General features: G+C 64.4%; 53 protein-coding genes and 3 tRNA genes (2 of these 56 running past the window's edge). 27 read left to right on the top strand and 29 right to left on the bottom strand.

Annotated features, from left to right (window positions below):
- A protein-coding gene (gene brxD, locus ACSQ25_RS03780) for a BREX system ATP-binding protein BrxD (protein WP_436104374.1) crosses the window boundary here: on the top strand, positions 1–1,224 show its 3' portion. The gene continues 87 nt to the left of window position 1, outside the view; the window shows 1,224 of its 1,311 coding nt (coding positions 88–1,311); the start codon falls outside the window, past its left edge; its stop codon occupies positions 1,222–1,224.
- Entirely contained in the window at positions 1,221–3,287 is a 2,067-nt protein-coding gene (locus ACSQ25_RS03775; RefSeq protein ID WP_436104373.1) for a DEAD/DEAH box helicase, read from the top strand. The genes brxD and ACSQ25_RS03775 overlap by 4 nt, the downstream gene beginning before the upstream one ends.
- 165 nt (positions 3,288–3,452) lie before the next feature.
- Here the strand turns inward: ACSQ25_RS03775 and ACSQ25_RS03770 are convergent.
- From ACSQ25_RS03770 to ybiB, 7 genes are all read right to left on the bottom strand, one after another.
- Positions 3,453–3,531 (bottom strand) — tRNA-Ile (locus tag ACSQ25_RS03770).
- 125 nt (positions 3,532–3,656) lie between these two features.
- Complete coding sequence (rpoD, locus tag ACSQ25_RS03765; RefSeq protein WP_436104372.1) at positions 3,657–5,849, bottom strand: RNA polymerase sigma factor RpoD; 2,193 nt, start codon at positions 5,847–5,849, stop codon at positions 3,657–3,659.
- Positions 5,850–6,140: 291 nt separating this feature from the next.
- Entirely contained in the window at positions 6,141–7,937 is a 1,797-nt protein-coding gene (gene dnaG, locus ACSQ25_RS03760) for a DNA primase (protein ID WP_436104371.1), read from the bottom strand.
- Between the two features lie 133 nt (positions 7,938–8,070).
- Entirely contained in the window at positions 8,071–8,520 is a 450-nt protein-coding gene (locus tag ACSQ25_RS03755) for a GatB/YqeY domain-containing protein (protein WP_436104370.1), read from the bottom strand.
- Positions 8,521–8,761: 241 nt separating this feature from the next.
- Entirely contained in the window at positions 8,762–8,974 is a 213-nt protein-coding gene (gene rpsU, locus ACSQ25_RS03750) for a 30S ribosomal protein S21 (RefSeq protein ID WP_005665410.1), read from the bottom strand.
- Positions 8,975–9,084: 110 nt separating this feature from the next.
- On the bottom strand, positions 9,085–10,296 hold the full coding sequence (locus ACSQ25_RS03745) for an NAD(P)/FAD-dependent oxidoreductase (RefSeq protein WP_436104369.1): 1,212 nt from the start codon (positions 10,294–10,296) through the stop codon (positions 9,085–9,087).
- Positions 10,297–10,375: 79 nt separating this feature from the next.
- Complete coding sequence (ybiB, locus tag ACSQ25_RS03740) at positions 10,376–11,335, bottom strand: DNA-binding protein YbiB (RefSeq protein WP_436104368.1); 960 nt, start codon at positions 11,333–11,335, stop codon at positions 10,376–10,378.
- Between the two features lie 120 nt (positions 11,336–11,455).
- Between ybiB and ACSQ25_RS03735 the strand changes: the two genes are divergently transcribed.
- From ACSQ25_RS03735 to ACSQ25_RS03725, 3 genes are all read left to right on the top strand, one after another.
- A complete protein-coding gene (locus tag ACSQ25_RS03735; RefSeq protein ID WP_436104367.1) occupies positions 11,456–12,517 on the top strand; it encodes a 3-deoxy-7-phosphoheptulonate synthase in 1,062 nt (353 codons plus the stop codon).
- Between the two features lie 138 nt (positions 12,518–12,655).
- Positions 12,656–13,696, top strand: coding sequence for a tRNA (adenosine(37)-N6)-threonylcarbamoyltransferase complex transferase subunit TsaD (gene tsaD, locus ACSQ25_RS03730; protein ID WP_436104366.1), 1,041 nt, complete (start codon positions 12,656–12,658; stop codon positions 13,694–13,696).
- Between the two features lie 120 nt (positions 13,697–13,816).
- Complete coding sequence (locus ACSQ25_RS03725; RefSeq protein ID WP_436104365.1) at positions 13,817–14,659, top strand: endonuclease/exonuclease/phosphatase family protein; 843 nt, start codon at positions 13,817–13,819, stop codon at positions 14,657–14,659.
- Here ACSQ25_RS03725 and ACSQ25_RS03720 read toward each other — a convergent pair.
- The 3 genes from ACSQ25_RS03720 to ACSQ25_RS03710 all read right to left on the bottom strand — a co-directional run bounded on the left by ACSQ25_RS03720 (position 14,656) and on the right by ACSQ25_RS03710 (position 16,753).
- A complete protein-coding gene (locus ACSQ25_RS03720; RefSeq protein ID WP_436104364.1) occupies positions 14,656–15,324 on the bottom strand; it encodes a DsbA family oxidoreductase in 669 nt (222 codons plus the stop codon). The two genes, ACSQ25_RS03725 and ACSQ25_RS03720, sit on opposite strands and share 4 nt — an antisense overlap.
- Before the next feature lie 242 nt (positions 15,325–15,566).
- The gene (plsY, locus tag ACSQ25_RS03715; RefSeq protein ID WP_436104363.1) at positions 15,567–16,187 is read right to left on the bottom strand and encodes a glycerol-3-phosphate 1-O-acyltransferase PlsY; all 621 of its coding nucleotides are present in this window, start codon (positions 16,185–16,187) and stop codon (positions 15,567–15,569) included.
- Positions 16,188–16,261: 74 nt separating this feature from the next.
- On the bottom strand, positions 16,262–16,753 hold the full coding sequence (locus ACSQ25_RS03710) for an aminoacyl-tRNA deacylase (RefSeq protein ID WP_436108019.1): 492 nt from the start codon (positions 16,751–16,753) through the stop codon (positions 16,262–16,264).
- Positions 16,754–16,791: 38 nt separating this feature from the next.
- Between ACSQ25_RS03710 and ACSQ25_RS03705 the strand changes: the two genes are divergently transcribed.
- Together ACSQ25_RS03705 and ACSQ25_RS03700 are read left to right on the top strand one after the other, a co-directional pair.
- Positions 16,792–17,775: an endonuclease/exonuclease/phosphatase family protein gene (locus ACSQ25_RS03705; RefSeq protein ID WP_436104362.1), complete on the top strand. Its 984-nt coding sequence runs from the start codon at positions 16,792–16,794 to the stop codon at positions 17,773–17,775.
- A gap of 68 nt (positions 17,776–17,843) precedes the next feature.
- Positions 17,844–18,251, top strand: coding sequence for a hypothetical protein (locus tag ACSQ25_RS03700; RefSeq protein WP_436104361.1), 408 nt, complete (start codon positions 17,844–17,846; stop codon positions 18,249–18,251).
- An 8-nt stretch (positions 18,252–18,259) separates the two neighbouring features.
- On the opposite strand, the gene ACSQ25_RS03695 is transcribed toward ACSQ25_RS03700, so the two are convergent.
- From ACSQ25_RS03695 to ACSQ25_RS03675, 5 genes are all read right to left on the bottom strand, one after another.
- Entirely contained in the window at positions 18,260–20,413 is a 2,154-nt protein-coding gene (locus ACSQ25_RS03695) for a putative bifunctional diguanylate cyclase/phosphodiesterase (RefSeq protein ID WP_436104360.1), read from the bottom strand.
- Between the two features lie 281 nt (positions 20,414–20,694).
- Positions 20,695–20,871: a hypothetical protein gene (locus ACSQ25_RS03690; RefSeq protein ID WP_436104359.1), complete on the bottom strand. Its 177-nt coding sequence runs from the start codon at positions 20,869–20,871 to the stop codon at positions 20,695–20,697.
- Between the two features lie 92 nt (positions 20,872–20,963).
- Positions 20,964–21,869, bottom strand: a complete 906-nt coding sequence (gene xerD, locus ACSQ25_RS03685) for a site-specific tyrosine recombinase XerD (protein ID WP_436104358.1) — start codon at positions 21,867–21,869, stop codon at positions 20,964–20,966.
- Complete coding sequence (locus ACSQ25_RS03680) at positions 21,842–22,366, bottom strand: methylated-DNA--[protein]-cysteine S-methyltransferase (protein WP_436104357.1); 525 nt, start codon at positions 22,364–22,366, stop codon at positions 21,842–21,844. Before ACSQ25_RS03680 ends, xerD begins: the two co-directional genes overlap by 28 nt.
- A 344-nt stretch (positions 22,367–22,710) precedes the next feature.
- Positions 22,711–23,712: a TRAP transporter substrate-binding protein gene (locus ACSQ25_RS03675; protein WP_436104356.1), complete on the bottom strand. Its 1,002-nt coding sequence runs from the start codon at positions 23,710–23,712 to the stop codon at positions 22,711–22,713.
- A gap of 59 nt (positions 23,713–23,771) precedes the next feature.
- Here ACSQ25_RS03675 and ACSQ25_RS03670 point away from each other — a divergent pair, with 59 nt between their 5' ends.
- From ACSQ25_RS03670 to ACSQ25_RS03660, 3 genes are all read left to right on the top strand, one after another.
- The gene (locus tag ACSQ25_RS03670; protein ID WP_436104355.1) at positions 23,772–25,775 is read left to right on the top strand and encodes a two-component system sensor histidine kinase NtrB; all 2,004 of its coding nucleotides are present in this window, start codon (positions 23,772–23,774) and stop codon (positions 25,773–25,775) included.
- Positions 25,776–25,818: 43 nt separating this feature from the next.
- A complete protein-coding gene (locus ACSQ25_RS03665) occupies positions 25,819–26,409 on the top strand; it encodes a response regulator transcription factor (RefSeq protein WP_436104354.1) in 591 nt (196 codons plus the stop codon).
- A 173-nt stretch (positions 26,410–26,582) separates the two neighbouring features.
- Positions 26,583–26,909, top strand: a complete 327-nt coding sequence (locus tag ACSQ25_RS03660) for a DUF3052 family protein (protein ID WP_436104353.1) — start codon at positions 26,583–26,585, stop codon at positions 26,907–26,909.
- Here ACSQ25_RS03660 and queG read toward each other — a convergent pair.
- On the bottom strand, positions 26,880–27,998 hold the full coding sequence (gene queG, locus ACSQ25_RS03655; protein WP_436104352.1) for a tRNA epoxyqueuosine(34) reductase QueG: 1,119 nt from the start codon (positions 27,996–27,998) through the stop codon (positions 26,880–26,882). The genes ACSQ25_RS03660 and queG overlap by 30 nt on opposite strands.
- A 51-nt stretch (positions 27,999–28,049) precedes the next feature.
- On the opposite strand from queG, the gene tsaE reads away from it, so the two are divergent.
- The 3 genes from tsaE to ACSQ25_RS03640 are packed head-to-tail and all read left to right on the top strand — an operon-like array spanning position 28,050 to position 30,711.
- Positions 28,050–28,535: a tRNA (adenosine(37)-N6)-threonylcarbamoyltransferase complex ATPase subunit type 1 TsaE gene (gene tsaE / locus ACSQ25_RS03650; protein WP_436104351.1), complete on the top strand. Its 486-nt coding sequence runs from the start codon at positions 28,050–28,052 to the stop codon at positions 28,533–28,535.
- The gene (locus ACSQ25_RS03645; RefSeq protein ID WP_436104350.1) at positions 28,499–29,914 is read left to right on the top strand and encodes an N-acetylmuramoyl-L-alanine amidase; all 1,416 of its coding nucleotides are present in this window, start codon (positions 28,499–28,501) and stop codon (positions 29,912–29,914) included. The genes tsaE and ACSQ25_RS03645 overlap by 37 nt, the downstream gene beginning before the upstream one ends.
- A gap of 2 nt (positions 29,915–29,916) precedes the next feature.
- The gene (locus ACSQ25_RS03640) at positions 29,917–30,711 is read left to right on the top strand and encodes a D-hexose-6-phosphate mutarotase (RefSeq protein ID WP_436104349.1); all 795 of its coding nucleotides are present in this window, start codon (positions 29,917–29,919) and stop codon (positions 30,709–30,711) included.
- Between the two features lie 215 nt (positions 30,712–30,926).
- Here the strand turns inward: ACSQ25_RS03640 and ACSQ25_RS03635 are convergent, their stop codons facing one another.
- The 3 genes from ACSQ25_RS03635 to ACSQ25_RS03625 form a co-directional block, all read right to left on the bottom strand.
- Positions 30,927–32,006, bottom strand: coding sequence for a carbonic anhydrase (locus ACSQ25_RS03635; protein ID WP_436104348.1), 1,080 nt, complete (start codon positions 32,004–32,006; stop codon positions 30,927–30,929).
- 121 nt (positions 32,007–32,127) lie between these two features.
- The gene (locus ACSQ25_RS03630; protein ID WP_436104347.1) at positions 32,128–32,772 is read right to left on the bottom strand and encodes a VTT domain-containing protein; all 645 of its coding nucleotides are present in this window, start codon (positions 32,770–32,772) and stop codon (positions 32,128–32,130) included.
- 122 nt (positions 32,773–32,894) lie between these two features.
- A complete protein-coding gene (locus ACSQ25_RS03625; RefSeq protein WP_436108018.1) occupies positions 32,895–33,200 on the bottom strand; it encodes a hypothetical protein in 306 nt (101 codons plus the stop codon).
- On the opposite strand from ACSQ25_RS03625, the gene ACSQ25_RS03620 reads away from it, so the two are divergent.
- The 5 genes from ACSQ25_RS03620 to ACSQ25_RS03600 all read left to right on the top strand — a co-directional run bounded on the left by ACSQ25_RS03620 (position 33,096) and on the right by ACSQ25_RS03600 (position 36,985).
- Positions 33,096–33,821: a peptidylprolyl isomerase gene (locus tag ACSQ25_RS03620; protein WP_436108017.1), complete on the top strand. Its 726-nt coding sequence runs from the start codon at positions 33,096–33,098 to the stop codon at positions 33,819–33,821. The two genes, ACSQ25_RS03625 and ACSQ25_RS03620, sit on opposite strands and share 105 nt — an antisense overlap.
- A 7-nt stretch (positions 33,822–33,828) precedes the next feature.
- Positions 33,829–35,733, top strand: coding sequence for a DNA mismatch repair endonuclease MutL (mutL, locus tag ACSQ25_RS03615; RefSeq protein WP_436104346.1), 1,905 nt, complete (start codon positions 33,829–33,831; stop codon positions 35,731–35,733).
- On the top strand, positions 35,733–36,689 hold the full coding sequence (gene miaA, locus ACSQ25_RS03610) for a tRNA (adenosine(37)-N6)-dimethylallyltransferase MiaA (RefSeq protein WP_436108016.1): 957 nt from the start codon (positions 35,733–35,735) through the stop codon (positions 36,687–36,689). Before mutL ends, miaA begins: the two co-directional genes overlap by 1 nt.
- An 82-nt stretch (positions 36,690–36,771) precedes the next feature.
- A tRNA-Met gene (locus ACSQ25_RS03605) sits at positions 36,772–36,848 on the top strand.
- A gap of 60 nt (positions 36,849–36,908) precedes the next feature.
- Positions 36,909–36,985 (top strand) — tRNA-Met (locus ACSQ25_RS03600).
- A 16-nt stretch (positions 36,986–37,001) separates the two neighbouring features.
- On the opposite strand, the gene ACSQ25_RS03595 is transcribed toward ACSQ25_RS03600, so the two are convergent.
- The 6 genes from ACSQ25_RS03595 to ACSQ25_RS03570 all read right to left on the bottom strand — a co-directional run bounded on the left by ACSQ25_RS03595 (position 37,002) and on the right by ACSQ25_RS03570 (position 42,496).
- The gene (locus ACSQ25_RS03595) at positions 37,002–37,160 is read right to left on the bottom strand and encodes a hypothetical protein (protein WP_177207840.1); all 159 of its coding nucleotides are present in this window, start codon (positions 37,158–37,160) and stop codon (positions 37,002–37,004) included.
- A gap of 94 nt (positions 37,161–37,254) precedes the next feature.
- The gene (locus ACSQ25_RS03590) at positions 37,255–37,569 is read right to left on the bottom strand and encodes a putative signal transducing protein (protein WP_436104345.1); all 315 of its coding nucleotides are present in this window, start codon (positions 37,567–37,569) and stop codon (positions 37,255–37,257) included.
- A 25-nt stretch (positions 37,570–37,594) separates the two neighbouring features.
- Complete coding sequence (locus ACSQ25_RS03585) at positions 37,595–38,869, bottom strand: DUF445 domain-containing protein (protein ID WP_436104344.1); 1,275 nt, start codon at positions 38,867–38,869, stop codon at positions 37,595–37,597.
- A gap of 127 nt (positions 38,870–38,996) precedes the next feature.
- Positions 38,997–40,148: a CaiB/BaiF CoA transferase family protein gene (locus ACSQ25_RS03580; RefSeq protein ID WP_436104343.1), complete on the bottom strand. Its 1,152-nt coding sequence runs from the start codon at positions 40,146–40,148 to the stop codon at positions 38,997–38,999.
- 13 nt (positions 40,149–40,161) lie between these two features.
- On the bottom strand, positions 40,162–41,304 hold the full coding sequence (locus ACSQ25_RS03575; protein WP_436104342.1) for an acyl-CoA dehydrogenase family protein: 1,143 nt from the start codon (positions 41,302–41,304) through the stop codon (positions 40,162–40,164).
- Between the two features lie 10 nt (positions 41,305–41,314).
- Positions 41,315–42,496, bottom strand: coding sequence for a lipid-transfer protein (locus ACSQ25_RS03570; RefSeq protein ID WP_436104341.1), 1,182 nt, complete (start codon positions 42,494–42,496; stop codon positions 41,315–41,317).
- Between the two features lie 96 nt (positions 42,497–42,592).
- On the opposite strand from ACSQ25_RS03570, the gene ACSQ25_RS03565 reads away from it, so the two are divergent.
- The 3 genes from ACSQ25_RS03565 to ACSQ25_RS03555 all read left to right on the top strand — a co-directional run bounded on the left by ACSQ25_RS03565 (position 42,593) and on the right by ACSQ25_RS03555 (position 45,654).
- Positions 42,593–43,240: a TetR/AcrR family transcriptional regulator gene (locus ACSQ25_RS03565; RefSeq protein ID WP_436104340.1), complete on the top strand. Its 648-nt coding sequence runs from the start codon at positions 42,593–42,595 to the stop codon at positions 43,238–43,240.
- 101 nt (positions 43,241–43,341) lie between these two features.
- Positions 43,342–45,036 carry a YbaL family putative K(+) efflux transporter gene (ybaL, locus tag ACSQ25_RS03560; RefSeq protein ID WP_436104339.1) on the top strand — a complete coding sequence of 565 codons (1,695 nt, stop codon included), beginning with the start codon at positions 43,342–43,344 and terminating at the stop codon, positions 45,034–45,036.
- Complete coding sequence (locus tag ACSQ25_RS03555) at positions 45,037–45,654, top strand: choice-of-anchor L domain-containing protein (RefSeq protein WP_436104338.1); 618 nt, start codon at positions 45,037–45,039, stop codon at positions 45,652–45,654.
- 56 nt (positions 45,655–45,710) lie between these two features.
- Here the strand turns inward: ACSQ25_RS03555 and ACSQ25_RS03550 are convergent, their stop codons facing one another.
- Complete coding sequence (locus ACSQ25_RS03550) at positions 45,711–47,678, bottom strand: AAA family ATPase (protein ID WP_436104337.1); 1,968 nt, start codon at positions 47,676–47,678, stop codon at positions 45,711–45,713.
- 600 nt (positions 47,679–48,278) lie between these two features.
- On the opposite strand from ACSQ25_RS03550, the gene ACSQ25_RS03545 reads away from it, so the two are divergent.
- Complete coding sequence (locus ACSQ25_RS03545; protein ID WP_436104336.1) at positions 48,279–48,548, top strand: hypothetical protein; 270 nt, start codon at positions 48,279–48,281, stop codon at positions 48,546–48,548.
- A gap of 78 nt (positions 48,549–48,626) precedes the next feature.
- On the opposite strand, the gene ACSQ25_RS03540 is transcribed toward ACSQ25_RS03545, so the two are convergent.
- Together ACSQ25_RS03540 and gstA are read right to left on the bottom strand one after the other, a co-directional pair.
- Entirely contained in the window at positions 48,627–49,172 is a 546-nt protein-coding gene (locus ACSQ25_RS03540) for a DUF1697 domain-containing protein (protein ID WP_436104335.1), read from the bottom strand.
- Between the two features lie 53 nt (positions 49,173–49,225).
- A complete protein-coding gene (gene gstA, locus ACSQ25_RS03535) occupies positions 49,226–49,831 on the bottom strand; it encodes a glutathione transferase GstA (protein WP_436104334.1) in 606 nt (201 codons plus the stop codon).
- A gap of 131 nt (positions 49,832–49,962) precedes the next feature.
- Between gstA and ACSQ25_RS03530 the strand changes: the two genes are divergently transcribed.
- Positions 49,963–50,292, top strand: a complete 330-nt coding sequence (locus tag ACSQ25_RS03530; RefSeq protein ID WP_436104333.1) for a hypothetical protein — start codon at positions 49,963–49,965, stop codon at positions 50,290–50,292.
- Positions 50,289–51,125: an HDOD domain-containing protein gene (locus ACSQ25_RS03525; protein ID WP_436104332.1), complete on the top strand. Its 837-nt coding sequence runs from the start codon at positions 50,289–50,291 to the stop codon at positions 51,123–51,125. Before ACSQ25_RS03530 ends, ACSQ25_RS03525 begins: the two co-directional genes overlap by 4 nt.
- A 156-nt stretch (positions 51,126–51,281) precedes the next feature.
- Here ACSQ25_RS03525 and ACSQ25_RS03520 read toward each other — a convergent pair whose 3' ends face one another.
- Entirely contained in the window at positions 51,282–51,683 is a 402-nt protein-coding gene (locus ACSQ25_RS03520) for a hypothetical protein (RefSeq protein WP_436104331.1), read from the bottom strand.
- A 623-nt stretch (positions 51,684–52,306) separates the two neighbouring features.
- Between ACSQ25_RS03520 and miaB the strand changes: the two genes are divergently transcribed.
- The 3 genes in view from miaB to ybeY are tightly spaced (each overlapping or abutting the next) and all read left to right on the top strand, a layout consistent with a single transcriptional unit that may run on beyond the window.
- Complete coding sequence (gene miaB / locus ACSQ25_RS03515) at positions 52,307–53,668, top strand: tRNA (N6-isopentenyl adenosine(37)-C2)-methylthiotransferase MiaB (protein ID WP_436104330.1); 1,362 nt, start codon at positions 52,307–52,309, stop codon at positions 53,666–53,668.
- The gene (locus tag ACSQ25_RS03510; RefSeq protein WP_436104329.1) at positions 53,665–54,750 is read left to right on the top strand and encodes a PhoH family protein; all 1,086 of its coding nucleotides are present in this window, start codon (positions 53,665–53,667) and stop codon (positions 54,748–54,750) included. Before miaB ends, ACSQ25_RS03510 begins: the two co-directional genes overlap by 4 nt.
- A protein-coding gene (gene ybeY / locus ACSQ25_RS03505) for an rRNA maturation RNase YbeY (protein WP_436104328.1) crosses the window boundary here: on the top strand, positions 54,731–55,063 show its 5' portion. Its footprint extends 135 nt past the window's final position; 333 of the gene's 468 nt are visible here — the first part of the coding sequence; the start codon lies at positions 54,731–54,733; the stop codon falls past the right edge of the window. Before ACSQ25_RS03510 ends, ybeY begins: the two co-directional genes overlap by 20 nt.

The following is a 55,063-nucleotide window of genomic DNA, read 5'->3' as shown; positions in this document are numbered from 1 at the left end:
GGCATCGAGTCTTTTGCACCGACGCTCAACGAAGAGCTTGACGCCGTCGCCTCCGGGCGTGGTGGATTCAAGGCAGTACGTGGCGAGTACGGCACAGGCAAGACCTTCTTCGGACGCTGGCTGCAGGAGCGCGCCCGTTCACGAGGCTTTGCCGCGACCGAAGTCCAAATCAACGAAACCGAAACGCCGCTCCATCGACTCGAAACCGTCTACCGGCGCCTGGTCGAACACCTTGGCACGGCTGACACAGGGGCCGGTGCATTCAGGAGTGTCATCGACGGTTGGTTCTACGCCCTGGAGCAGGATGTCTTGGCGGACCCGGCGGTGAATCCTGACGATGCCGACGACCTGCTGCAGCGAACGAATGCGCTGATGGAAGCTCGCCTCGGGGCCATCAGCAAGACGGCTCCCGCCTTCTCGGCAGTGCTGAGGACCTACCGCCAGGCCTTGGCCCGGAATGACGGCATGCTGGCCGATGGCCTGATCAGCTGGTTGGCAGGACAACCCAATGTGGCGGCCAGCGTGAAGCGCGCCGCCGGCATCAAGGGCGATCTCGACCACTTCGGCGCGGCCAATTTTCTCGTCGGTCTGCTCACCATCTTGCGGGACAGCGGCTTTACCGGCTTGGTCATGGTGCTGGATGAGGTGGAGACACTTCAGCGCATGCGTACGGACACGCGTGAAAAAGGTCTCAACGCACTACGGCAATGGATCGACGAAATCGATGCAGGCCGATACCCCGGCCTTTACCTAGTCATCACCGGCACCCCGGCGTTTTTCGACGGCCCGCAAGGAGTTCAGCGCTTGGCACCACTCGCACAGCGCCTGCATGTGGACTTCGGCACCGAACGCAAGTTCGACAACCCACGCGCTGTACAAATTCGGCTGGCACCATTCGATCACACGTCTCTGTTGTCGGTGGGGCGCCGGGTGCGTGATCTGTATGCCGAAGGAAGGAAGAACGAGTCGCGGATTCGGTCAGTCGTCGACGACAGCTACCTGGACACGCTTGCCCGGGCTGTAGCAGGAGGACTAGGTGGCAAGGTGGGTGTGGCACCGCGCCTGTTCCTCAAGAAGCTGGTTGCCGACGTTCTTGATCGCGTCGACTTGCATCCGGATTTCGACCCGCGCCAGCACTACTCGCTGACCCTTGCCGAGTCCGAGATGTCGGCCATCGAGCGCGCCGCGGCAAATGCGCACTCTGTCGACGACATCGAGTTGTGAACGAATTCGAGCAACTGCACCCGTCCCTCCAGTACCACGTGGTGAACACGCTGGGCTGGAGCACGCTGCGTCCTACTCAGTTGGCTGCAATCCCTCCGATCCACGCCGGCGCGCACTGCCTGCTACTGGCGCCGACCGCGGGGGGCAAGACGGAAGCGGCAGCCATCCCGATCTTGTCGCGAATGCTGAAAGAGTCTTGGCCTGGGACCAGCGTTCTCTATATCTGCCCTATCAAAGCACTGCTGAACAACCTTGAACATCGGCTGACGCACTACGCTGGGCTCGTCGGCCGCACCGTCGAGGTCTGGCATGGCGATGTGTCGCAGTCACGCAAGAAAAAGGCGCTGAAAGAGGCGCCCGACATCCTCTTGACCACGCCCGAGTCACTCGAAGCGATGCTGATTTCGGTTCGGGTAGACCGCCCGACCTGGTTCGGAAATCTGCGCGCCGTGATCGTCGACGAACTGCACGCCTTTGCCTCGGACGACCGTGGCTGGCACATGCGTTCGGTGCTGCACAGGCTCGATCGGTATCTCGACCGGCCCCTTCAACGAATTGGCCTGTCTGCGACAGTGAGCAACCCGGCGGAGTTGCTGGATTGGTTCGCGCCGGTCGGTGAGCGTTGCGTGGTCGGCAGCGCCTCGGTGAGTACCGATGCCGACGTCACCATCGATCACGTGGGTTCTCTCGAGAACGCAGCAACAATCATCTCTCGCCTGCATCGGGGTGAGAAGCGGTTGGTGTTCTGTGACTCGCGCAGCAGCGCCGAGCAGCTGAGCAGCATGCTGCGAGGGAAAGGGGTGCGCACCTACGTAAGTCACGCATCGCTGAGTGCATCGGAGCGCAGGCAGGCCGAGGCCGCGTTTGGCGAAGAAAAAGACTGCGTGATCGTGGCGACGTCGACTCTGGAGCTGGGCATCGACGTCGGTGATCTGGACCGGGTAATTCAGATCGATTCGCCGTCGACCGTGTCTTCGTTCCTGCAACGGATGGGACGTACCGGAAGGCGTTCCGATAGCCGGCGCAACTGCCTGTTCCTGACGACCAATCAGGATGCCTTCATGTTGGCTCTTGGCGTTACCAATTTGTGGTCCAAGGCATGGGTCGAAGCGGCGCGGCCGCCTGATGAACCATGGCCGATCGCAGCCCAGCAAATTCTGGTGGCGACGCTGGAACGTGGGGAGTGGCCCGTGCACGAACTGGTTTCGCTGCTCGCCTGCTGTTTTCCCGAGTTGCCGCGCAACGGGTTCCAATCGCTTGTTGATCACCTTATCGAGCATGCCTACCTAGATGGTGCTGAAGGACTTGTCCGCATTGGACCACGTACTGAGCGGGAATATGGTCGGGGACATTATCGGGATCTGCTGGCGTCCTTCAGCGGAGCCCAGCTTCTGACAGGCCGCTTTGGCAGTGCGGAAATTGGGTATCTTGACCCGACGGCACTGACCGGAGAGGACCCCCAGCGACGCGTTCTTCTCGCCGGACGGAGTTGGCTCGTCAAGAAAATCGAGTGGTCCAAGGGTATCGTCTGGCTTGAGCCTACAAAGGAAGGCGGTAAGGCCAGGTGGATGGGCAGCGCTCGCAGCTTGAGCCGGGAAGTTTGCCAAGGCATTCAGGATGCGTTGGCCGATGGGTGCCCAAACGGCGTTCAGTTGTCTCTGCGAGCCAAGGCAGAGTTAGCATCGCTAACTGGAACGTTGTTCGTTTCAGCAGATGCCAGCTTTACCTCCCTGCTCGATGGAGAGAAAGCGAGAACGTGGACATTTGCGGGCACAAAAGAGAACCGGACTTATGCACGAACAGCAACAAATGGCGGCATGCGGGTGAAGTTCGACGCGCTCAGCATTCAAGCACCAGTAGCAGCACTGCACATTGGCCTCAACCAAGGTTTGGCTATTCAGCTTACGCCTGAGGAGCAAGCTACATTTGCAAAAAGCATCAAATTTGCGACCACTGTTCCATCGCAGCTGCTTCGTCGGACAATACTAGCTCGCTACTTCGCTTTTCCTGATCCATTGCAGGAAACGTCGAGTGGCCATAGGCTTCTACAGCTAGATCCTTAGCAAATAAGTCGGATTACTAGAAATTAATACTATAGGTAAATATTTTTTATGCTAGTTCACCTATTCCTTGACTACAAGAGGGTACACAAGGGGTATACAAACTACTAGGGGAGTTAGAAAAAGAAAGCGGACTTGCGCGGTTAGTGCGCAAGCCCTTGATTTAATTGGTAGGCCTCCCGTGAGTCGAACACGGCACCAACGGATTATGAGTCCGCTGCTCTAACCAAGCATGAGCTAGAGGCCCAGAAATCGGGACAGTGGCTAGAAGTGATCTCGCCACCCGCTTCAGCGGCGCGGTACCGTGAAGCAGAGTGGCGAGAGGATATTGCTTTTAGTGCAGGTACGTCAAGGCTAGACTACAACAAACAATCAGCTGCTGCCCTCGAGGAAGCTCTTCAGCTTATCCGAGCGCGACGGGTGACGCAGCTTGCGCAACGCCTTCGCCTCGATCTGACGAATGCGCTCACGGGTGACGTCGAACTGCTTGCCCACCTCTTCCAGCGTATGATCGGTCGACATCTCGATACCGAAGCGCATGCGCAGCACCTTGGCTTCGCGCGGGGTCAGCGAATCCAGCACGTCCTTCACCACACCGCGCATCGAGGCATGCAGCGCGGCATCCGACGGCGCCAGCGTGTTGTTGTCCTCGATGAAGTCGCCCAGGTGCGAATCGTCGTCGTCGCCGATTGGCGTCTCCATCGAAATCGGTTCCTTCGCGATCTTCATGATCTTGCGAATCTTGTCTTCCGGCATCTCCATCTTGATGGCGAGGGTGGCCGGATCCGGCTCGGCGCCGGTCTCCTGCAGGATCTGGCGCGAGATCCGGTTCATCTTGTTGATCGTCTCGATCATGTGCACCGGAATACGGATAGTGCGCGCCTGATCCGCGATCGAACGGGTGATGGCCTGGCGGATCCACCACGTCGCATAGGTCGAGAACTTGTAACCGCGGCGGTATTCGAACTTGTCCACCGCCTTCATCAGGCCGATATTCCCTTCCTGAATCAGGTCGAGGAATTGCAGGCCGCGGTTGGTGTACTTCTTGGCGATCGAGATCACCAGACGCAGGTTGGCCTCGGTCATCTCGCGCTTGGCCTTGCGCGCCTTCATTTCGCCGGCCGCCATCTGGCGGTTGATGTTGCGCAGGTCCGGCAGCGGCAGCACCACGCGCGCTTGCAGGTCGATCAGGCGCTGCTGCAGTTCCTTGATGGTCGGGATGTTGCGGCCCAGGATGGCGCTGTAGGCGTGGCCGGCGTTGACTTCGCCGTCGACCCATTCCAGGTTCGTCTCGTTGCCCGGGAAGACCTTGATGAAGTGGGCGCGCGGCATGCCGCAGCGGTTCACGGCGACGTCGAGGATCTGCTTCTCGATATGGCGCACTTCGTCGACCTGGCCGCGCAGGGTATCGCACAGCTTCTCGACCACCTTGGCCGTGAAGCGGATGCCAAGCAGCTCGTCGGAGATCGCATCCTGCGCCTTGACGTAGGCTTTCGAGTTGTAGCCATCCTTCTCGAAGGCCTTGCGCATCTTGTCGAACTGGTCGGCGATGTTGCGGAACTTGCCGAGGGCGGCCTGCTTCAGCGCCTCCAGCTGCTCGGCCGAGTAGCCGGCCGCGCCGGATGCGGCGGCACCTTCTTCTTCTTCTTCCTCGGCTTCTTCCGCTTCGTCCTCGTCTTCGTCTTCATCGTCGGTCGAGGTCGGGGCGACCGCGGTCGGCGAGGTGTTCTCGTCCTCTTCCGGGTCGACCATGCCGTCGACGATCTCGTCGATCTTGATCTCGTCCTTCTCGATCTTGCTGGCCGCGTCGATGATCTCGGCGATCGTCACCGGGCAGGCGGAGATGGCCTGGATCATGTCCTTCAGGCCGTCTTCGATGCGCTTGGCGATCTCGATCTCGCCTTCGCGCGTCAGCAGCTCGACCGAACCCATTTCGCGCATGTACATGCGGACCGGGTCGGTGGTGCGGCCGAAGTCGGAGTCGACGGTCGACAGGGCCGCTTCGGCAGCCGCTTCGGCTTCGTCGTCGCTGGTGACGTTCGGGACGTTGTCGGACAGCAGCAGGGTTTCGGCGTCAGGGGCATGCTCGTAGACGGCGATGCCCATGTCGTTGAAGGTGCCGATGATGCCTTCGATCGCTTCCGGATCGACGATGTTGTCCGGCAGGTGGTCGTTGATCTCGGAGTAGGTGAGGAAGCCGCGCTCCTTGCCCGACTTGATCAGGGCCTTGAGCTTGTTGCGGCGGATCTCGAGCTCTTCTTCGCTCGCCTCGGTATCCGAGGAGAACGCGTCTTTCAGCAGCGCTTTTTCCTTCGCCTTGCGGTCCTTGGCCTTGGCCTTGTCCGCGGCTTTCAGTTCGGCGCGCTCGACCGCGTTCAGTGCGGCGATCTCATCGTTCTCGGGCGTGAATTCCTTGGGCTTGCGGCCACGGCGTCCGGGGACCTTGACGGATGGCAGGACGTAACCGGACGTATCGATGGCGGCCAGTGCGGCCGCATCGGTCGTCGCGTTAACCGGTGCCGGGCTCGCCGTACGAACCTCGGCCTGGTCTTGGCCTTTGTCCACCTTGGCGGCGGACGCTCTCGTGGTTTTTGCAGCCACTTTGGTTTCGGGTTTCTTGGTTGGCACAGGCGCTTTCGAAGTCACAACGACTAACTTTACGATGGTTAAAGATAAAGTTTTGTTACCTTACATCACCCTGCAGGCAACGATCTGTTGCCTTGCTAACTGAAACTCCACGCCGCGATTGAAACGAAAAATGGTTTCAACAGTTGCAATAGTTAGCGTTTTATTATAGCACGCACCCCTGTTTTTCCAAGTTGCACAAATGACCACACTTGTGGCCGTTTGCAGGCATTAACGGGGCGTCGTTGCAGCAGCATCTTCACGGTCCAGGAGGTCCTGCTGGGCAACGATTTCGCGATAGCGAGTACTCACCTGATCTGGGGACAGGCCGGAAGAAAACAACTGGTTAAGTTCTTGTTTTAAAGCGTCCTTCTTGATTTGGCGCACAGCACTGAGCAGCCACACGCGATCTGCCTCAAGGTCCGATTCCGGCTCCGCGGCGATTTCCGAAATCAAACTATCGTATTCTGCAGTCACTTCTTTTAACTGTTGTGACAAGGCGGCGAAAGTCCCGTATTCGCCCAAGCTCTGGGCCAGTTGGACCAGGTGGCGCAGGCCGTCGGCAGCTTCCTGGCCGAAATAGTCGAACGAGGCCTGGGCCGCGTCATCGAGCAGATGCGCCAGCTGCGGATGCGACACCAGGATGCGCAGGATCTGCAGTTCCAGCCCGACCGGTTTCGGGCGGCCCTGGCGCGGCGGCGCGCGGCGCAGCACCGACACCGGCTTGGACAGCTCGAACAGCGATTCGATCTCGGCCGGCGTCGATTCGGTCAGGTTGGCCAGGCCGCGCACGATTTGAAGGCGCAGGCTGGAAGGCGCCATTGCCTGCAGCAGCGGTTTGGCCTCGAACTGGACATGGGCCCTGCCCTCCGGCGTATCGAGATCGTGCTCGGCAGTCACTTCGCGCAGCAGGAATTGCGACAGCGGCATGGCATCGATGATTTCCTGCTCGAAGGCCTCGGCGCCGCGCTCGCGCACGAAGCTGTCCGGGTCGTGCTCTTGCGGCAGGAACAGGAACTTGATGGTCTTGTTGTCGCTCACCTGCGGCAGGCAGGCTTCCAGCGCGCGGCGGGCGGCGCGGCGGCCGGCCTTGTCGCCGTCGAAGCTGAAGATCACGTTGTCGGTCTGGCGCAGCAGCTTTTGCACGTGGGTGCTGGTGCAGGCGGTGCCGAGCGTGGCCACGGCTTGCGGGAAGCCGAGCTGGGCCAGGGCGACGACGTCCATATAGCCTTCGGTTACCAGCACGTAGCCGGCGTCGCGGATCGCCTGGCGCGCCTCGAACAGGCCGTACAGTTCCAGGCCTTTCTGGAACAGCGGTGTTTCAGGCGAGTTCAGGTATTTTGGCTCACCACCGTCGAGCACGCGGCCGCCGAAGCCGATCACCTGGCCCTTGGTATTGCGGATCGGGAACATCACCCGTTCGCGGAAGCGGTCGTAGCGTTTCTTGTTGTTGCCGTCCTCATCGACCTTGTCGATCACCAGGCCGGATTCGACCAGCGCCAGCGCGTCGTAGTCGGGGAAGACGGAGCGCAGGTTGTCCCAGCCGGACGGGGCGTAGCCCATGCCGAAGCGGGCGGCGACTTCTCCGGTCAGGCCGCGGTTCTTCAGGTAGGCGATGGCGTTGGGCGCCTCGCGCAACTGGGCGCGGTAGTAGGCGCACGCCTGGTTCAGGGCGTCGGTCATGGCCAGCGACTGGGCCTGCTGGGCGGCGCGCTGCTGGGGCGGGATCTTGTCGTCCTGGTCCGGGACCACCATGCCCACGCCCTGGGCCAGGTCCTTGACGGCGTCGACGAAGCCCATGCCCGAGTATTCGATCAGGAAGCCGATCGAGGTGCCGTGGGCGCCGCAGCCGAAGCAGTGGTAGAACTGCTTGGTCGGGCTGACCGTGAAGCTGGGGGACTTTTCGTTATGGAATGGGCACAGGCCCATGTAGTTGGCCCCGCCCTTCTTCAGCTGGACGTAGCGGCCGACGATGTCGACGATGTCGACACGGTTGAGCAAATCGGTAATGAAGGATTGCGGAATCACTAGGAGTACTCAGTGTTTGTCTCAACTCAGACTATACCGCAGCGGTGAAGCCAAGTTGATTTATGACAAGGCATCCGTTTAGATGGGGTCGGCTGGCAAAGCCGACCACCTGCTTAACGGCGCTCAACGGCAATCATGCGCCGCTCAGCGCCTTCTTCACCAGCCCCGACACCACGGTCATGTCCGCGCGCCCGGCCAGCTTCGGCTTCAGCACGCCCATCACCTTGCCCATGTCCTGCGGTCCGGCAGCACCGGTCGAAGCGACAGCAGCAGCCACTTCGGCGGCGATTTCCTCATCCGACAGCCCGGCCGGCATATAGGCCGACAGGATGACCAGTTCGGCCTTCTCGATGTCGGCCAGGTCGGCGCGGCCGCCGGCTTCGAACTGGGTGATCGAATCCTTGCGCTGCTTGATCATCTTCTCGACGATGGCCAGGGTCTGGGTGTCGTCCAGTTCGATCTGTTCGTCGACTTCCTTGCGCTTGATCTCGGCGAGGATCAGGCGGATGGTGGCCAGGCGGGCGCTTTCCTTGGCGCGCATCGCAGCTTTCATGTCCTCGGTGATTTGTGCTTTTAGGCTCATGGCTTCTCCGTCTGGTTTGGGAGCGCCTAACAAAACCTCCATGGCAGCGTTGCATCGTCTCGCCGTACAGGCGTACTGTCTTCGCCGATGCGCCTTGCCCTGAAGGTTTTGTTAGACGCTCAAGGGTAAATGAATTGGTATAAACGACAAAACCCGCCGCGGCAATACCGGAGCGGGCTTGTGGACGCTCAGCGACTCGCCGGGACTATCGTCACCGGAACAAGCCGTCAATGCAGTCTAATTAGTACAGCTTCTTCGGCAGCTGCTGGCTGCGGATACGCTTGTAGTGACGCTTCACTGCGGCTGCCAGCTTACGCTTGCGCTCTGCAGTTGGCTTTTCGTAGAACTCGCGAGCGCGCAGTTCGGTCAGCAGACCGGTTTTTTCGATAGTGCGCTTGAAGCGACGCATAGCGACTTCGAACGGCTCGTTTTCTTTAAGGCGGATAGTGGTCATGTAAAAATGAAACCGTTGGATTTAGGAAGAACGAAAGTTTAGCACTATTTGCGGCTCAGTGGAAGATTTTATCAAGCTGTTCTCCAATTGCCACACCGACAGCGACACCCTCAAACACTGCTGCCGGCCACGTAGCCGGACGCCCACGCCCACTGGAAGTTATAGCCGCCCAGCCAGCCGGTGACGTCGACGGTCTCGCCGATGAAGTACAGGCCCGGCGCCTTGTTGGCCATCATGGTCTGCTGCGACAGCTCGCGCGTGTCCACGCCGCCCAGGGTTACTTCGGCCTTCCTGTAGCCTTCCGACCCGGTCGGGACGATGGCCCAGCGGTTGATGGCGTCGCCCAGCTTGCGCAGCCTGGCGTCGGCCATGTCGGCCAGGCGCGCATCCGGCGCGAAGCCGTTGGCGGTCAGGAGGCCCTCGGCCAGGCGCGCCGGCAGCCATTGCGCCAGCACGTTACCCAGCTGCTTCTTGACCGTCGTTTTGGATGAGATCAGTTCCTCGGCCACGTCCATTTCGGGCAGCAGGTCGATCATGATCGGGGTGCCCGGCTGCCAGTAGCTCGAGATCTGCAGGATGGCCGGGCCGGACAGGCCGCGGTGGGTGAACAGCAGGTCTTCGCGGAAATGGCCGTGCTGGGCTTTATTCTTCCCCTTGGCGCTGCCGGTGCTGACTTCCACCTCGAGTGCGATGCCGGCCAGCGGGGCGAAGGCTTCCCAGCTGGGGCCGTCGAAGGTGAGCGGCACCAAGCCCGGACGCGGCTCGACCACCTGCAGGTCGAACTGCCTGGCGACGCGGTAGCCGAGGTCGGTCGCGCCGATCTTCGGGATCGACAGGCCACCGGTGGCGATCACCAGGCTGTCGCAGGTGAGGTCGCCGCCTTCCGCGGTGATGTGGAAACCGGCATCGCGTTTTTCGATGCTGCCGACCTTGCAAGGCATGCGCCAGCTGACCTCGCCCGCCGCGCATTCGGCGCGCAGCATCTGGATGATCTGTTCGGACGAGTCGTCGCAGAACAGCTGGCCCTTGTGCTTCTCGTGGTAAGCGATGCGATGCTTTTTGACCAGGGCCAGGAAGTCCTGCGCCGTGTAGCGCGACAACGCGCTGCGGCAGAAATGCGGGTTCTGCGACAGGAAGTTGGCCGGGCCGGCATTGATATTGGTGAAATTGCAGCGCCCACCGCCGGAAATGCGGATCTTCTCGGCCAGGCACGCTGCATGGTCGATCAGCACCACGCGCTTGCCGCGCTGGGCCGCGACCGCCGCGCACATCATGCCGGCGGCGCCCGCGCCGATTACTGCTACGTCGTAGTGTTTTGCCATGCTCTGTTACCCTGCCCTGCGAATCGCAAAACCGTCCATTGTATACGGTTCAGCGCTGCCCCGACAGCGCCCAGGCGGCTCAGGAACGCAGGGCGCGCGCCACGCGCATGCAGTGCGCGGCCTGGGCCGCGATCGGCGCTGGAATGGGAACCTCGCCGCGCAGGGCGGCCGCGATCCAGGCCGCCGTGGTGGCCGCATCGCGTGCTTCCGGCACCTCGGCCAGCTGGTCGGCGGGTGCGTCGCGTTCGACCAGCAGCGTGCGCTGGCCGCCGTGGAACCAGTCGATCTGCTGGGCGCGGTGCGGATTGGCGACGGTCTCGCCTTCGGTGCCGCGCATCAGGAAGGCGTCGCCGCGCTGATGGGGGGCGGCCGTGCCGAAGTACTCGCCCAGCGTCGCCAGGTATTCCGGATGCGTGTACGAGACCAGGCGCAGGGCCGGGCCTTCGAAGGGCTGCAGGATCTTTACCAGGGTATGCGTGGAGTTGCGCACGCCGAGGATGCGGCGCAGCGACAGCATGCGGGCCAGGCTCGGGGCCAGCCCCTCGATCGGAATGAAGGCGGGACGGCCGCTGGCCGCCGCCTCCAGGATGTCGGTGCTCGAGCCGGCTTCGGCCAGGCCGAGTTCGGCCAGGATCTCGGCAGTGGTGATCCGGCCCGGATCGCTGCGCACGCCGTGCACCAGGGTCGGCACCCCCTCGCGCGCCAGCAGCAGTGCCAGCAGCGGTGTCAGGTTGGCCAGCTTGCGCGCGCCGTTGTAGCTCGGGATCAGCACCGGGGCGAACTCGCCCGGCGGACTCGGCAGCGGTGCGAAGGCGCTCTCCGCCGCGTCCATGAAACCGGCCAGCTCTTCCACCGATTCGCCCTTGATGCGCATCGCCAGCAGGATGGCGCCCAGCTCGAGGTCGGACACGCGCCCTTCCAGCATCGCCGTGTAGAGCGCACGGGCATCCTCGCGCGACATGCTGCGCGCCCCTTTGACGCCGCGGCCGATTTCCTTGATGAAGGGGGCGGCGGCGAATGCTTCGCTTGTCTTGTCCATTGCGCAAGGATACAACGCTTGAGCGCAGCATGTGCGCGCCGGATTGAGTTTTTGGCCGGCCTTGTGCAAGTGCAGCATTTTCGGTCTACACTGGATAGTCCCTCTTGACACTCACGCACCATGATCAACACGCCTGCAATCGAAAATACCAACGTCAGTTCGTTCGCGCAGATGCCGACGCCGAACGAACTCCACGCCTCCCTGCCCCTGAGCGACCGCGCCTTCGCCACCGTGATGGGCGGCCGCGAAACCCTGCGCAACATCCTCGACCGCAAGGACAAGCGCCTGTTCGTGGTCGTCGGCCCCTGCTCCATCCACGATCCGGAAGCCGGCCTGGACTATGCGCGCCGCCTCAAGGCGCTGCAGGCGGAAGTCGCCGATACGATGGTGCTGGTGATGCGGGTGTATTTCGAGAAGCCGCGCACGACCACCGGCTGGAAGGGCTACATCAACGACCCCTTCATGGACGACTCCTTCCGCGTCGAGGTCGGCATGGAACGCGCGCGCCGCTTCCTGCTCGACGTCTGCGAACTGGGCCTGCCCACCGCCACTGAAGCGCTCGACCCGATCTCGCCGCAGTACCTGGGCGACCTGATCGCCTGGACCGCGATCGGCGCACGCACCACCGAATCGCAGACCCACCGCGAGATGTCGTCCGGCCTGTCGACCCCGGTCGGCTTCAAGAACGGTACCGATGGCGACGTCTCGATTGCCATCAACGCGGTGCTGTCCTCGGCCAACCCGCACGCCTTCCTCGGCATCAACGGCCAGGGCACGGTGTCGATCGTGCGCACCAGCGGCAATGCCTACGGCCACGTGGTGCTGCGCGGCGGCGGCGGCCGTCCGAACTACGATTCGGTGTCGGTGGCGATCGCCGAGCAGGCGCTGCAGAAGGCCGGGCTGCCGGCCAACCTGGTGGTGGATTGCTCGCATGCCAACAGCTACAAGAAGCCGGACCTGCAGCCGCTCGTGATGTCGGACGTGATCCAGCAGATCAAGCACGGCAACCGCTCGCTGGTCGGCGTGATGATCGAGTCGAACATCGTCAGCGGCGCCCAGGCGATTCCGGAAGACCTGTCGCAGCTGAAGTACGGCTGCTCGGTGACCGACGGCTGCATCGGCTGGGAAGAGACCGAAGCGATGCTGCGCAGTGCGCATAAAGAGTTGCTGCAACGCTCGTAGGGTGGTCGGCTCCGCCGACCGCGCGTTCAAATCACCTATGAACTGACATCGTCTATTCTTATATTGGCTGAACGCGCGGACGGCGAAGCCGTCCACCCTACGCTACAATGGCGGATTCCGCTTTACCTTTCTCCCCCCATGATTGTCCTCGGCGTCGAATCCTCCTGCGATGAAACCGGCCTGGCTCTGTACGACACCGAGCGCGGCCTGCTGTCCCATGCCCTGCATTCGCAGGTTGCCATGCACGAAGAGTATGGCGGCGTGGTGCCGGAACTGGCTTCGCGCGATCACATCCGCCGCGCCCTGCCGCTGCTGGAAGAAGTGATCAAACGCGCCGCCATCCCGATGGATGCGATCGACGCCATCGCCTACACCCAGGGCCCGGGCCTGGCCGGCGCCCTGCTGGTCGGCTCCTCGGTGGCCTGCTCGCTGGCGCTGGCGCTGGACAAGCCGGTATTGGGGGTGCACCACCTGGAAGGCCATCTGCTGTCGCCGCTGCTGGCCAGCGAGCGCCCCGACTTTCCCTTCATCGCCCTGCTGGTCTCGGGCGGCCACACCCAGCTGATGCGGGTGGACGGCGTCGGCCGCTACACGCTGCTGGGCGAGACCCTGGACGACGCCGCCGGCGAAGCCTTCGACAAGTCGGCCAAGCTGCTGGGCCTGGGCTATCCGGGCGGACCGGCGATCTCGCGCCTGGCCGAGTTCGGCGACCCTGCCGCCTATACGCTGCCGCGCCCGATGCTGCATTCGAAGGATTTCAACTTCAGCTTCTCGGGCCTGAAGACCGCCGTGCTTACCGTGGTCAAGAACCATGAAGAGAAGGTGGTCGCGAACATCTGCGAGCAGGACAAGGCCAACATCGCGCGCGGCTTCGTCGACGCCATCGTCGAGGTGCTGACCGCGAAGTGCGTCAACGCCCTGCGCCACACCGGCCTCAAGCGCCTGGTGATCGCCGGCGGCGTCGGCGCCAACCGCCAGTTGCGCGAGTCGCTGAATGCGGCCGCGGCCAAGCGCAAGTTCCAGGTCTATTATCCGGAGCTGGAATTCTGCACCGACAACGGCGCCATGATCGCTTTCGCCGGCGCCATGCGTCTCGAGCGCAACCCGGCGCTGGCCCAGCGCGACTATGCGTTCAACGTGCGTCCGCGCTGGCCGCTGGACGAGCTGGAAGCCGCCTAGCCCGGGGCCAAAGCCCGTGTTATCAGGTGAACTTGCTAAGCTGATATCGATCCTACCGTGTGACCGCCGCTAGCCAAACAATGGCAATATCCGACGGTTAAGATTTACGGAGGTCAGACGATGCGCGTTGTAAGTTGGAACATTCGTTGGGGTTGTGGCAAGGACGGGCGGATTCGCATCCATGCGATCATCGACGTCCTGCGCCGCCTGAATCCAGACGTAGTGTGCCTGCAAGAAGTAGCGGCCAATCACCCGGAGCTGGACGGCGGCGCCACCGCCAACCAGTTCAAGCAGCTGGGTGGTGCCTTCGGCGGCTACCACATGATGGAGCACGCCCCGAGTGAACTCTACAAGAACAACTCGCCTCGCCTGTTCGGCAACCTGATCCTCTCGCGCTACCGCATCTCGCAAGTGCACCGCCACCTGCTGCCCTGGCCCGCCGACCCGAAGAATCCGGCCGGCATGCCGCGCGGGCTGATGGAAACCGTCATCGATGCGCCCAGCGGCAAACTGCGCCTGATGACCACCCACCTCGAATACTATTCGCCGCTGCAGCGCATGGCGCAGGTGGCGCGCATCCGCGAACTGCATGCCGAGGCCAGTGCCCGCGCGCGCATCTTCCAGCCCGACCCGAACCTCGACGCGCCTTACCAGCTGGGCTTCCGTCCGGCCTCCAGCATCCTCTGCGGCGACTTCAATTTCGCGCCGGACTCGGGCGACTACCAGGCCCTGCTGGCGCCGATCGACGGCGCCCCCGCTTTCCTGGATGCCTGGCGCGTCGCCTACGGTGGCGTGGCGCGCGCCCCGACCACCGGCCTGCACGGCTATCCGTGGCCGGACAAGCCGGAATGCTACGACTTCTTCTTCGTCACCGACGACCTGGCATCGCGCGTGGCGACGGTGGACGTGCAGTCCGAGACTGCGGCCTCGGATCACCAGCCGATCGTATTGGAATTGAACTAAGCCTGCGGCTGTGGCGTTTCGCTGCGCGCCGCAATGTCGCGCAGCGCCTGCTCGAACACTTCCGGCGGCTGGCCGCCCGAGATCAGGTGGCGCTGGTTGATGATGATGGCCGGGACCGAATGGACGCCGGCACGCTGGAAGAACTGCTCGCGCTCGCGCACTTCCTCGGCATACTCGTCGCTTGCGAGGATGCGTACCGCGGTGTCGCGGTCCAGGCCGACGCGCTCGACGGCATTCAGCAGCACGTCGTGGTTGCTGGGGTCTTCGCAATGGCTGAAGTAGGCTTCGAACAGGGCCATCTTGAGGTCGCGCTGGCGACCCTCTTCCTCGGCCCAGGACAGCAGGCGGTGGGCATCGAAGGTGTTGTAGATGCGTCCGCGTCGTTCCATGTCGAACGTAAAGCCGACGTCGAGGCCGCGCTGGCGGATCATCTCGCGGCTGTTGGCCTGCTGCTCGGCGGTGGCGCCGTACTTCTCGGTGATGTGCTCGACGATGTCCTGGCCGTCCGGGCCCATGTTCGGGTTCAGTTCGAAGGGCTGGAAATGCAGGTCGGCGCTGAGCTCGCCCTTGACGCGGGCCAGCGCCAGTTCCAGCGAGCTGAGGCCGATCGCGCACCACGGGCACGAGACGTCCGATACGAAATCGATCCTGAGTTGCTTGGTCATGGGGTGCCACCTTTCGGGTTCGTTGCGGCACCGTGGGTGCCTGGTGGCGATATGGTAACGCGATGTGCGTTTAAGGGTGGTGCAAGGGGGTTATTGCGGTGTGCTACGGACTTGGGTCCCGGCCTGCGCCGGGACGACGGTTTTTCGGCCAGCGGTGCTGTTGACGCAGACTTGAGGCCCGTATCCTCAGCACGTCATCCCGGCGAAGGCCGGGATCCAATTTGGCCAGCAACCCCGCGAACTTACTTCTTGGCCGTGCCTTTCGCCTTGCTGCCGATCTTCGACTCTTTTCCGGCAATCAGCTTACCGATATTGCTGCCATGACGGTACAGCAGCAGCGCGCTCATCGCCGCCACCGCAAACAGGATCTCGTCCGCGCCGAACAGCAGGCCGTAATAGAAAGGCGCGAAGATCGAGGCGATCAGCGCCGCCAGCGAGGAATAGCGGAAGGCATAGGCCACGATCAGCCAGGTCGCCAGCGTCGCCAGCCCCAGCCACACGTTAATCCCGAGCAGCACGCCGAGCGCGGTCGCCACGCCCTTGCCGCCGACGAACTTGAAGAACACCGGCCACAGGTGGCCCAGGAACACGGCGATCGCGACCAGCGCAATGCCGCCGGTATCGAGTCCGTACTGCGGGCCATAGTGAACAGCCAGCCAGACCGCCAGCCAGCCCTTGGCGGCGTCGCCGACCAGGGTCGCGATCGCGGCCTTCTTGCTGCCGCTGCGCAGCACATTGGTGGCGCCCGGGTTCTTGGAACCATAGGTGCGCGGGTCGGACAGGCCGAAGGCGCGGCTCATCACGACCGCGAAGGAAATCGAGCCGATCAGGTAGGCGGCAATGGTGGCGATCAGGGTATTCATCTGGTCTCTCTGGCGTTGTTCTTGTCAGTGCAAATAAGCAGGCGCACGGACTATACACCATGCCCTACAGCAAGTCACTCGGCCAGCGCGCACTGCACCGCGCGCGCTCCCAGCACTCCGGTCAGCACGGAAGGCGCGATGCCCACCAGGTAGCCGCGGCGGCCGCCGTTGATGTAGATCTTGTCCAGGGCCAGGACCGACTCCTCGACGTAGACCGGCATCGCCTTGCGCACGCCGAAGGGCGAGGTGCCGCCGACCAGGTAGCCGGAATGGCGCTGCGCCACGTCCGGTTTGCAGGGCTCGACCGACTTGCAGGGAATCGCCCGCGCCAGGTTCTTGGTCGACACCTTGCAGTCGCCATGCATCAGGACGATCAGCGGGCGCGCCGCCTCGTCCTGCATTACCAATGTCTTGATGACATTGTGCTCAGGCACGCCGAGTTCGCGCGAAGAAACGGCGGTGCCGCCATGTTCCTCATACTCATACGGATGTTCGCTAAAAACCACGCCATGCTTGCGCAGGAACTGGGTCGCGGGTGTTTCAGATACGTGCTCTTTCTTGGCCATGCGTGGTACGCTAAATACGAACATAAGGGGTTTCCATTATGCAGGAAGAAATTCGCTTTGCCACCTTCAATACTTTCAACCTGGCCCCGCCCGGCATGCAGTGCTACGAGAACCTGACGCCCTGCACGCAGGAAGAATATGAGGCCAAGCTGGACTGGACCGCGCACCAGATCGACCTGCTCAACGCCGACGTCATCGGCTTCCAGGAAATCTTCTCGCAGGCCACGCTGAAGGAGGTGCTGGCGCGTACCCGCCGCTACCGCGATGCGGTCCACCTGGGCTTCGATCCCGACCCGGAAGCGCCGCGCCTGACGCCGAGCGTGGCGCTGGTCTCGCGCCTGCCGGTGCTGAGCCACGGGCGCCCCATGGCGATGTTCCCCGACAGCGTGGCGATGCCGCCGGGCAGCCGCGACCCGGACCGCTTCACGCGCGCCCCGCTGCACGTCGAGGTCGAACTGGCGCCGGGCATCGTGATCGACGTGGTGGTGGTGCACCTGAAGTCGCGCCGTCCCGATTACCGCAGCAGCGATACCGGCGAAGACCCGAACCTGTATGCCCTGGCCTGCCTGCGCTCGCTGATCCGGCGCGGTACCGAGGCCACCGCGTTGCGCGTGCTGCTGACCGACATGGCGCGCGACAAGCAGCGTCCGCGCATCGTGCTGGGCGACTTCAACGACGTCGCCGATTCGGTGACCACCGAGATCGTGCTGGGCGAAGGCGCACCGCTGGGCGAGCGCATGTTCGACGCCGCGCGCCTGCACATGCACCAGGACAACCTGCGCCACGTCGGCTTCTCGATCGTGCACGAAAGCCGCCACTCGACCATCGATCACATCCTGGTATCGCAGGAATTCAATCCACAGCTGCCGGATGCGATCGGCGAGGTGGTGGACGTGGTCTACCTCAACGACCACCTGAACCTCGGGCTGCCGGAGGCCTCGGACCATGGACAGGTGCTGGCGCGGATCCGGCTGTATCCGCAGGCGGGGAAGATCGACAGCGAACTCGATTGCCTGCGGTAGTGACATTCTGCGCATAATTCTCGTTATTGAAGCGCTAGACTTCCTCCTGGTCTGAAACGGAGGAGCCGATGTTATCGACAGCCACAGCCAATCGCATTGCCGATGAACTGCTCGAGCAGGCACGCTCGAGCAGGTTCGGCTTCACCGACCCGGCGGGCATCCCGGTGGCGCCGCTGTACCGGTGCCGCGACCTGGAGCGCCTGCCGCAAGGGCTGCAGCTGGAGATCGTGGACAGGGCGACCCGGGAGACCGGCGCGACTCCCCTGTTCATTGCCGCCGTCACCGCCTGGGTCCTGGCCCTTGCCTCGGTCTATATCGTGCAGCCGGCGGTCTTCAGCGCACGCATGCTGCCTTCCGGACTGTTTATCCTGGCGCCGCTCGCTCCCCTGCTGTTCCGGGCGCTGCTGGTGCGGCGCGCAGTCAGGCTGATTGCGGGGCGCATCGCGGCAGAGTGGCCCGTCCCTGTCAGGATGTAAGTGTCGGCTCAGTGCGGCGCCGGCTTGAAATCGGGCCGGGCGCTCGCCCCGGCCGCATAGTAACCCTGGTACTCGTCGCAGCCGTGCTGGCGCAGGAAGCGCAATTGCTCCTCGGTTTCCACGCCTTCGGCCACCACGCGCAGGCGCAGGCTGCGCGCCACCGCGATGATCGCCGGGATCAGCGCCGCATCCATCGGATCGTGCTCGATGTCGCTCACGAAGCTGCGGTCGATCTTCAGCTTCGACAGCGGGAAGCGCCGCAGTGACGACAGGCTCGACAGCCCGGTGCCGAAGCGGTCGATGGTCAGCTGCACGCCGCGTTCGCGCAGGGCCGCCACCGTGGCGTCGAGTCCATCGTCGCCGCGCATGATGGCCCCCTCGGTGATTTCCAGGTCGAGCCAGGCCGGCGCCAGCCCCGACTGTGCCAGCGCGGCGTCGACCGTGTCGAGCAGGCGGCCATGCAGGAACTGAATGTCGGACAGGTTCACCGCCACCGTCACCGCATGCCCCGCATCGCGCCAGCTGCGCGCCCGGGTGCAGGCTTCGCGCAGCACCCAATCCCCGATCGGCACGATCAGGCCGCATTCCTCGGCCACCGGCAGGAACGCGTGCGGCAGCAACAGGCCGCGCTCGGGATGGCGCCAGCGGATCAGGGCTTCCATGCCGATCACCTTGCCGGACCCGATGTCGAGTTCCGGCTGGTACTCGAGCACGAACTCGCCGCGCTCGAGCGCCTGGCGCAGGCGCTTTTCGATGTCGCCGCGCTCGACCATGCGCGCATTCATCTCGGGACTGAAGAAGCGGAAGCTGCTGCGGCCGTTCTGCTTGGCGTGGTACATGGCCACGTCGGCATGGTGCATCAGGGTGTCGACGTCGACGCCGTCGGTGGGACAGATCGCGACCCCAATCGAGGCCGACAGCGACAGCGTCTGCCCGGCCACGTCGATGGGACGCGAGACCGCCTGCATCACGGCGTTGGCGACGTGGGCCGCCTGGTCGCCCCCGCCGATGTCAGCCAGCAGCACGACGAATTCGTCGCCGCCCAGGCGGCTGATGGTGTCGACCCGGCGCACGCAGCCGCGCAGGCGCGCGGCGACCTCGCGCAGCACCGCATCGCCCGTCTGGTGGCCGTTGTTGTCGTTGATGGCCTTGAAGCGGTCGAGATCGAGGAACAGGACTGCGAAGCTGTCGCGCTGGCGGCGCCAGGTGGCCAGCGCATGGTGCATGCGGTCGAGGAACAGGGCGCGGTTCGGTAGGCCGGTGAGCACGTCGTGCTCGGCCTGGTGCCGCACCTGCGCTTCCACCCGCTTGCGTTCGCTGATGTCGGACAGCATCGCCATGTAGCTGCCGGCTTCGCCATGCGGGTCGCGGATGGTGCTCAGCGCGACCCAGGCCGTGTAGTGCTCGCCGTTCTTGCGCAGGGCGGGCAGCTCGCCTTGCCAGCGGTCGTGACCGTCGAGCTGGGACCAGATGGATTCATAGAAGCCCGCCCCCGCTTCGCCCCAGGGCAGGCTGGCCAGGGTCGAGCCGACGATGTCGGCGGCGCTGAAGCCGGTGATGTCGGTGAAGGCCCGGTTGACCGTCTGGACCCGGTATTCGGCATCCATGACGATGATGGCCTCGTGCGCGTTCTCGAACACGCGCGCCGCCTGCACCAGATTGGCCTCGACCTGCTTGCGCGCGGTGATGTCGACCTCCATGCAGAACACCTGCTGGGTGGCGCCGTCGCGCTTGACGGGAAAGTGGTTCGAATGCAGCCACAGGCGCCGGCCGGCCGCGGTCTCGACCTGCCAGTCGCGCGGTGCCGGAGCGACGCCGCCATGCCAGATCTCGGCGATGACGCCGTCGAACTCGGCCTGGCGCTCGAGATGGGAGACCAGTTCGCGCAAAGGCCGGCCCAGCGCATGGCTGGCCGGAATGCCGAACAGCTGGGCGCAGGCATGGTTCCAGAAGCGCACGATGCCGGCCGCATCGGTCGAATGGACGGCGACCGCCGGCGCCATTTCGATCGCGGCGACGAAGCGGTACAGCCAGTCCAGCGCCTGGCGGCCGGGACCGTCGGGCGATATACCTTCGGGCGCGGCAGCCGGCGGCGAGGCGGGCAAGTCCGGCCCGCGCGGCCCACTGGGCCAGCCGGTCGGGTCGCGCGCTTGTTCGCTCACGGAAAGATCCTTTCCAGATGGAAATAGTCATGAATTTCATGACAATCCCATCATTCTTCCCGCCTTTCCGATGCGGCGTTTGTGCTCACGCAAAGGCCAGGCCCGTCTGCATTCCGTCGCGTTTTTCGGCATTCCAGACCCGCCGGCCAACCGCCTGTCGCATGCGGGTGGATCGGGGCGCCGCGCCTGTTTATATTGCCAACATGCGCAAGGAGCTCCACCCTATGCCAGGACGGAGCCTGAGCGCGAAAATTCCCGTCCCGGCTACGCAGGACCTGCCTTCAGGCAGCGTCCTGCGGAGCCGCTTCCTGTTGCGGGTCTCCGCCTTCCTGCCCGGATGGCGCATCGGCTTGCCCGTCGCGCTTGGTATCCTGCTTGCGCCTTGCCTTTTCTTCCGCCTTGCGTTTCTTCTCGAGTTCACGCTGCCGCTTTTCGTACTGGAAGTTTGTCTTTGCCATGTTTTCCTCATTGCCAGTGGATGTGGGTCGATGCTGCGTGCTTCGCTTGGTGCGAGGCCCATTATGGCCGACTGCGGGCGCCGTGGCTTGAATTAACCACGCGGGTGATGCTGGGCGTGCAAATGCTTGAGGCGCTCGCGCGCAACATGCGTATAGATCTGTGTGGTCGAAATGTCGGCATGCCCCAGCAGCAGTTGTACGACGCGCAAGTCGGCGCCGTGGTTCAGCAGATGGGTGGCGAAGGCGTGGCGCAGCGTGTGCGGCGACAGCGGCCCCTGGATGCCGGCCTTTTGCGCATGCTTCTTGATCAGGATCCAGAACATCTGCCGCGTCATCGCGCCGCCGCGGCCGGTGACGAAGAGCGCGTCGTCGACCTGCCCGTTCAGGATGATGCCGCGCGGATCCTTCAGGTAGCGTTCCAGCCAGAGGCGCGCCTCCGCGCCGAAAGGCACGAGGCGGGTCTTGCTGCCCTTGCCGGTGATGCGCAGCACGCCGTCGTTCAGGCTGACCTCGACCAGCTTCAGGGCCACCAGTTCCGACACCCGCAGCCCGCTCGCATACATCAGCTCCAGCATGGTGCGTTCACGCAGGCCCAGCGGCGTGCTCACGTCCGGCGCCCCCAAGAGGGCCTCGACCTGGTTTTCGCTCAGCGTATGGACGAAACGGGTCGGCTGCTTCGCCGAGGCCATCTTGAGGCAGGGATCGTGCGGGATCTGGTTGCGGCGCAGTGCCAGCCCGTAGAAACGCTTGAGCACCGAGAGGCGCCGGTTGGCCGAGCTGGGCCGGGTATCGGCATGGCGTTCGGCGAAATAGGCGGCGATGTCCTCGGGCTCCACGCCCAGCAGGCTGGGGCGTTGCGGGCGCTTGGCCTGCAGCCAGCCGGCGAACAGCTTCAGGTCGCGGCGGTAGGCGTCGAGCGAATTTTTGGCCAGCCCCTGTTCCAGCCAGAGGGTGTCGCAGAACTCGTCGATCAGTCCCAGATCGATTGCTGCTGCCATGGGGATGCGGTGGCGCCTTCGTGGCGCAGCAGCCAGCGCTTGACCGAGAGGTGGAAACCGTTTTCGTCGTCCTGGTTCGAGAAACCGCCCAGCCCGCCGGACGCGGTCACGCGGTGGCAGGGGATGATGAGCGGGAACCAGTTGGCGCCGCAGGCCTGGCCGACCGCGCGCGGGGCCGAACCGATCAGCTTGGCCACCTGGCCATAGGTCTTGACGTTGCCGCGTGGGATAGCGGAAATCTCGGACCAGACGCGGCGCTGGAAGTCGGTGCCGGCCTCGAACAGCGGCAACTCGAAGCGGAAATCGGGATCCTGCAGGTAATGCGCGACCTGGAGAGCGGCCTGTTCCGCGACGGCGTTGTCGGCGGCTTTTTCTTCGAACGTGGGCTGCAGGTACACCAGTTCGCGCACGCGGCCGTCCGTGGTGCGGATGCCGATGGCGCCAAATGCCGCCGGGACAATGGCGTTGAACAAGGTGCTTGCCTGGTCAGTCTTCATTCTTCCATCTTAACCGCTGGGATGCCGCCCTGCCAGCCCCGGCGCCCCTCGCGGACGAAAAAAAAGCGCACCCTCGGGTGCGCTCCAATTCGGGTCACGTCTCCGGCCGTTTAGCTGTGCTAACGGCTTCTGTAAAACGTGCGTCTCCTCAATGTGTCTCCGGTATGGATTACCGTGATTTTATCTATGCTCCCCAAAACCGTGTGTGTTCTGTTCGCGTACGCACCATGTGAGTGCGATAAGGCCCCATCATAACGCAAGGTTTTCTACGCAAGCGTATCTTTTTGACCACATTACAAAAATTATTTTAGTTATGAAGAAAACGCATGACCGTTCGCCAGCCCTCAGCGTGCGACCTCGCGGCGGATCGCCTGCACCACATCCTTGCCGATGCGCTCTTCCATCTGTCCATACACCGGCTGCATGGCGCGCCGCCACTCGGCCTGCTGCTGCGGGCTGAGCGTATGGATGGTGGTGGTGCCGGCCTGCCGGATCGATTCCAGCGCCGCCTCATTGGTGCGCTGGGCAATGGTTTTCTCGTAGGCCGTGGCCTCGAGCATGGCCCGTTCCAGCTGCTTGCGGATGGCGCCCGGCAGGCCGTCCCAGAACTTCTTGTTGACGATGACGGCGTAACCCAGGTAGCCGTGGTTCGACACCGTCAGATGCTTCTGGGATTCGTGCATGCGCTGGGTGAACATGTTCGAGGGTGGGTTTTCGGTGCCTTCCACCACGCCGTCGCGCAGTGCCGGGGCGGTCTCCGAGAAAGCCAGCGCCACCGGCTGGGCGCCGAGTGCCCGCATCTGGGCGTCCAGCACCTTCGAGGCCTGGATGCGCATGCGCAGGCCGCGGAAGTCGGCCGGTTTCAGCAGCGGCTTGTTGGCCGACATCACCTTGAAGCCGTTGTCCCAATAGGCCAGGCCGGTGATGCCCTTCGATTCGAGCTTGCGCAGCAGGCCGCGGCCGATGCGGCCCTCGGTCACCGCGTACAGCGCCTTCTTGGACGGGAAGATATACGGCAGGTCGAAGGCTTCGAATTCCTTCACGCCCAGCGGCGAGAACTTGGCCAGCGAAGGCGCCAGCATCTGCACCGCGCCCAGCTGCAGGGCTTCGAGTTCCTCGCGGTCCTTGTAGAGCTGGCTGTTCGGGTAGACTTGCACCTTCACCCGGCCGCCGGTCATCTGCTCGGCCAAGGTCTTGAAGCGTTCGGCGGCGCGTCCTTTCGGCGTGTCCGGCGCGACCACGTGGCTGAACTTGATGACGATCGGCGCCTGCGCCCACGCGGCGCTGCCTGCGCAGGCAAGCAGCACGGCGGCCAGGGCTCGGATCGGGAAGGGGGTTTGGTTCATCCTGTGACGACGAGAATATTCCACAATAGCCATACAGTGTAACGAATTACGGAGTCTTGATGAAATTTCCGTTCGCCCAGCAGCTGGCGCCATCCAGCGCCAACGAGCGTGCGCGCTCCTGGCGCTGGCTGGTGCCGGTGCTGCTGGTACTGCTGTTCCTGGCAGTGCTGATCTGGCTGCCATGGCAGGCGCGCGAGATGGAAGCCACCGAACGCCAGGAGCAGCTGATCGCCGATACCCTCTGGGTCGAGCAGACCCTGCGTTTCGAACTGGCGCGCAGCGAAGAGGCGCTGGCCGGGCTGGGCGCCGACCTGGTGGCGCGTCCGCCCTCCCCCGAGGCCCTGCAGGCGCGCTTCAGGCAGATGTTCAACAACGGCCACGAGCTGGTGCGCATCATCTGGTATGGCCCGGACGGCAAGGCGATCGCCAGTCACGGCCTGGACCTGCCGGCCGTCCTGCCCGCCCCCACCCGACTGGCCGCCGACGTGGCCGGCGCTACCAAGCGCGGCCGTTACAGCGAAGCCTACGGCGCGACAGAGGCCACGCCGGGCCTGCTCGACTACTACCTGCCTTTATACGCGGGCGGCAAACCTGCCGGCAGCCTGGTCGCCACCTACAGCCTGCAGGTGCTGCTCGACGAAACCGTGCCCTGGTGGTTCGCCCAGGACAACGCCCTCACCCTGCTCGACCGCGACGACCGTGCCGTCGCGCGGCGTGCGGCCGGCGGTCCGGGACGGGGCGTCTACACGCACCGGCGCGAACTCGACCTGCCGGGCGCCCTGGTGGTGTTGTCCACCGACAGCGTCAAGCGTGCGCCCAAGCTGCTGCCGAACCTGCTGGTGGGCTCGGTCATCGTGCTGGCCCTCGGCCTGGTGCTGAGCCTGGGTTCGCTGTGGCGCCACATCTCGCGCACCCTGGCGGCCGAACGGGCGCTGCGCCAGCAGATGGCCTTCCGCACCGCCATGGAGAACTCCCTGATCACCGGCCTGCGCGCGCGCGACCTCGAAGGCCGCGTCACCTATGTCAACCGCGCCTTCTGCGAGATCGTCGGCCTGCCGCCGGAAGAACTGGTCGGCAAGAAGCCGCCGATGCCCTATTGGGCGCCGGAAGTCATGGCCGAGTACGAAGAACGCTTCGCCGGCGTCCTGTCGGGGAACATCACGCCGCAATTCGAAACCGTGTTCCAGCGCCCCGACGGCGTGCGCGTGCCGGTGCTGGTGTACGAGGCGCCGCTGGTGGATGCCGACGGCCGCCAGACCGGATGGATGAGTTCAGTCCAGGACATCACCGACCGCAAGCGCGCCGAGGAACTCAACCGCCAGCAGCAGGAAAAACTGGAAACCAGCGCGCGCCTGGCGACCATGGGCGAGATGTCTTCGATGCTGGCGCACGAGCTGAACCAGCCGCTGGCGGCGATCTCCAGCTACACGGCCGGCGCGCTGAACGTGCTGGAGCGCACCGGAAAATCCGGCGAGCCGGTCAACTCCGGCATGCTCAGGCATGCGCTGGAACAGGCGCGCCAGCAAGCCCAGCGGGCCGGCCAGATCATCCGCAGCGTGCACGAGTTCGTGAAGAAGCGCGAGCCGCGCCGCGAGCCGGTCACAATCCACAGCGTGGTCGAGGGCGTGCGGGCGCTGGTCGAACTGCAGGCGCGCCAGGCCGCGGTGACCCTGCGCGTCGAGCTGCCGCCGCGGCTGCCCCCGGTACTGGCCGACCGCGTGATGCTGGAACAGGTGCTGCTCAACCTCACGCGCAACGCGATCGAAGCCATGGTCGATACCTCGCTGGAGCAGCGCGTGCTGCGCATTGCCGCCGCGCTTGACGCCGGCATGGTGTCGGTATCGGTGATCGACCGCGGCCACGGCATCCCGGAGGAGGTGGCGGCCGGACTGTTCTCGCCCTTCTTCTCGACCAAGGCCGAAGGCATGGGCATGGGCCTGTCGATCTGCCGCACCGCGATCGAGTTCCACGGCGGGACGCTGAGCCATGCGCCGAACCCGGATGGGGGCACCATCTTCAGCTTCGCGCTGCCGGCCCAAGCGGCGAGCGGGGCGCTGGGCTAAAATCCTAAATAGATAACAACACGCGCGACCGGAGACCCACCCTATGCTGCACATCGTCGACGATGAAGACGTCATTCGCGACGCGCTCGCCTGGCTGGCGCAATCGCGCGGCCTGGAGGCGCGCGGCTATGCGAGCGGCGAGGAATTCCTCGACGCCGTCAAGCTCCCCGGTGCGACCGGCAATGACGGGGACTGCGTGCTGCTAGACGTGCGCATGCCCGGCATGAACGGCATCGCGGTGTTCGACCAGCTGGTCAAGAACGGCCTGAGCGCGCGCCTGCCCGTGATTTTCCTGACTGGCCACGGCGACGTGCCGATGGCGGTCGATTCGCTCAAGCGCGGCGCCTTCGACTTCTTCGAAAAACCCTTCAACGACAACGTGCTGATGGACCGGGTCGAGGAAGCGCTGGCCGCCTCGCGCAAGGCAGCCGAGGCAGCCGCGGTGCAGGCGCGCCTGGCGACCCTGTCGGCGCGCGAACGCGAAGTGCTGGACCTGATCCTGGCCGGCATGATGAACAAGGTAGTGGCCGACAAGCTCGGCATCAGCATGCGGACGGTCGAGGTGCACCGCGCGCATATCTTCGACAAGATGCAAGTCAAGACGGCGGTCGAGCTGGCCGGACTGCTGAAATAAGCCGCCTGGTGCTTATCTTTGCACGCGGCAAGCGTTCCTGCGATTCGATGGAAGCCTTGTAAAATGATTCGGAACGCGCCGTAACAGTCCGCGTTGCAGAGATATTGCATTTAGGAATTCTCATGAGCGAAAAAACAGTTGCTGACAAGATGTTCCTGAGGACGGCGAAATCGATGCTGATCCTTAATGGCCAGGCCAACCCCGGCGTCGCGGCGCAGATGCCCGCCGACATCGTCAAGGAAGGCGACGGCCCTTTCGACGTGATCCTGATGTTCGCGCTCAACCGCAAGGAGCTCGAGCAATACCTGCCGGTGGCCAAGGAAAAGCTGGGCGAAAAAGGCTCGCTGTGGATCGCCTACCTCAAGCAGACCGCGTCCAAGGCCACCGACATCAACCGCGATTCGATCAATGCCTATGCCAAGGAAAACGGCATCACCGCGGTGGCGATGATCTCGATCGACGGCGACTGGTCAGGCTTGCGCCTCAAGCGTATCGAATAGCACGCCGTGCTGGGCAAGCGCCCAGCCCACATGCTCGCGCACCAGGCTTGATGGATGCCCCGCCCGGGCACGCAAGGCGGCGACGATCGCCGCATCGCCTTTCATGCCCGCGCCGGCGGCGTTTCCCAGTCCCACCGCCAGGTTGCGCAGCCAGCGCTCGTGGCCGATACGCCGGATCGGACTGCCTTCCATCCGGCGATTGAACTCCTCTTCTTCCCACCCGAACAGTTCGACCATGCTGGCAGTGCCGAGGCTATTCCGTTCATCGAAGTCGGGCAGGGTCGCGCGCTGCGCGAACTTGTTCCACGGGCAGGCCAGCTGGCAATCGTCGCAGCCGTAGACACGGTTGCCGATCAGCGGGCGCAGTTCTTCCGGAATGCTGCCCTTGAGCTCGATGGTCAGGTAGGAGATGCAGCGCCGCGCGTCCAGGCGCCCCGGGCCGAGGATGGCCTGGGTCGGGCAGACCTCGATGCAGGCCTGGCATTGTCCGCAATGGGCGCCGGTCGGCGGGTCGCTAGGTAAGGGCAGGTCGACCAGGATTTCGCCGATGAAGAAGGTCGAGCCGGCCGCGCGCGACAGCAGCAGCGTGTGCTTGCCGCGCCAGCCCAGGCCGGCCTTTTCGGCCAGCGGCAGTTCCATCACCGGCGCCGAGTCGGTAAAGACCCGGTAACCCAGCGCGCCGACGGCCGCCTTGACCTTCTCGGCCAGGGCCTGCAGGCGGTTGCGCAGCACCTTGTGGTAATCGCGGCCGCGCGCATACACCGAGACCACGGCGGCGCCGGGTTCCAGCTGGCGCGCATGCTCTTCGGCGCGCCAGTCTTCGCCGCGTGACATCGGCAGGTAGTCCATGCGCGCGACGATGGCGCGCACCGTGCCCGGCACCAGTTCATCCGGACGCGCACGCTTCATGCCATGGCTTGCCATATAATCCATCTCGCCATGGCAGCCGGCATCCAGCCAGGCCTGCAAGCCCGCTTCCGCGTGCGCCAGGTCGACGTCCGCGATGCGTACGTCGGCAAAACCGAGTTCCGCGCCCCAGGATTTGATGGTGCGGGCGAGCTCGTGCAGGTCGGGTGGAGATGTCAACATGGCAGGATGGAACGACGGCGCGGAGCGCTAATCAACCCGGTATTTTATTCGATGCAGTCCTTCAAAGCCTACTTGCCCGACGAATCCGCCACCGCCGCATTGGGCCAGGCGCTGGCCAGGGCCGTCCAGCCCGGGCTGGTGATCTACCTGCACGGCGACCTCGGCGCCGGCAAGACGGCCCTCACCCGCGCCCTGATCCAGGCGGCCGGGCACAAGGGCACGGTCAAGAGCCCGACTTACACGCTGTCCGAACCCTACCGGGTCGAACTGGATGGCCAGGCAGTCAACATCATCCATTACGACCTGTACCGGATGTCCAGCCCCGAGGAATTCCTCGACGCGGGCTTCCGCGAGGACTTCGACGGCAGGAACATCTGCATCGTCGAATGGCCCGAAAAGGGCGAGCCGGTGTTGCCGGCACCCGACGTCCGTGTGTTGCTCAACGTCAGCGGACACGGGCGTGAGGTAGAATTGCAGGCGTTGTCTCCTTTAGGCCTGCTATGCCTCGACCATCTCGCCTACGCCCCGCCCTCTTGACCCCTGACGCCCCGCGCCGCCGCACCCTGCTGAAGGCCGGCGGTACGCTGCTGCTGTCCGTGATCGCCCCGCTGCCCGCCAGCGCCGCGCAGATCCTGGCCGTCCGTGTCTGGCCCGCGCCCGACTACACCCGCGTGACCCTGGAAAACGACAGCGAACTCAAGACCTCGCACTTCCTCGTGCCCGACCCGCCGCGGCTGGTCGTCGACATCGACGGCCTGGGCCTGAGCGCTACCCTGAAAAGCCTGGTCGCCAAGATCGAGCCGAACGACCCCTACATCAAGCAGGTGCGGGTCGGCCAGAACCGCCCGAACGTGGTGCGCCTGGTGTTCGACCTGAAGGAAGAGATCAAGCCGCAGGTATTCACGCTGGAGCCGGTGGCCGGCTACCAGCACCGCCTGATCTTCGACCTCTACCCCAACAAGCCGGTGGACCCGCTCGCCGCGCTGATCGACAAGGGCGAGTGGACCACCGATGCCTCCGCGGCCGCGGACAGCGCCAATCCGGCCTCGCCGCTGCCGGCGCCGCCGCCGGCCCAGACCGAAGCCGCGCCCGATGCGATCGCCAAGCTCGAAGCCGAGATGTCGGCGCTGAACGGCACCCCGCCGCCGCAGGCGGTGCAGCCGACGCCGTCGACGAGCATCGCCAAGGCACCGCCCCAGAAGGTGGTGCGCATGGTGACCATCGCGCTCGACCCGGGCCACGGCGGCGAAGACCCCGGTGCGATCGGGGCATCGGGCGCGCGCGAAAAGGACATCGTGCTGGCCGTGGCAAAGCGCCTCAAGGCCAAGCTGGAGGCGCTGCCCAACACCCGCGTCATGCTGACCCGCGACGGCGACTATTTCGTCCCGCTCGGCCAGCGCGTGCAGAAGGCGCGCAAGGTGCAGGCCGACCTGTTCGTGTCGATCCACGCGGACGCCTGGGTCTCGCCGACCGCGCGCGGCTCCTCGGTGTTCGTGCTGTCCGAAAAAGGCGCCAGCTCGAGCGCGGCGCGCTGGCTGGCGAACGACCAGAACAAGGCCGACCTGGTGGGCGGCGCCAACTTCGCGGTGCAGGACAAGCAGATCGCGAGCGTGCTGTTCGACCTGTCGACCACGGCCCAGATCAACGACAGCCTCAAGCTCGGCAAGGCCGTGCTGACTGAAATCGGGGGCATCAACCGCCTGCACAAGGCCTCGGTCGAGCAGGCCGGCTTCGCCGTACTGAAGGCGCCTGACATCCCCTCGATTCTGGTAGAAACTGCATTCATCTCGAACCCCGACGAAGAAGCCAGGCTGCGCGACGACGGCTACCAGAACCAGCTGGCCGACGCCATCAGCAAGGGCATCAAGCGCTACTTCGCCGACAACCCGCCGATGGCCAAGAGCCGCCAGACCTGATCATGACCCTAGCGATCCATACCAATGCCGGGCAACTGCCCGCGATCCGGATTCAAGCGCCGGACGGCGCCGAAGCCACCATTACCCTGTACGGCGCCCACCTGGTCTCGTGGAAGGGCGCGGACGGCAGGGAACGCATGTTCCTGAGCGAGAAATCGGCCCTCGACGGCAGCAAGGCGATCCGCGGCGGCGTGCCGGTGATCTTCCCCCAGTTCGCGGAACGCGGCAACGGCATGCGCCACGGCTTCGCGCGCGTGAGCACCTGGCGCCTGGAAGACAGCGGCGTGGAGGACGGCGCGGCCTGGGCCTGCTTCGACCTGGCGGCGGGCGACCTGAGCAACAGCCTGGCCGACGCCTGGCCCCACAGCTTCGCCCTGTCGCTGCGCGTGGCGGTGCGCGCCAATGAACTGAGCATGGTGCTCACCGTGCGCAACATCGGCGCGGCGCCCTTCCCGTTCTCGGCGGCGCTGCACACCTACCACCTGGTGCCGGACGTGTGCGAAGTGCGCATCGAGGGCATCTCGTCGGACGAGATCTCGATCCTCGACAAGCTGGACGAGGTGTACCCGCACGTCACCGGACGCGCCCAGCTGGCGACGAGCGAGGGGACGCTGCGGCTGGAGCAGAGCGGCTTCACGGACGCGGTGGTGTGGAATCCGGGCGCGGTCGATGCGGCCGGGCTGGCGGACATGGAGCGGGACGAGTACAAGCGCTTCGTGTGCGTCGAGCCGGCGCTGCTGGAGCCGCATACCCTGGAGGCGGGCGAGTCCTGGACGGGGACCTACCGGATCAGCTGAAACGAAGAAGCCCGGCGATGCCGGGCTTCTTTTTTGTGCTATCGGTATGCGACGAACTTGGGGGGAATAATGCCAGTGGCATTATTCCCGCCTTCGCCGGAAGTCGTAGGCGCCAGTGGCGCGTACGACGGTCTATGAGCTGGCCACTACGCTATGAGCCGTCATCCCGGCGCAGGCCGGGATCCAATCTCGTGTGCACGCTGACACAGTAACCGTCAGTTCGACTCCTTAATCATCCTGCCGTTACTCTGCTGGACCGGCCGCGCATTCAGCGGATACAGCCGCGAGAACAGCGCCATCTGCGCCGGCGAGGCCTGCATGGTCTGCTTCATGACGATCCACAGCACGTCCTCGGTACAGGGCGGCTCGGTCAGCGAACCCATGTAGGTGAAGTAGTCGCGCTTCTCCGGCAGCGCCTCGTTCGGGTCGAGCAGGATAGACGGCGACACGGTCTCCTGCTTCTCCAGCGGCAGGTTGTTCCACACGGTCTGGATCATCGGGTTGGCCTGGCCGCGCTCGAGCAGCACGGCCAGCACCAGCAGCTTGCCTTCGAAGCTGCGGTGGACGAAGTGGATCACCATCTCGGTGCCCCTGCCGTTGATGCGCTCTTCCGACGGGCGGTGGAAGTGGAACTGCTGCAGTTCGTAGGCCATGTTGCCGACCGTCAGGAAGTTGCCGCCGCCGACAGTCACCTGGATGGTGTGGCCGTTGTCGATCTCGCTGAACGAACTTGGACGGTAGTCGAAGGCGATCTGTTCGAGGTCGACCTTGATGCCGTCGCGCAGGTCGATCGGCGACTGGCGCTTGCCGGTATTGCACTTGGCCCAGCTCGCATTGATATTCGACCAGTTGGCCGGGCCGTACTCGCCCTCGTAGGACCAATGGGTGCCGTTCTTCGGCTTGTTGGCGGCGGCGATCGCGGCCTCGGCTTCCTTGCGGCGCTTTGCTTCAAGCGCCTTCCTCGCCCTGGCGGCGGCAGCGGCGCGCGTGGCCTGCTGCTCGCGCAGCTGGGCCAGGCGTTCGGCGATGCGCGCCGAGAGGTCGATTTCGGACTGTTCTTCGTCCGCGGCTGCGGGCCGGGCAGGCGCCGTCGCAGCCGTGCGCGCATCCGCGGCAGCGGCCAGGGCCTTGATGTCCGGCTTGGCCGCGCTGATGCTGGGCTTGCCTTCAAGGATGGCTTTGACATTGGCCGTCTTGCCGTCGGCCTTGTCGGCGGACGGCTTCGGAGCGGGGTCGCTCGCGCTTGCGGAAGCCATGGCAAGGCAGCAAGCTAACAGGGCGATGAGGTGGCGCATGAGAATCCAGGGAGTGGTCTGTCCTCATGCTTATCGGCAATAAGCGGCTGAAACTTGAGTGCGCTGAAACAAGAACGCCCCGAAAAAATCGGGGCGCTGCCAGGATGACAAGGGATGCTGCTTAACGGCTGAGCATGTTGCGGCCGAACTTGACCAGTGCGGCGATCGCCAGCGGCACCATCGCCGCCGAAATACCGACCAGTACGATCTCGGTCAGATGGTCCTTGACCACCGGGACATTGCCGAACAGGTAGCCGGCGGTGACCAGGCTGGCCACCCACAGCACCGCCCCGGTCACGTTGAACATCTGGAAACGCGCCAGCGTCATCTCGGACACCCCGGCGACCAGGGGTGCGAAGCTGCGCACCACCGGCACGAAGCGCGCCACGATGATGGTCTTGCCGCCGTGCTTCTCGAAGAAATCGTGGGTGCGCTGCAGCGCGTCCTTGTTGATCCAGCGGTAGTTGTGCGTAAACACCCGGTGGCCGATGGCCCGCCCGACATAGTAGTTCACGGTATTGCCCGTGACCGCCGCCGTGATCAGGAGCGCCGTCAGGAGCGGGAAATTCATCTGGCCGGTGGCGCAGAAGGCGCCTGCGATGAACAGCAGGGTGTCGCCGGGAAGGAAGAAGAACAGCACCAGTCCGGTCTCGCAAAACACGATCGCGAACAGCACGATGTACACATAGGTTCCGTACTGGGCCAGGAGGGTGCCCAGCGTTTTATCGACGTGCAGGAGCATGTCGAATAACTGCATCAGATCCATAATCTTCCTAAAGGTAGCCGCGCATCATACCACCTGGACGGTCTTTACCTTCCGACCACATTGCCGCACAATCGACGGGATAACAACATCCTGGAGACCGCATGAGCGCTTCGTTCACCATTTCACGACGGGCCATTGCCGCATTGGCGCTGCTGTCCGGCGCTGCGGCCGCCGCATTTGCCGCGCCTGCCGCGCCTGCCAAACAAGACAAGGAACTGCCGCCGAAACCCTCGGTGGCCGACGTGATCAAGGCCTCCAAACCGGCCGACTGGCGCCCGCTCGATCCCGAGAACACCCTGTACATGGACCTGCCGACCGGGCGCGTGATCATCGAGCTGGCGCCCACGTTTGCCCCGAACACGGCCGCCAACATCCGCGCCTTGGTGCGCGAGAAGTATTTCGACGACCTGTTCATCATCCGCTCGCAGGACGGCTTCGTGGTGCAGTGGGGCGACCCGGACGAGGAAAACCCAAAGCCCTTCAAGGCGGCCAAGACCATCAAGGCCGAGTTCAGCGCACCGATCAAGTCGGCCGGCAGCTTCACCCGCCTGAAGGATGGCGACGTCTACGCGCCCCAGGTCGGCCACGTGGGCGGCTTCCCGGCCGCGCGCGACCCGGCCAGCGGCCAGACCTGGCTGGTCCACTGCCCCGCGATGATCGGCGTGGCGCGCGACACCGGCGCCGACAGCGGCAACGGTTCGCAGCTGTACGTGGTCACCGGCCACTCCCCGCGCCACCTCGACCGCAACATCACCGTGGTGGGCCGCGTCGTGCAGGGCATGTCGCTGCTGTCGGTGCAGCCGCGCGGCACCGCCGCTGCCGGCTTCTACGAGAAGCCGGAACAGCGCATGCCGCTCAAGCTGGTACGCATGGCGGCCGACGTCCCGGAAGCCGAGCGCAGCAAGTTCGAAGTGATGCGCACCGACAGCGCCACTTACCAGGCCGTGGTCGAGGCCCAGCGCACGCGCGGCGGCCCCTGGGCCAAGTTCGCGGTCGGCAAGATCGACCTGTGCAACGCCACGATACCCGTGCGCGAGCAGAAGATATAATCGGAGAATGAACGCGCCAGCCCCCACCCACCGCCCGATCCAGCAGCTTCCCGATCAGCTCATCTCGCAAATCGCCGCAGGCGAGGTCGTCGAGCGGCCGTCCGCGGTGGTCAAGGAACTGCTCGAGAACGCCCTCGATGCCGGCGCCACCCAGATCACCGTGCGCCTCGAGGAAGGCGGCGTCAAGCGCATCGCCATCACCGACAACGGCCGCGGCATCGAGCCGGAGCAGCTGCCGCTGGCGCTGGCCCGCCACGCCACCTCAAAAATCGCCTCGCTGCACGACCTGGAACACGTCGGCACCCTGGGCTTCCGCGGCGAGGCGCTGGCCTCGATCGCCTCGGTGGCCGCGGTGCGCATCACTTCGCGCACGCCGGGCGCGGCCCACGCCTTCGAGATCGTCGGCTCGCACGAAGGCACGGTGGCGCCGTCGTCCGGCGCCTTCGGCACCACCATCGACGTGCAGGACCTGTATTTCAACACCCCGGCGCGCCGCAAGTTCCTGAAGTCCGAACAGACCGAATACGGCCACTGCGCCGAAGTCGTGCGGCGCATCGCGCTGGCGCGCCCGGACGTCTCGTTCAGCCTGACGCACAACGGCCGCACCATCGATCACTGGAACGTGAGCGAGGCGGCCAAGCGCAGCGCCCAGATCCTCGGCAGCGACTTCGCCGAAGCCCGCCTGGCGCTCGACGAAGCGGCCGGCCCGCTGCGCCTGCACGGCTACGTCGGCCTGCCGACCGCCTCGAAGGCGCGCGCCGACGGCCAGTTCTTCTATGTGAACGGGCGCTTCGTGCGCGACAAGCTGCTGGTGCACGCGGTGCGCGCGGCCTACCAGGACGTGCTGCACGGCGACCGCTTTCCCTGCTACGTGCTGTCGCTCGACCTGGATCCGGCGCTGGTCGACGTCAACGTCCACCCGTCCAAGATCGAAGTGCGCTTCCGCGACAGCCGCGCGGTGCACCAGTTCGTGTTCCACGCGGTGCAGCGCACGCTGGCCCAGACCTCGGCCACCGCGCACGGCAGCGCGCCGGCGCCGATCTCCGCCGCCGAAGTGCGGCCGAGCGGCACGCCGGTGTGGGCGCAGCGCCCGCACGAGCAGACCTCCTTCGGTGCGCAGCTGGCGCCGAGCTTCTCGCCTTCGCCCTTCGCACCGGGCAGCCGCTGGGACGATGCGCGGCCCCAGCCTTCCACCGGCGGCGTGGCCCAGAGCACCGCGGCCTACGGCGCGCTGTTCGCGTCGAACGAGCCGGCAAAGACGGCCGCGCCCATGGGCGTGCCGCTGTCCGCCTCCGAGCGCCCGCTGTCGAACGAGGACTTCCCGCTCGGCTTCGCGCTGGCCCAGCTGCACGGCATCTACATCCTGGCCCAGAACACCAAGGGCCTGGTGCTGGTCGACATGCATGCGGCCCACGAGCGCATCCTCTACGAGCAGATCAAGAACGCCCTCGACGCCCGCGCCGAGGGCGAGGAACTGCAGGTGCAGCAGCTCCTGATCCCGGTCACCTTCTACGCCGACGCGATCGAGGTGGCCACCGCCCAGGACCATGGCGAAACCCTGAAGACGCTCGGCTTCGACATCGCCGCGCTGTCGCCGACCACGCTGGCGGTGCGCACCGTGCCGACCCTGCTGAAGAATGCCGACGCGCAGACGCTGGCGCGCGACGTGCTGCGCGACGTGCGCGAATTCGGCGGCTCGCGCGTGCTGATCGAACGCCGCAACGAGCTGCTCGGCACCCTCGCCTGCCACACGGCGGTGCGTGCCAACCGCATCCTCTCGATCCAGGAGATGAATGCGCTGCTGCGCCAGATGGAGATCACCGAACGCTCCGACCAGTGCAACCACGGCCGCCCGACCTGGGTCCAGCTCGAGATCGCCGCGCTCGACAAGCTTTTCCTGCGCGGTCAATGATGGAAGCGAGCAAGAAGAAACCGATGGCGGTGGCCATCATGGGCCCGACCGCGTCGGGCAAGACCGCGGCCGCGCTGGCGATCGCGAAGACGCGCCCGGTCGAAATCATCTCGGTCGATTCGGCCCTGGTCTATCGCGGCATGGACATCGGAACCGCCAAGCCGAGCGCGGAAGAACTGGCCAGCGTGCCGCACCACCTGATCGACATCATCGACCCGCTCGAGGCCTATTCGGTGATGCAGTTCCGCGAAGATGCGATCCGCCTGGTGGGCGAGATCAGCGCACGCGGCGCGCTGCCGCTGCTGGTAGGCGGCACCATGATGTACTTCAAGGGCCTCACCGACAGCCTCGACGACCTGCCGACCGCCGATCAGGCGCTGCGGGCCAGCATCGAGGCAGAGGCGGCGCAGATCGGCTGGCCCGCCATGCACGCCAGGCTGCGCACGCTCGACCCGGTGACTGCAGACCGGCTCAAGCCCAACGACGCGCAGCGCATCAACCGCGCGCTCGAAATCATCGCCCTGACGGGCAAGCCGATGTCCGAACTGCTGGGATTGCGCGAGAAGCCCGAGCTGCCCTTCGAGTTGATTTCATTTGCGCTGGAGCCCTCGGACCGCGCGGTCCTGCATCAGCGGATCGCCTTGCGCTTCGACCAGATGCTGGGCGAGCGCGACGACGAGGGCCTTGTGGCGGAAGTGGCGCGCCTGCGTGCGCGCGGCGACCTGTCGCCGGCGCTGCCCTCGATACGCTGCGTCGGCTACCGCCAGACCTGGGACTACCTCGACGGCAGGATCGACCGCGCCGAGTTGCGCGAACTGGGCATCATCGCCACCCGCCAGCTGGCCAAGCGCCAGATCACCTGGCTGCGCGCGATGCCGGAGCGGATCGTGATAGACTGCCTCGGTACGGACCCGACAGGCGAGCTGATGGATCGCTTGGCCCAGTTGGAAAAATGACATTGGCGCGAGATTTTTGCGCCACGGAAGGTAGTCGAGCCTTGACAGGCAGCGCGGCGCCCCCGATAATGCCTGCCGTTGCGGTGATATAGCTCAGTTGGTTAGAGCACAGCACTCATAATGCTGGGGTCGGTGGTTCAAGTCCACCTATCACCACCACAGAATTCCAAGCGGATGGCTTGACTCTTCAGGGTCAAGCCATTTTGCTTTCACAGTTTCGGTGATATAGCTCAGTTGGTTAGAGCACAGCACTCATAATGCTGGGGTCGGTGGTTCAAGTCCACCTATCACCACCAAAAAAGAAAAACTGCGTCAGTGTTTTTTGCCGCCACCCGAGATCTTGTTCTCGGTCGCCCAGGCACGCCGCTTGGCCTCATCCTTCGACACACCCTTCTTCTCGTAGCCTTGCTCGATGTGCTTGGCCTGGCGTTTCTGCTTGTCCGTGTAGGACGATTTATCACCTTGAGGCATGATGATTCTCCTTTCAATGGTGGGATAGTCCACACCCTCAGGCTACGCCCCCGTTCGCACGTGATAAGTTCGCTATCTCACGCAAGAACGCGATCTACTCGTCCGTAAACGACTCGTCCAGCGCATAATCGCCGCGCGCCAGGCCGTCCAGCACGGCGCCGGCCTGCTGCAGGTATTCCGAGGGCACCAGGATGCGCACCCCGCCCAGCGCCGGCGCCAGCAGCAGGTCAGTCTGCATCAGGTGGGCATCCGCCAGCACGGCCGGGATGCCCGCCGCGACCAGGCAGCCCTGGGCCAGGGTCGCTTCCATCGGGACCAGGTACTTGGCGATGACAAACAGGTCGCGCCCCGGAATCTGCACGACCTCAGGATTCGCGGCCAGCCACGCGTTCAGTGCGAGTTGTTCCATGTGCCCTCCTGTTGATGAGGCTATCTTACCCTTGCTGCAACAAAGCCGGCACTTGCGACAACAGGTAGAGCGTGACACCGATCAGTCCGCCAACGATGGTGCCGTTGATGCGGATGTACTGCAGGTCCTTGCCGATGTTGAGTTCGATCTGCTCCGACATCTCGCGGTCGTCCCACTGCTTCACCGTATCGGCGATGTGCCGGGTGAGAAAAGAGGCGAGCTCCGGCGCCACGCCGCGCACGGCCGATTCCAGGTTCTCGGCCACCGAAGCGCGCAGCTGCGGGTCTTCGGCCAGTACCTTGCCGACCCAGGCGCCGGTCGCCACCAGCCGGCGGCGCAGGCTCGAGTCCTCGCTGTGCAGGTCCTTCTTGAGCCAGCCCTTCAGCTCGGTCCACAGGGTGGCCAGGTAGCCGTTGAGCGTCTCGTCGCCCAGCAGGTAGGCCTTGATCTCGTCCGCCTTCTCGGTGAAGGATGGATCCGCCTTCAGGCGCTCGATGAACTCCAGGGTGAAAGTGTCGAAGCGCTGGCGCAGCGGGTGCCGCGGATCGGCCGCCACCTTGTTCAGAATGCCCGAGGCGAGGCGCACCGCCAGGCCGGCGCCCTTGCGCCCGATGAGCTCGGACGGCAGCATGCTTTCGATGAAGGCGTAGTCCTCCTTGAGCCAGTCGACGATGCCCTGCGAGATCGTGGCCTGGGTATCGGCATTGTCGAGCAGCCGCGCCAGCTGGGTGATGCCCTCGTTGAGCAGTTCGTGGTGGCGCCCGTCGCGGGTCAGGCTCTCGAGGATGGTGCCGGCCGACTTCGACAGGTCGACGCTGTTCACCATCGCGTGCACGGCGCGCCGGATGAAGCCCTGCACCGCCGTGTCCTCGATGAAGTCGAGCATCCAGGCGCCGACCCGCACCAGGTGCTGGCCCAGCAGCTCGGTGTTGGCCGGCTTGACCAGCCAGTCGGCCACCTTCTGCACCGGGTCGTGGCGCTGGATCAGGCGGATGATCGAGTCGGTGTCGAGGAACTTCTCGTGCACGAACAGCGCCAGGTTGTCGGCGATGCGTTCCTTGTTCTTCGGGATGATCTCGGTATGGCGCGAGACGATGGGAATCGGCACGCGCTTGAACAGGGCCACCACCGCGAACCAGTCGGCCAGCGCACCCACCATCGCGGCTTCGGAGAAGGCGCGCAGCAGGCCGGTCCACCAGTTCTGCGGCAGGAACAGGGTCAACACGAACAAGGAGGCCGCGCCCGCGAAAAACGCGAGCGCGAGCATTTTCGATTGCCGCAGTTCGGCTTCTTTTGTCATAGGCTCCGGGATCGTAGGGTGGACGGCTATGCCGTCCGCGCGTTCAACCAGAACGTGAACAATCGCGCCGCATCTCCGCACACACGGTTTGAACGCGCGGCCGGCGAAGCCGGCCACCCTACAAATGCTATATGACTTCGCCGTTTCTCAGCGCTTCGATTGACTGCCGCGTGAAGCCCCAGTCGGCCAGGATGGCGTCGCTGTCCGCGCCCGGGCTGCTGGTCGGGCCCGGGGTCGGCGGCGTGGTACGGCTGAAACGCGGCGCCGGCGCAGGCTGGGTGACGCCGTCGATCTCGACGAAGGTCTGGCGCGCCGCATTGTGCGGGTGGCGCGGCGCTTCTTCCAGGTCGAGCACGGGTGCGAAGCACACGTCGGTGCCTTCGAGCAGGCGGCACCATTCGTCGCGCGTTTTGGTGGCGAACAGCGCAGTCAGCCGCTCCTTCAGTTCGGGCCAGTGCGCCTTGCTCCAGCGTTTCGTGAACACCGGATCGCTCTGCTTCGTCAGGTTCAGCAGGGTGGCGAAGAACTGCGGCTCGATCGCGCCGATCGAAATGAATTTGCCGTCGCTGCAGGCATAGGTGTCGTAGAAAGGCGCGCCGCCGTCCAGCAGGTTGCCTTCGCGCTGGCCGCTCCAGGCGCCGAAGCCGCGCAGGCCGTACATCATGGCGCCCAGCAGCGCCGCACCGTCGGTCATGGCGGCATCGACCACCTGGCCCTGGCCGGACTTGCGTGCCTCCAGCACCGCGCAGACGACGCCGAAGGCCAGCATCATGCCGCCGCCGCCGAAGTCGCCCACCAGGTTCAGGGGCGGCGGCGGCGGGCTGTCGGCGCGTCCCGTCGAGTAGAGCATGCCCGACAGGGCCACGTAGTTGATGTCATGGCCTGCCGCCTGTGCCAGCGGACCGTTCTGGCCCCAGCCGGTGACGCGGCCGTACACCAGTTTCGGATTGCGTTCCAGGCAGGCGTCCGGTCCCAGCCCGAGGCGCTCCATCACGCCGGGACGGAAGCCTTCGAGCAGCACGTCGGCGCTTTCCAGCAGCCGCAGCATGGTGCTGCGCCCGGCCGCCTTCTTGAGGTCGAGCGCCAGCGAGCGGCGTCCGCGCGCCATCACGTCGTGGCGGGTGCCGAGCACCGGATAGGGATTGTCGGCGCCGCTCTTCGTCTTGCGGTCGATGCGGATCACCTCCGCCCCCATATCCGCGAGCATCATCGCGGCGAAGGGGCAAGGGCCGATGCCCACCATCTCGATGACCCGCACCCCTGCCAATGGTCCTGCCATGGTCGAATCCTCCTCAGAGCGAACGCGCAATGATCTCTTTCATGATCTCGTTGGCGCCGCCGTAGATGCGCTGCACGCGGGCGTCCACGTACATCTGGGCGATCGGGTACTCCAGCATGTAGCCGTAGCCGCCGAACAGCTGCACGCACTGGTCCACCACCTTGCATTGCAGGTCCGAGATCCAGTACTTCGCCATCGAGGCGCGCACGGTGTCCATGCGCCCGGCCAGCATGTCCTCGATGCAGCGGTCGATGAAGATGCGCGCGACCGTGGCCTCGGTCTTGATCTCGGCCAGCACGAAGCGGGTGTTCTGCATCTCGATGAGCGCCTGGCCGAAGGCCTTGCGCTCGCGCGTGTGCTCGACGGTGAGCTGCAGGGCGCGCTCGATGGCGGCCACGCCGCACACGCCGAGGATGGTGCGCTCGTAGGGCAGCTCGGTCATCAAGTGGGCGAAGCCCCTGCCCTCCTCGCCGCCCAGCACGTTTTCAAACGGGACATGGGCGTCGTCGAAGAACAGCTCGCAGGTGTCCTGGCCCTTCTGGCCGACCTTCTCCAGGATGCGGCCGACGCGGAATCCGGGGTTGTCCTTCGTTTCCAGCAGCAGCAGCGACACGCCCCTGGCGCCCGCGGCCGGGTCGGTCTTGGCCACCACCAGGATCAGGTCGGCCATGTAGCCGTTCGAGATGAAGGTCTTGGAGCCGCTCACGCGGTAGCCGTCGGGACCGCGCACCGCCGTGGTGCGGATGCCCTTCAGGTCGGAACCCGCGCCCGGCTCGCTCATGGCGATGGCGGCGATCATCTCGCCACTGGCCAGCAGGGGCAGGTACTTCCTTTTCTGCTCCTCGGTGCCCTGGTTCAGCAGGTAGTGGGCGACGATGGCGTGGACGTGGATGCCGAAGGAGGTATCGCCGCCGTACGAGAGCTCTTCGAACACCACCGCCATGTGGGCGAAGCTGCCGCCGGCGCCGCCGTATTCGTCCGGGATGTCGGCCAGCAGCAGGCCCATTTCGCCGGCCTTGCGCCACAGTGCGCGGTCGACGTGCTGCTGCTTGCGCCATTGTTCCTGGTGCGGCGTGATCTCGCCGGCCACGAAGCGGCGCACGGCGTCGCGGAACGCGGCCAGTTCCTCGTTCATCCATGGGGACGTGGTATCCATGCCTGTCCCCTCAGCCGTTGCGGTACATGGTGACGACGCAGGCGCCGCCCAGGCCCAGGTTGTGCTGCAGCGCCACGCGCGCGCCCTCGACCTGGCGTGCCTCCGCGCTGCCGCGCAGCTGGTGGGTCAGCTCGTAGCACTGGGCCAGGCCGGTGGCGCCGAGCGGATGGCCTTTCGAGAGCAGGCCGCCGGACGGGTTGGTGACCACCCGGCCGCCATAGGTGTTGTCGCCCTCGCGGATGAACTTGTCGGCGCCGCCTTCCGGGCACAGGCCCAGGGCTTCATAGGTGATCAGCTCGTTGTGCGCGAAGCAGTCGTGCAGTTCGACGACGTCGAGGTCCTCCGGGCCGAGGCCGGACTGCTCGTAGACCTGCCGGGCGGCGGCGCGGCTCATGTCGTAGCCGACCAGGCGCATCATGTCGCCGGACGCGAAGGTATCGGGGCGGTCGGTGGTCATCGCCTGGGCGGCGATGTGGACGTCGTGGCGCAAGCCGTGGCGCAGCGCGAATTCGCCCGATACCAGCAGGGCCGCGGCGGCGCCGCAGGTGGGCGGGCAGGCCATCAGGCGCGTCATCACGCCGGGCCAGATTTCGGGCGCATCGAGCACGTCCTGCGCCGTGACTTCCTTGCGGAACAGCGCCAGCGGATTGTTCACGGCGTGGCGGCTGGCCTTGGCGCGGATGCGGGCAAAAGCTTCCAGCGGGGTGCCGTATTTTTTCATGTGCGCCAGGCCGGCGCCGCCGAAGTAGCGCAGCGCCAGCGGGATCTCGGGCTTGCCCACCAGGCGGTCGGTTACCTCGTCGAAGGCGTCGAAGGGGGTCGGGCGGTCGGTGAAGACCGAGCCGAGCGCGCCGGGGCTCATCTGCTCGAAGCCGAGCACCAGCACGCATTCGGCGGCGCCGCTGGCGATCGCCTGGCGGCCCAGGAACAGCGCGGTCGAGCCGGTCGAGCAGTTGTTGTTGACGTTGACGATCGGGATGCCGCTCATGCCCACCGCATAGAGGGCCTTCTGGCCGCTGGTCGAGTCGCCGTAGACGTAGCCCGCATAGGCCTGCTCCACCAGGTCGTACACCACACCGGCATCTTCCAGGGCGGAGCGGGCCGCCTGCGCGCCCATCTCGTGATAGGGGCTGCTCGCACCCGGCTTGGCGAAGGGGATCATCCCGACGCCGCTGACATACACTTTCCTCATTCCGTCTCCCGATTCTTGATTAGGTCGCGCGACCTACTGTTAATCAATTATAGGTCAGTCGTACTATTTAATGTATGCCTCTGCGATAATCGTGCGATGGCCCTTATTTCAGACAGCTCCATCGACAATGCCCTGCGCAACAAGGCCTCGACGACCACCGAAAAAGGCTTCGGACGCGCGCTCGAGATCCTGCTGGTGGCGCGCCGCCTGCTTGTCTCCGACGGCTATGCCGGGCTGTCGATGCGGCGTGTGGCGGTCGAGGCGGGAATGAGCCTGTCGAACCTGCAGCACTACTACAGCAGCAAGGAGCAGCTGCTCGAAGCGCTGCTGCTCACGACGATGGACGAGTTCCAGGCCAAGATGGACCGGATCGCGGTGGCGATGGCCGGGCGGCCGCAGGTGGAACGCTTCCTGACCACGGTCGACATGTTCCTCGACGAGATCACCGATCCGGTCATGCATGCGATCTTCTTCGAGATCTGGGCGCTGGCCTCGCGCCACCCCTTCGCCTCCGACCTGATGGGCAGGATGATGGGGCGCGAGCGCAAGGCCGTGTATGGCCTGATCCATGGCCTGAACCCGGCCATCGACGACGAACTGTGCATGGAGCGGGCGGTCCTGATCGTGGCCCAGATCCAGGGCCTGATGCTGTTCCGCCTGGACCGCCATGCGCGCCCGGAGCAATACGAGACCGTGCGCGCCTCGCTGCACAAGGTCATTCTATCGCTCGCAACCGTGCTGTGAATATCACGTAAATTGCGCCAAATCGGCGATAAAAATGCCGATGAGCATGCATCTGTCACTTATACTCGTGGGGTTAACAAGCTACCACGGAGGCCGCACGGATGCACCATGAACTCAGCCTGATCACCACCATTGCCGCCGCACTCGGCTTCGGCCTCTTGTTCGGCATGCTCGCCATTCGCCTGAAACTGCCCGCCCTGGTCGGCTACCTTGCCGCCGGCGTCCTGATCGGACCCGCCACGCCGGGCTTCGTCGCCGACGTGCAGCTGGCTTCCCAATTGGCGGAGATCGGGGTGATGCTGCTGATGTTCGGCGTCGGCCTGCACTTCTCGCTGGGCGACCTGCTCGACGTGAAGAAGATCGCCCTGCCCGGCGCGCTGCTGCAGATCGGGGTGGCCACGGTGATGGGCATGGGACTGGCGCATTGGTGGGGCTGGAGCCTGGGTGCGGGACTGGTGTTCGGCCTGGCGCTGTCGGTGGCCAGCACCGTGGTGCTGCTGCGCGCGCTGGAGGCGCGCGGCGTGCTCGATTCCATGAACGGCCGCATCGCGGTGGGCTGGCTGGTGGTGGAAGACCTGGTGATGGTGCTGGTGCTGGTGATGCTGCCGGCGCTGGCCGGTCCGCTCGGCGGCAAGGGCGACGCCGGCGCGGAGCTGTGGCCTGCGCTGGGCAAGACCCTGCTGCAGGTGGGCGCCTTCGTCGCCTTCATGCTGGTCATCGGCCGCAAGATCTTCCCGTGGTTCCTGTGGCGGGTCGCCAAGACCGGATCGCGCGAGCTGTTCACCCTGGCCGTCATCGCAGCGGCGGTCGGCATCGCCTATGGCTCGTCGGCGCTGTTCGGGGTGTCCTTCGCGCTGGGCGCCTTCTTCGCCGGCATGGTGCTGCGCGAGTCCGAGCTGAGCCACCGCGCGGCCGAAGAGTCGCTGCCGCTGCGCGATGCGTTCTCGGTGCTGTTCTTCGTTTCGGTCGGCATGCTGTTCGATCCGATGGTGCTGGTCCAGTATCCGCTGGAGGTGCTGGCGACCGTGGCGATCATCCTGTTCGGCAAGTCGATCGCGGCCTTCGTGCTGGTGCTGGCGCTGCGCTATCCGATCAACACGGCCGTGACGGTCTCGGCCAGCCTGGCGCAGATCGGCGAATTCTCCTTCATCCTTGCCGCACTGGGCATGCAGCTCGAGCTGCTGCCGGCGCTGGGCCAGAACCTCATCCTGGCCGGCGCCATCATCTCGATCGCGGTCAATCCCCTGATGTTCAGCCTGGCCGCGCCGCTGGAAAAGTGGCTGCAGTCCAAGCCCGAGCTGGCGCGCAAGCTCGAACGTCCGGCCGACCCGCTGGCCGAACTGCCGATGGAAACGGCGCACGAAAAGCTCAGCGGCCAGGTGGTGCTGGTGGGCTTCGGCCGCGTCGGCCGCCGCATCGCGGACGCGCTGACGGCGCGCGGCGTGCACTTCGTGGTGGCGGAACAGAACCGCGAGATCGTCGAGCAGCTGCGCGGACGCGGCATCCCGGCGGTGGTCGGCAATGCGTCCGAGCCGGCGGTGCTGATCCAGGCCCACATCACGCATGCGGCGCTCCTGGTGATCGCGACGCCGGACACCTTCCACGTGCGCCGGATGGTGGAGATCGCGCGCATGCTCAATCCCTCGGTCAAGGTGGTGGTGCGCACCGACAACGAGAGCGAAGCGGCGCTGCTGCGCGAGGATACCGGCGGCAAGGTGTTCGTCGGCGAGCAGGAACTGGCGGCGAGCATGACGCGCCATGTGGTGGAGACGCTCGAGGAACACGCAGCGCACTGAGTGTCGAGAATTTTTACACCAGCCAAACAAGGGCGGAGGCCTGCTTTCGTAAGCAACAACACGCAGAACAATTTCAGCGCCGTCACCGACAGCGGTGGCGACGACAGCCTCGCCGCCTTGCATGGCAACAGCGTCTTCGATGCAAACGTGCTCGGCTTTTCCTTCTCGGTTGGCGCCGGCATGCATTCGGTCTCCGCACAGTTCTTGTTCGGCTCGGAAGAATTTCCGACCCAGCAGGTTCCCGACGTGTTCGGCTTCTTCGTCGATGGGGTGAACTACGCGGTCTTTGCGAACGGCGACAGGATCTCGAACAACGGCGACAGTTCCAACTTCATCGCCAATCCGGTCGATGGCGGTCGCTATGGCGTCGAATACAACGGCCTGACCAAGGTGTACACGGTCACCGGCCTGCTGAACAGCGGCCTGACCAGCCACACGATCAGCATCGGCATCGCCGACACCTGGGACGGCAGTTTCGACAGCGGCGTGTTCCTTTCCTCGCTGAAAGCGAGCACCGCAAGCGTCGGCGGCATCGACAATGATGTGCCGGAACCGGCGGCGCTGTCCCTGCTGGGCCTCGGCCTGGCAGGCCTTGCGGCGATGCGCCGCCGGGCATGAAAAAACCCGCCGGCTTGCGCGCGGCGGGTCGAGTAACAGCAAGGAAAACGTAGAACTTACGCGGCAACCTCTTCGACGCACAGCTTGAGGTTGGCGTGGCGGCCGTGCAGTTGCGAGTGGATCAGCTCGCTGCGCTCTTCCAGCAGCGCGAACACCGCATCCTTCGACAGCACGTATTCGTCCATCAGGGTGTCCTTGAGCGATTCGATCACCAGCTTGTAGTCGCGGATCGCATCCAGGGTGTAGCTGTACAGCTCGTCGGCCTTTTCTTGCACCAGGCGCAGCGTGTGCTCGCCGCCCACTTCCTTCGACAGCTGGCTGTAGTCGAGCTTCGAACGCGAGTACATCGACAGGCGGCTCACCATCAGGTTGAGCATCTTGGTGATCTTCTCGATGTCGTTCTGGCTGCCCACCGAGATGCCGCGTGCGCCATAGAACAGCTCTTCCGCCGCCACGCCGCCGTACAGGCCGATGACGTCGCGCTCCAGCTCTTCCAGCGTGCGCAGCGACATGTCTTCGCCCGATTGCAGCACATAGCCCAGGGCGCCGATCTTCGACACCGCCTCGGTGCTGATCTTCAGCAGGTGCGACTTTTCCTTCACTTCGGCCAGGCTCATGCCCTGACGCAGGTAAGGGTCGATCTGCATGAAGAAGTGACCCAGCTCGTGCAGGGCGATGCGCTCGCGCTGCTTGGTCTTTTCAGCCGTGGTGGCGCGGTCGGTCAGGCCGATGGTGGCGCGCTCGTAGGCACGGAACAGCAGGTCGGTATCGATGATCGCTTTTTCCTGGATCGAGATCATGCTGGCACGCTCGACCACGGTTTCCAGCAGCGCCGGGCTCAGGTTCTGGGTGATTTCCGCCACCTGGTCCAGGTTCAGCTTGTTCCAGTCGACCAGGCCATCCTTCTTGCGCGACAGGAAGCTGCGCAGCAGTTCCTTCCGCTCGAGCTTGTTCGGCAGGCGGAAGTTGATCTTCACCGAGAAGCGGCGCAGCATCGCCTCGTCCATCTCGGTCGAGGAATCGTCGAAATTCGAGGCCACCACCCAGATCACGCCCTGGCCCTTGTCGCTCTTCACGCCGTCCAGCAGGCCCAGCAGGGTGTTGGCGGTATCGTCTTCCCATTTCTTTTCGCTGCGGCCGCGCGGCATGAACAGGCTCTGGGCTTCATCCAGGAAGATGATGCACTTGCCCTTGGCGCAGGCCTTGCGGTACAGCGCGTTCAGCGCCTTCGAACCGCCGCCCACATAGCCCGACTCCAGTGCCGAACCCGAGGCCGAGATCAGCGGCATGTTCAGGCGCTTGGCCAGGTAGCCGACCAGCTTGGTCTTGCCGGTACCCGCCGGACCCGTCAGCATCACGTTGAAGGGCTTGTCGATGTTGTGCGACTGGTATTCGTCGCGATTGCGGATCATGTCTTCCAGGTGCAGGACTTCCTGCTTGATGTCGTCCATGCCGATCAGGTCGTCCATGCTGCCCTTGAGCTTGTCCGGGGTGATGACCGAGGCGCCGGCGCCCATGCCCGGGATACCGAACTTCAGCAGGTAGAGCACCAGCAGCACGATGGCGATGTTCAGGCCGTAATTCTTGAAGAAGGTACCGGTCTTTTCCAGCGCGGTGGCGCCGTCGTCCATCACGGCCTCGTGGCTGGCCAGGTAGTCGTCCTTGGCGATCGAGTACGGGATCGCATTTTTCAGCAGCACTTCACGCTCGAGCGACAGGTGGGAGGTGCTCGGCAGCTTGACCACGTGGATCGCCGCCGCGTCCTTGAATTTATAGACGTAGCGCGGCGACTCCGACAGCGGCTTGGCGATCAGGAGGTAATCCAGGCGGGCCTTTTGCGTGGCCAGTTCGGTGATCTCGGCAATATTTTGCGAATGCACGACAGGATTCGGATCCTGGGGCACGTTCGATTTCCAGATTGCCACAGCCGCGATCATGCCGAGCAGCGCCGCGAGGGCGATGCGCACGGACGTGCTCTTGAACGCGTTTTTGAAGGCAAGCTGAAGTTGGGCGAAATTCGGCATCGATTGATCTCTAAAGGTTGAGTCGGACAGCGGTACTTCCAGGGTGCCGTGCCGGCGTGGTCTCTCGCGGGATCGGCTGCGGCGCGTGATGGCCGCTCAAGGGTCCAAACGTGTACGTTTGGTATTGTTTTGATGCCCGAAGGCAATGGGATAAGGAGACTATACCTGCAAAAAAAACCGAGGTGTATACCGTGCGGCGAAAAAAATGACGATCGCAACGATAGTGAATAAATAGATAATCAAAATGATTGTCAGATTATCAGTAAATATTATCGAACATTCAAAAATAGACGATAGCTTTGCCAAAAGAGCATTACATACCTGTCATCTGGTTGCAATAATGTCAGGACGGGTGCGAGGTTAATTCGCGACACTGCCGATTCTTTTGATTGAGCGCAACATGTGCCGATCTGCCAGCATCCTGATGACTTCTTTATGCAACTCAGCAATTCAATTGGGCGCGGCAATTCATCCGTTTTTGATATGCTGATTCCAGAAGTGCCATGTTGCGACCCTTCCTTATATAGGGCCGCTCCGGCCCGACTGCAAGTCGCGGCCACCACGTTGGAACGTGCAACAGAAAGAGCAAGAGGAACGGCTATGAACAGATATGCACTTGCTGCAGCATTGGCGATCTGCCTCGGCAGTCCCGCGCAAGCTGCCGTCATCGATCTCGCTGGCGCCAACCATGCCGTCGTCCGGGTGCAGCAGCCGGTACGCAACCTGTCGGTCACCCAGCGCCAGGACATCGTCGCGCCGCCGGCGAACATGTCGGAACTGCCTGAACCGGAAGTGTTCGCAATGATGCTGCTGGGGCTGATCCTGATCGGCTACAAGGCCGGCCGCGACAGCAGCGAGAAGTTTAAGTGATGCAGCATCGGCATTGATGCAGTGTACGGCCGGGCAAGCTGCCTGGCCGCTGATGAAGTCCCCGGCAGCCTTGCGCCCTCAGCCCTCACTGCACAGGGCCTGCAGTTTCATCAAGGTGCTCCAGTTCCGGGACGTGCTCCCATCCCCAAGCAGTTTCCCCAAAGACGTAGCCGCAGCACTATCCAACATCCCTTCCGGACACCAGACGTAGGCCGCGCGTTCCCCCAGCGCAAGCTGTTCGCAGCCCCAGTCGCGGCTGTCGAGTGCGGCCAGCTTCTCGCGCTGCGCGCTTCCCCCCAGCAGGAAGACGATCAGGCGGGAATGGTCGGTCGCCACGCCGAGCAGCGGATTGCCGTCGATGACGGCGTCCAGCTCCCCCTGCTCGAGCACGAAGACGCGCGCCGCCACGCCGAGCTTGAGCACGAGCGCTTCCTCGATCGCGGCGGCGGCCGCCGAGGCGCTGGTGCCCGCGGCCCGGAACACCACATTGCCGCTGTTGAGCACGCTGCGCACGCCGGAATAGCCCAGGCCCTCGACCAGGACGCGCAGGTCGGCCATGGCGATCCGCTTGGCGCGCCCGACGTTGATTCCCCGCAGGAATGCGATGTAGCACTGGCTGGTCATGGGCGCGATCCTACCCGAGGCCGGGCCGGTGTGGCGCATTGCTCGTTGGACGTCTAGGCCAGGCCTTCTGCGCGCATTGCTTCCTGCACAAACGGGATGGCGCCGACGCGGGCCTGGTAGGCCTGCAGCGCCGGCCAGTCGTCCAGGCTGAACCTGGCGAAGACAGCCCAGTTCAACACGGTGAACAGATAGGCGTCGGCGATGCTGAACTGGCTGCCCATGAGGAACTCACCGCCGTCCAGCTTGCCCGCGAGATAGCCCAGCGGACGCGCCAGCGCCGCCCATGCGGCGTTGCGGCCTTCCTCGGTGCAGCCCGGAGTAAAGATCGGGGTGAAGCGCTTGTGCAGTTCGGTGGCGATGTAGTTCAGCCATTCCATGACCTGGTAGCGCTCGAAGCTCCCAGGCGCGGGGGCCAGGTTTGCCGCCGGGGCCTGGTCGGCGATGTATTGGAGCAGGACCGCGGCTTCGGTCAGCACCCTGCCGTCATCCAGCTGCAGGGCCGGGACCGAGCCCTTGTCGCTGATCTCGCGGAAGTCGCCGCCGCCGGCGATGGCCTTGGTTTTCAGGCTCACGCGTTCGACCGAGAACGGGAGGCCGGCGGCGATCAGGGCAATGTGGGGTGCCAGGGAGCACGCGCCCGGGCTGACATATAGTTTCATGGTTTCCTTTCCAGATAGCGCGACCGGGGTCGCATTATTGCAAGCGTACAACATTCGTCGCCTTGATGCGCCACGCCCGGCCCGCCTGAACACACGGGTGATAAGATCGTCGGGAATTAACAGGAGGAAAAATGAGCGATAGCTACGAACTGTTGCCGCTGGCGCACCTGTATCCGGGCATGGTGCTGGCCGATGCGCTGCTCGATGCGCATGGGAACGTGTTGCTGGCCGAGGGCGCGGTGCTGAGCGAGGCGACCATCCTGTCCCTGTCCCGCCATGGCGTCGGGGCGGCCCCGATCGTGCGCGCTGAAGCGCTCACCCCACCCGACCCGGGCGCGATCCAGAAGCGTCTCGACCATGTGTTCCGCCACAACGAGCGCGAGGACCATGCCGACTGGGCCACCGGCTTGCTGCGCCGCTACGTCGAGGATTACCGCCTGCAGCGCGAGGTGGCGCAATGAATCCGGCTGAAGACTTGCTCGGCGGCGTCGACGACCTGCCCTCGCTGCCTGCCGTCGTGATGGAACTGCTCGGCAGCATCGAGCAGGAAGACATCGACATCAGCGTGCTGGCCAGAAAAGTGTCGAACGACCCGGCGCTGACGGCCAAGACCCTGCGCCTGGCCAACTCCTCGGCCTTCGGTCTGCAGGTCAAGGCGACCACCATCCAGCAGGCCATGACCTTCCTCGGCTTCCAGGCCACGCGCAAGCTGATCACCGCGGCGGCACTGACCGGCTGCTTCCCGGCCGGCCGCTGCCCCGGCTTCAACGACAAGGCCTTCTGGCGCCACTCGATCGCGACCGCCGCCTGCGCCCGCGCGCTGGCGCGGCGCGTGCGCTTCAATGCGGATGTCGCCTTCACCGCCGGCCTGCTGCACGACATCGGCCGGCTGGTGCTGGTGTCGCGCTTCCCGGAGCGCTACCAGGCGGTGCTGTCCTTGCGCGACAAGAATGACAGCGAGCTGATCGATGCTGAACGCGCCCTGCTGGGCCTGGACCACGTCGATGCCGGCGTGGCGCTGGCCGTGCACTGGCAGTTTTCCGACACCCTGCGCCAGGCGATCGCCTTCCACCACGCGCCGGAAGCGCCGGGTGCGGGCTTCCTGGCGACGATCGTGCACGTGGCGAGCGCGGTCGTACATGCACTGGACCTGGCCGGTAATCCGGACGAGCTGGTGCCGCGCCTGTCCTCGGTCGCCTGGACGGCGCTGGGCATGCCGGAAGACGCCTGGCTGCAGGTATTCCACGAAACCGAGCTGCAGTACGAGGAAATGTCGGCCATCTTGATGGCCTGAGGGGGAAAAGCGCAGAGGGATTGGCTAAACAGTGCGGCTGAACAGCGCTGCGCAGGAGGGAAGCCGGCCGAGCCGGCGCGGCACAGCGCTCAGGGCGCGGTGCCGCAGCCCGCTGGCGCCGAAGGCATGACAGGCGCGGCTGTCATGCCGACGGCATCAGTGGGCATAATTGCCGGTCGACGGATTTGCTTCGTTACCTTGCTGTTGCGGTTGCTGCTGTTGCTGCTGGGCGGCCGCTGCGGCGGCTGCCTGGGCTGCCTTCTCTTCTGGCTTCGGGCGGCCTTGGGCATCCGACAGGCGGTATTTGGTGCGGCGGTCGCCCATCAGGTCGCGCAGGTCACGGATGCTCATCCCCGTCACTTCGTGCATGCGGATCAGCAGCGATGCGCCGACCGGCAGGCGGTGGTGGCGGATCTTGCTGATCACTGGCGGCGCAACTTCGAGCATGCGCGACAGCGCGGCGTCATTCTTCAGCTGCATTTTACCCAGCAGAATATCCAGCAGATGGTTCGGGTTGTAGCTTTCCTGCGAAGACAGAGCATGATGCTGTTGTGCCATGATGTTTACCTCTTCAGTTTGGTTAAAATAGTTCCTTCACGAACTTTTGTTAAAGACTACTTCGTCAACATAAGTTCCCGGACTACCTTTGGGAAATTAAACAGGTCGCGCCTGAAGAACTCCTTAAGAAACGGTCCGGATTGCATGCCCCCGCATACCCTCTCCGCATGCGCACTTGTCTTTCAAACAAATTATCAGGCTCATACGTCCACAGTACATCCGAGCGGCGCATGTGACTCCTTGTCAGAAATCAAGCTATCGTGCGGAAAGCTTGTCACATAGGCATTTCAGCACATGGGGATTATTTGTGGCGCACGCAAGAGATTTCCGGAATAAATTTTCCTACTTAGAAGTTACACCGAACTCGTTGATTTACAAGAAGAAAGAATCGAATCCAGCATGACATTTTCAATGGATTCGATGCTTTTCTTAGCAATCCTGTATTTAACAATCTGAGCAGGCTTATAACAACTTTAGGTTAAGAAACTTGTCGTTCCAAACGGCATGAAAATTTCGTTCGTGCCAGACCCGGTTTCGTCTTTTGCGGGGCCGAACAGGGATTTACGGTAAACTGGACACCTCTTTTGCCCAGGCATCAGCTCTCCCCTTTCAGACAGCACTCCATGCAGAAAAAAGTATTCATCAAGACCTTCGGCTGCCAGATGAACGAATATGATTCGGACAAGATGGCGGACGTCCTCGGCGCTGCCGAAGGACTGGTCCGGACCGACTCGCCCGAAGATGCCGACGTCATCCTGCTGAACACCTGCTCTGTGCGTGAAAAAGCACAAGAGAAAGTGTTCTCCGACCTGGGCCGCTTCAAGGCGCTCAAGCGCGACAAACCGGACCTGGTGATCGGTGTGGGCGGCTGCGTGGCCTCGCAGGAAGGGCAAGCCATCGTCCGGCGCGCGCCGCACGTGGACGTCGTCTTCGGTCCGCAGACCCTGCACCGCCTGCCGCAGCTGATCCGCGAGCGCCGCAGCACCGGTACGGCCCAGGTCGACATCAGCTTCCCGGAAATCGAAAAGTTCGACCACTTGCCACCAGCCAAGGTGGAAGGCCCGGTCGCCTATGTCTCGATCATGGAAGGCTGCAGCAAATATTGCAGCTACTGCGTGGTGCCCTATACCCGCGGCGAGGAAGTCTCGCGTCCCTTCGAGGACGTGCTGACCGAATGCGCCGGCCTGGCCGCCCAGGGTGTGAAGGAAATCATGCTGCTGGGCCAGAACGTGAATGCCTACCGGGGCACGATGGAAGGCGGCGAAGTCGCGGACTTTGCCCTGCTGCTGGAATACATTGCAGACCTCCCCGGCATCGCGCGCCTGCGCTACGTCACCAGCCATCCGAAGGAGTTCACCCAGCGCCTGATCGACGCCTACGCGCGCATCCCGCAGCTGGTGAACCATATTTATCTGCCGGTGCAGCACGGCTCCGACCGCGTGCTCGGCGCCATGAAGCGCGGCTATACGGCCCTCGAATACAAGTCGATCATCCGCCGTATCCGCGCGGTGCGTCCGGAAATGAGCTTCTCGTCCGACTTCATCGTCGGCTTCCCCGGCGAAACCGATGCCGATTTCGAGGCCATGATGAAACTGGTCGAGGACGTCGGCTTCGACAACAGCTTCAGCTTCATCTTCAGCAAGCGCCCGGGCACCCCGGCCGCCAACCTCGAAGACGACACCCCGCACGAGGTCAAGCTGGCGCGCCTGCAGCGCCTGCAGGCCCTGATCGACACGAATACCCGCAAGTACAGCGCCGCCATGGTCGGCAGCGTCCAGCGCGTGCTGGTCGAGGGTCCGCCCAAGAAAGACCCGGGCCTGCTGCAGGGCCGCGCCGAGAACAACCGGGCAGTCATTTTCGACCCCGGCATGGCGGGCGACTCCCTGGTCGGCCAACTGGTCGACGTACGGATCACTGCCAGCCACGACTACTACCTCCGCGGCGAACTCGTCGCCAACTCAGATACGATTGCCAAAGCCAGTTGAAAAACACACCTACCCAGCCTTCGTACTTCATTCCCGAGCCGCTCGACAACACGCGGCTTGCCCACCTGTGCGGCCCGCTCGACGAGAACCTGCGCCAGATCTCGGCCGCGCTTGACGTCACCATCTTCCGGCGCGGCGAGAAATTCATCGTCAGCGGCAGCAATGCCGAACGCGCGGTCGAGCTGCTGGAACGCTTCTACGCGGTCGCCAACAAGGTCGTGCCGATCGAGGAAGTGCAGCTGGCCCTGGTGGAACAGCGTTCCGGCCTGAAGCCGCGCATGCCCGGCGAGGCCGATGCACAGGAGCCGGCCGCAAAAGAAGTGAAGGAGGATGAGGCCGAAGGCAAGCCGGCCTCCGAGCTGGTCAGCCCCACCCTGAAGACCCGCCGCAGCGACCTGCGCGGCCGCACCCCGCACCAGATCCAGTACCTGAACGCCGTACTCGAGCACGACATCAGCTTCGGCGTCGGCCCGGCCGGCACCGGCAAGACCTACCTGGCGGTGGCCTGCGCCGTCGATGCGCTCGAGCGCGACGCGGTCAAGCGCATCATCCTGACCCGCCCCGCGGTGGAAGCGGGCGAACGCCTCGGCTTCCTGCCGGGCGACCTGAGCCAGAAAGTCGACCCCTACCTGCGCCCGCTGTACGACGCGCTGTACGACCTGCTCGGCTTCGACCGCACCCAGAAGCTGTTCGAGAAGCAGGTGATCGAGATCGCCCCGCTGGCCTACATGCGCGGCCGCACGCTGAACCATGCCTTCGTGATCCTCGACGAAGCCCAGAACACGACGGTCGAGCAGATGAAGATGTTCCTGACCCGGATCGGTTTCGGCAGCAAGGCCGTGATCACCGGCGACGTGACCCAGGTCGACCTGCACAAATCCCAGCGCTCCGGCCTGGTGGACGCCATGCACGTGCTGAAGAACGTGCGCGGCATCGCCTTCACCCAGTTCGCAAGCGAGGACGTGGTACGCCATCCGCTGGTGGCGCGCATCATCGATGCCTACGAGACCAATTCCTCGGTCGAGGAACTGGCCGCCCTTCCCAAACCGCTACCTACCAAAAATGCAAGAAAAAAAACATAAGCTCGATCTCGAAGTCCAGTACGCCGACACCCGCCTGGAACAGGATCTGACGGAAGAGATGCTGCGGCGCTGGGTGGAAGCCGCCCTGCTCGGCCCCGCCGAGCTGTCGATCCGCTTCGTCGATCTCGAGGAAGGCAAGGCGCTGAACCGCCAGTACCGCGGCAAGGACTACGCGACCAACGTCCTCACCTTCGCCTACAACGAGGGCGAGGAACTGGGCGAGGACGACCCGACCCAGGCCGACATCATCCTGTGCACCGACGTGCTGCAGCGCGAAGCCGAAGAGCAGGGCAAGACGGTCGAGGAACACGCG

The sequence above is a fragment of the Massilia sp. LjRoot122 genome, from assembly GCF_964252725.1.
Classification (GTDB): domain Bacteria; phylum Pseudomonadota; class Gammaproteobacteria; order Burkholderiales; family Burkholderiaceae_D; genus Telluria.
This window is presented reverse-complemented; position numbering and strand designations above follow the sequence as displayed.

Excerpts from the sequence above, each read along its gene's own strand:
- ACSQ25_RS03755 (WP_436104370.1), bottom strand. The coding sequence starts at position 8,520 with ATGAGCCTAAAAGCACAAATCACCGAGGACATGAAAGCTGCGATGCGC.
- rpsU (WP_005665410.1), bottom strand. The coding sequence starts at position 8,974 with ATGACCACTATCCGCCTTAAAGAAAACGAGCCGTTCGAAGTCGCTATG.
- ACSQ25_RS03745 (WP_436104369.1), bottom strand. The coding sequence starts at position 10,296 with ATGGCAAAACACTACGACGTAGCAGTAATCGGCGCGGGCGCCGCCGGC.
- ybiB (WP_436104368.1), bottom strand. The coding sequence starts at position 11,335 with ATGGACAAGACAAGCGAAGCATTCGCCGCCGCCCCCTTCATCAAGGAA.
- ACSQ25_RS03735 (WP_436104367.1), top strand. The coding sequence starts at position 11,456 with ATGATCAACACGCCTGCAATCGAAAATACCAACGTCAGTTCGTTCGCG.
- tsaD (WP_436104366.1), top strand. The coding sequence starts at position 12,656 with ATGATTGTCCTCGGCGTCGAATCCTCCTGCGATGAAACCGGCCTGGCT.
- ACSQ25_RS03725 (WP_436104365.1), top strand. The coding sequence starts at position 13,817 with ATGCGCGTTGTAAGTTGGAACATTCGTTGGGGTTGTGGCAAGGACGGG.
- ACSQ25_RS03720 (WP_436104364.1), bottom strand. The coding sequence starts at position 15,324 with ATGACCAAGCAACTCAGGATCGATTTCGTATCGGACGTCTCGTGCCCG.
- plsY (WP_436104363.1), bottom strand. The coding sequence starts at position 16,187 with ATGAATACCCTGATCGCCACCATTGCCGCCTACCTGATCGGCTCGATT.
- ACSQ25_RS03710 (WP_436108019.1), bottom strand. The coding sequence starts at position 16,753 with ATGGCCAAGAAAGAGCACGTATCTGAAACACCCGCGACCCAGTTCCTG.
- ACSQ25_RS03705 (WP_436104362.1), top strand. The coding sequence starts at position 16,792 with ATGCAGGAAGAAATTCGCTTTGCCACCTTCAATACTTTCAACCTGGCC.
- ACSQ25_RS03700 (WP_436104361.1), top strand. The coding sequence starts at position 17,844 with ATGTTATCGACAGCCACAGCCAATCGCATTGCCGATGAACTGCTCGAG.
- ACSQ25_RS03690 (WP_436104359.1), bottom strand. The coding sequence starts at position 20,871 with ATGGCAAAGACAAACTTCCAGTACGAAAAGCGGCAGCGTGAACTCGAG.
- xerD (WP_436104358.1), bottom strand. The coding sequence starts at position 21,869 with ATGGCAGCAGCAATCGATCTGGGACTGATCGACGAGTTCTGCGACACC.
- ACSQ25_RS03680 (WP_436104357.1), bottom strand. The coding sequence starts at position 22,366 with ATGAAGACTGACCAGGCAAGCACCTTGTTCAACGCCATTGTCCCGGCG.
- ACSQ25_RS03675 (WP_436104356.1), bottom strand. The coding sequence starts at position 23,712 with ATGAACCAAACCCCCTTCCCGATCCGAGCCCTGGCCGCCGTGCTGCTT.
- ACSQ25_RS03670 (WP_436104355.1), top strand. The coding sequence starts at position 23,772 with ATGAAATTTCCGTTCGCCCAGCAGCTGGCGCCATCCAGCGCCAACGAG.
- ACSQ25_RS03665 (WP_436104354.1), top strand. The coding sequence starts at position 25,819 with ATGCTGCACATCGTCGACGATGAAGACGTCATTCGCGACGCGCTCGCC.
- ACSQ25_RS03660 (WP_436104353.1), top strand. The coding sequence starts at position 26,583 with ATGCTGATCCTTAATGGCCAGGCCAACCCCGGCGTCGCGGCGCAGATG.
- queG (WP_436104352.1), bottom strand. The coding sequence starts at position 27,998 with ATGTTGACATCTCCACCCGACCTGCACGAGCTCGCCCGCACCATCAAA.
- tsaE (WP_436104351.1), top strand. The coding sequence starts at position 28,050 with ATGCAGTCCTTCAAAGCCTACTTGCCCGACGAATCCGCCACCGCCGCA.
- ACSQ25_RS03645 (WP_436104350.1), top strand. The coding sequence starts at position 28,499 with ATGCCTCGACCATCTCGCCTACGCCCCGCCCTCTTGACCCCTGACGCC.
- ACSQ25_RS03640 (WP_436104349.1), top strand. The coding sequence starts at position 29,917 with ATGACCCTAGCGATCCATACCAATGCCGGGCAACTGCCCGCGATCCGG.
- ACSQ25_RS03635 (WP_436104348.1), bottom strand. The coding sequence starts at position 32,006 with ATGCGCCACCTCATCGCCCTGTTAGCTTGCTGCCTTGCCATGGCTTCC.
- ACSQ25_RS03630 (WP_436104347.1), bottom strand. The coding sequence starts at position 32,772 with ATGGATCTGATGCAGTTATTCGACATGCTCCTGCACGTCGATAAAACG.
- mutL (WP_436104346.1), top strand. The coding sequence starts at position 33,829 with ATGAACGCGCCAGCCCCCACCCACCGCCCGATCCAGCAGCTTCCCGAT.
- miaA (WP_436108016.1), top strand. The coding sequence starts at position 35,733 with ATGGAAGCGAGCAAGAAGAAACCGATGGCGGTGGCCATCATGGGCCCG.
- ACSQ25_RS03595 (WP_177207840.1), bottom strand. The coding sequence starts at position 37,160 with ATGCCTCAAGGTGATAAATCGTCCTACACGGACAAGCAGAAACGCCAG.
- ACSQ25_RS03590 (WP_436104345.1), bottom strand. The coding sequence starts at position 37,569 with ATGGAACAACTCGCACTGAACGCGTGGCTGGCCGCGAATCCTGAGGTC.
- ACSQ25_RS03585 (WP_436104344.1), bottom strand. The coding sequence starts at position 38,869 with ATGACAAAAGAAGCCGAACTGCGGCAATCGAAAATGCTCGCGCTCGCG.
- ACSQ25_RS03580 (WP_436104343.1), bottom strand. The coding sequence starts at position 40,148 with ATGGCAGGACCATTGGCAGGGGTGCGGGTCATCGAGATGGTGGGCATC.
- ACSQ25_RS03575 (WP_436104342.1), bottom strand. The coding sequence starts at position 41,304 with ATGGATACCACGTCCCCATGGATGAACGAGGAACTGGCCGCGTTCCGC.
- ACSQ25_RS03570 (WP_436104341.1), bottom strand. The coding sequence starts at position 42,496 with ATGAGGAAAGTGTATGTCAGCGGCGTCGGGATGATCCCCTTCGCCAAG.
- ACSQ25_RS03565 (WP_436104340.1), top strand. The coding sequence starts at position 42,593 with ATGGCCCTTATTTCAGACAGCTCCATCGACAATGCCCTGCGCAACAAG.
- ybaL (WP_436104339.1), top strand. The coding sequence starts at position 43,342 with ATGCACCATGAACTCAGCCTGATCACCACCATTGCCGCCGCACTCGGC.
- ACSQ25_RS03550 (WP_436104337.1), bottom strand. The coding sequence starts at position 47,678 with ATGCCGAATTTCGCCCAACTTCAGCTTGCCTTCAAAAACGCGTTCAAG.
- ACSQ25_RS03545 (WP_436104336.1), top strand. The coding sequence starts at position 48,279 with ATGAACAGATATGCACTTGCTGCAGCATTGGCGATCTGCCTCGGCAGT.
- ACSQ25_RS03540 (WP_436104335.1), bottom strand. The coding sequence starts at position 49,172 with ATGACCAGCCAGTGCTACATCGCATTCCTGCGGGGAATCAACGTCGGG.
- gstA (WP_436104334.1), bottom strand. The coding sequence starts at position 49,831 with ATGAAACTATATGTCAGCCCGGGCGCGTGCTCCCTGGCACCCCACATT.
- ACSQ25_RS03530 (WP_436104333.1), top strand. The coding sequence starts at position 49,963 with ATGAGCGATAGCTACGAACTGTTGCCGCTGGCGCACCTGTATCCGGGC.
- ACSQ25_RS03525 (WP_436104332.1), top strand. The coding sequence starts at position 50,289 with ATGAATCCGGCTGAAGACTTGCTCGGCGGCGTCGACGACCTGCCCTCG.
- ACSQ25_RS03520 (WP_436104331.1), bottom strand. The coding sequence starts at position 51,683 with ATGGCACAACAGCATCATGCTCTGTCTTCGCAGGAAAGCTACAACCCG.
- miaB (WP_436104330.1), top strand. The coding sequence starts at position 52,307 with ATGCAGAAAAAAGTATTCATCAAGACCTTCGGCTGCCAGATGAACGAA.